General features: G+C 60.1%; 35 protein-coding genes and 3 pseudogenes (2 of these 38 only partly in view). 26 read left to right on the top strand and 12 right to left on the bottom strand.

Annotation, left to right across the window (positions count from 1 at the left end; genetic code table 11):
- A protein-coding gene (gene mscK, locus J3P95_RS23090; RefSeq protein WP_434559001.1) for a mechanosensitive channel MscK crosses the window boundary here: on the bottom strand, nt 1–398 show its start. The gene continues 2,965 nt to the left of window position 1, outside the view; the window shows 398 of its 3,363 coding nt (coding positions 1–398); its start codon is at nt 396–398; the stop codon falls past the left edge of the window.
- Nucleotides 399–432: 34 nt separating this feature from the next.
- Entirely contained in the window at nt 433–2,175 is a 1,743-nt protein-coding gene (locus tag J3P95_RS23085) for a potassium/proton antiporter (RefSeq protein WP_434558999.1), read from the bottom strand.
- A gap of 323 nt (nt 2,176–2,498) precedes the next feature.
- On the opposite strand from J3P95_RS23085, the gene J3P95_RS23080 reads away from it, so the two are divergent.
- From J3P95_RS23080 to J3P95_RS23060, 5 genes are all read left to right on the top strand, one after another.
- Nucleotides 2,499–4,211, top strand: a complete 1,713-nt coding sequence (locus J3P95_RS23080; protein WP_434579550.1) for a ShlB/FhaC/HecB family hemolysin secretion/activation protein — start codon at nt 2,499–2,501, stop codon at nt 4,209–4,211.
- A 24-nt stretch (nt 4,212–4,235) separates the two neighbouring features.
- Nucleotides 4,236–11,615: a DUF637 domain-containing protein gene (locus J3P95_RS23075; RefSeq protein WP_434579551.1), complete on the top strand. Its 7,380-nt coding sequence runs from the start codon at nt 4,236–4,238 to the stop codon at nt 11,613–11,615.
- A 9-nt stretch (nt 11,616–11,624) separates the two neighbouring features.
- A complete protein-coding gene (locus tag J3P95_RS23070) occupies nt 11,625–12,095 on the top strand; it encodes a DUF2247 family protein (RefSeq protein ID WP_186611807.1) in 471 nt (156 codons plus the stop codon).
- 90 nt (nt 12,096–12,185) lie between these two features.
- Nucleotides 12,186–12,629: a hypothetical protein gene (locus J3P95_RS23065; protein ID WP_434558993.1), complete on the top strand. Its 444-nt coding sequence runs from the start codon at nt 12,186–12,188 to the stop codon at nt 12,627–12,629.
- 384 nt (nt 12,630–13,013) lie between these two features.
- A complete protein-coding gene (locus J3P95_RS23060) occupies nt 13,014–13,352 on the top strand; it encodes a DUF6124 family protein (protein WP_434558991.1) in 339 nt (112 codons plus the stop codon).
- Between the two features lie 195 nt (nt 13,353–13,547).
- Here J3P95_RS23060 and J3P95_RS23055 read toward each other — a convergent pair.
- Together J3P95_RS23055 and J3P95_RS23050 are read right to left on the bottom strand one after the other, a co-directional pair.
- Nucleotides 13,548–14,147: pseudogene (locus J3P95_RS23055) on the bottom strand (methyl-accepting chemotaxis protein); the annotation flags it as partial.
- A 303-nt stretch (nt 14,148–14,450) separates the two neighbouring features.
- Nucleotides 14,451–15,107 (bottom strand): annotated as a pseudogene (locus J3P95_RS23050) (MCP four helix bundle domain-containing protein); the annotation flags it as partial.
- Between the two features lie 323 nt (nt 15,108–15,430).
- On the opposite strand from J3P95_RS23050, the gene J3P95_RS23045 reads away from it, so the two are divergent.
- Both J3P95_RS23045 and J3P95_RS23040 read left to right on the top strand, forming a co-directional pair.
- Nucleotides 15,431–15,661, top strand: coding sequence for a hypothetical protein (locus J3P95_RS23045; protein WP_434558989.1), 231 nt, complete (start codon nt 15,431–15,433; stop codon nt 15,659–15,661).
- Nucleotides 15,658–15,960: a cell division protein ZapA gene (locus J3P95_RS23040; protein ID WP_434558987.1), complete on the top strand. Its 303-nt coding sequence runs from the start codon at nt 15,658–15,660 to the stop codon at nt 15,958–15,960. Before J3P95_RS23045 ends, J3P95_RS23040 begins: the two co-directional genes overlap by 4 nt.
- Nucleotides 15,961–16,014: 54 nt before the next feature.
- Here J3P95_RS23040 and J3P95_RS23035 read toward each other — a convergent pair whose 3' ends face one another.
- Nucleotides 16,015–17,817 (bottom strand): acyl-CoA dehydrogenase, encoded by a 1,803-nt coding sequence (locus J3P95_RS23035; RefSeq protein WP_434579552.1) that lies wholly within the window; start codon nt 17,815–17,817, stop codon nt 16,015–16,017.
- 61 nt (nt 17,818–17,878) lie between these two features.
- Between J3P95_RS23035 and J3P95_RS23030 the strand changes: the two genes are divergently transcribed.
- Nucleotides 17,879–18,043 carry a hypothetical protein gene (locus J3P95_RS23030; RefSeq protein ID WP_434626167.1) on the top strand — a complete coding sequence of 55 codons (165 nt, stop codon included), beginning with the start codon at nt 17,879–17,881 and terminating at the stop codon, nt 18,041–18,043.
- On the opposite strand, the gene putA is transcribed toward J3P95_RS23030, so the two are convergent.
- The gene (gene putA / locus J3P95_RS23025) at nt 18,040–21,993 is read right to left on the bottom strand and encodes a trifunctional transcriptional regulator/proline dehydrogenase/L-glutamate gamma-semialdehyde dehydrogenase (protein WP_434579553.1); all 3,954 of its coding nucleotides are present in this window, start codon (nt 21,991–21,993) and stop codon (nt 18,040–18,042) included. The genes J3P95_RS23030 and putA overlap by 4 nt on opposite strands.
- Before the next feature lie 461 nt (nt 21,994–22,454).
- On the opposite strand from putA, the gene putP reads away from it, so the two are divergent.
- The 3 genes from putP to J3P95_RS23010 all read left to right on the top strand — a co-directional run bounded on the left by putP (nt 22,455) and on the right by J3P95_RS23010 (nt 27,197).
- A complete protein-coding gene (putP, locus tag J3P95_RS23020; RefSeq protein WP_434579554.1) occupies nt 22,455–23,939 on the top strand; it encodes a sodium/proline symporter PutP in 1,485 nt (494 codons plus the stop codon).
- Nucleotides 23,940–24,236: 297 nt separating this feature from the next.
- Nucleotides 24,237–26,255 (top strand): type VI secretion system tip protein VgrG, encoded by a 2,019-nt coding sequence (locus J3P95_RS23015; RefSeq protein WP_434579555.1) that lies wholly within the window; start codon nt 24,237–24,239, stop codon nt 26,253–26,255.
- Between the two features lie 102 nt (nt 26,256–26,357).
- The gene (locus J3P95_RS23010) at nt 26,358–27,197 is read left to right on the top strand and encodes a 23S rRNA (adenine(2030)-N(6))-methyltransferase RlmJ (protein WP_434558977.1); all 840 of its coding nucleotides are present in this window, start codon (nt 26,358–26,360) and stop codon (nt 27,195–27,197) included.
- A gap of 50 nt (nt 27,198–27,247) precedes the next feature.
- Here the strand turns inward: J3P95_RS23010 and msrA are convergent, their stop codons facing one another.
- The 5 genes from msrA to aceE form a co-directional block, all read right to left on the bottom strand.
- Complete coding sequence (gene msrA / locus J3P95_RS23005) at nt 27,248–27,895, bottom strand: peptide-methionine (S)-S-oxide reductase MsrA (RefSeq protein WP_434579556.1); 648 nt, start codon at nt 27,893–27,895, stop codon at nt 27,248–27,250.
- Between the two features lie 99 nt (nt 27,896–27,994).
- Nucleotides 27,995–30,679: a putative bifunctional diguanylate cyclase/phosphodiesterase gene (locus J3P95_RS23000; protein WP_434558973.1), complete on the bottom strand. Its 2,685-nt coding sequence runs from the start codon at nt 30,677–30,679 to the stop codon at nt 27,995–27,997.
- 193 nt (nt 30,680–30,872) lie between these two features.
- Entirely contained in the window at nt 30,873–32,267 is a 1,395-nt protein-coding gene (locus tag J3P95_RS22995; protein WP_434558971.1) for an alkaline phosphatase D family protein, read from the bottom strand.
- A 292-nt stretch (nt 32,268–32,559) separates the two neighbouring features.
- A complete protein-coding gene (aceF, locus tag J3P95_RS22990; protein ID WP_434579557.1) occupies nt 32,560–34,209 on the bottom strand; it encodes a dihydrolipoyllysine-residue acetyltransferase in 1,650 nt (549 codons plus the stop codon).
- Between the two features lie 11 nt (nt 34,210–34,220).
- On the bottom strand, nt 34,221–36,866 hold the full coding sequence (gene aceE / locus J3P95_RS22985) for a pyruvate dehydrogenase (acetyl-transferring), homodimeric type (protein ID WP_434558967.1): 2,646 nt from the start codon (nt 36,864–36,866) through the stop codon (nt 34,221–34,223).
- 382 nt (nt 36,867–37,248) lie between these two features.
- On the opposite strand from aceE, the gene glnE reads away from it, so the two are divergent.
- From glnE to J3P95_RS22925, 12 genes are all read left to right on the top strand, one after another.
- Nucleotides 37,249–40,200, top strand: a complete 2,952-nt coding sequence (gene glnE / locus J3P95_RS22980; protein WP_434579558.1) for a bifunctional [glutamate--ammonia ligase]-adenylyl-L-tyrosine phosphorylase/[glutamate--ammonia-ligase] adenylyltransferase — start codon at nt 37,249–37,251, stop codon at nt 40,198–40,200.
- A 164-nt stretch (nt 40,201–40,364) separates the two neighbouring features.
- Complete coding sequence (waaF, locus tag J3P95_RS22975) at nt 40,365–41,399, top strand: lipopolysaccharide heptosyltransferase II (RefSeq protein ID WP_434558963.1); 1,035 nt, start codon at nt 40,365–40,367, stop codon at nt 41,397–41,399.
- 1 nt (nt 41,400) lies between these two features.
- Nucleotides 41,401–42,459, top strand: a complete 1,059-nt coding sequence (gene waaC, locus J3P95_RS22970; protein WP_434558961.1) for a lipopolysaccharide heptosyltransferase I — start codon at nt 41,401–41,403, stop codon at nt 42,457–42,459.
- Entirely contained in the window at nt 42,459–43,583 is a 1,125-nt protein-coding gene (locus J3P95_RS22965) for a glycosyltransferase family 4 protein (protein ID WP_434558959.1), read from the top strand. Before waaC ends, J3P95_RS22965 begins: the two co-directional genes overlap by 1 nt.
- Nucleotides 43,580–44,386, top strand: a complete 807-nt coding sequence (gene rfaP / locus J3P95_RS22960; RefSeq protein ID WP_434579559.1) for a lipopolysaccharide core heptose(I) kinase RfaP — start codon at nt 43,580–43,582, stop codon at nt 44,384–44,386. The genes J3P95_RS22965 and rfaP overlap by 4 nt, the downstream gene beginning before the upstream one ends.
- Nucleotides 44,386–45,120 carry a lipopolysaccharide kinase InaA family protein gene (locus J3P95_RS22955; protein WP_434558955.1) on the top strand — a complete coding sequence of 245 codons (735 nt, stop codon included), beginning with the start codon at nt 44,386–44,388 and terminating at the stop codon, nt 45,118–45,120. Before rfaP ends, J3P95_RS22955 begins: the two co-directional genes overlap by 1 nt.
- 91 nt (nt 45,121–45,211) lie before the next feature.
- A complete protein-coding gene (locus tag J3P95_RS22950; protein ID WP_434579560.1) occupies nt 45,212–46,672 on the top strand; it encodes a lipopolysaccharide kinase InaA family protein in 1,461 nt (486 codons plus the stop codon).
- A 215-nt stretch (nt 46,673–46,887) separates the two neighbouring features.
- Complete coding sequence (locus J3P95_RS22945; protein WP_434558951.1) at nt 46,888–48,645, top strand: carbamoyltransferase family protein; 1,758 nt, start codon at nt 46,888–46,890, stop codon at nt 48,643–48,645.
- Nucleotides 48,629–49,759, top strand: coding sequence for a glycosyltransferase (locus tag J3P95_RS22940; RefSeq protein WP_434558949.1), 1,131 nt, complete (start codon nt 48,629–48,631; stop codon nt 49,757–49,759). The genes J3P95_RS22945 and J3P95_RS22940 overlap by 17 nt, the downstream gene beginning before the upstream one ends.
- Before the next feature lie 200 nt (nt 49,760–49,959).
- Complete coding sequence (locus tag J3P95_RS22935) at nt 49,960–50,844, top strand: DUF6625 family protein (RefSeq protein WP_434558947.1); 885 nt, start codon at nt 49,960–49,962, stop codon at nt 50,842–50,844.
- 94 nt (nt 50,845–50,938) lie between these two features.
- Complete coding sequence (locus tag J3P95_RS22930; RefSeq protein WP_434558945.1) at nt 50,939–51,895, top strand: glycosyltransferase family protein; 957 nt, start codon at nt 50,939–50,941, stop codon at nt 51,893–51,895.
- A gap of 182 nt (nt 51,896–52,077) precedes the next feature.
- Entirely contained in the window at nt 52,078–53,181 is a 1,104-nt protein-coding gene (locus J3P95_RS22925) for a glycosyltransferase (protein WP_434558943.1), read from the top strand.
- Here the strand turns inward: J3P95_RS22925 and J3P95_RS22920 are convergent.
- The gene (locus tag J3P95_RS22920; protein WP_434563941.1) at nt 53,161–53,772 is read right to left on the bottom strand and encodes a toluene tolerance protein; all 612 of its coding nucleotides are present in this window, start codon (nt 53,770–53,772) and stop codon (nt 53,161–53,163) included. The two genes, J3P95_RS22925 and J3P95_RS22920, sit on opposite strands and share 21 nt — an antisense overlap.
- Nucleotides 53,773–53,877: 105 nt before the next feature.
- Here J3P95_RS22920 and J3P95_RS22915 point away from each other — a divergent pair.
- From J3P95_RS22915 to hldE, 3 genes and pseudogenes are all read left to right on the top strand, one after another.
- Nucleotides 53,878–55,049 (top strand): annotated as a pseudogene (locus tag J3P95_RS22915) (O-antigen ligase family protein).
- 14 nt (nt 55,050–55,063) lie between these two features.
- A complete protein-coding gene (gene msbA, locus J3P95_RS22910) occupies nt 55,064–56,869 on the top strand; it encodes a lipid A export permease/ATP-binding protein MsbA (RefSeq protein WP_434558941.1) in 1,806 nt (601 codons plus the stop codon).
- Between the two features lie 175 nt (nt 56,870–57,044).
- Nucleotides 57,045–57,671, top strand: partial view of a bifunctional D-glycero-beta-D-manno-heptose-7-phosphate kinase/D-glycero-beta-D-manno-heptose 1-phosphate adenylyltransferase HldE gene (gene hldE, locus J3P95_RS22905; RefSeq protein WP_434558939.1) — the 5' end (the start) only. Its footprint extends 795 nt past the window's final position; 627 of the gene's 1,422 nt are visible here — the first part of the coding sequence; the start codon lies at nt 57,045–57,047; its stop codon lies off the right edge, out of view.

Genomic DNA, 57,671 nt, shown 5'->3' with positions numbered 1-57,671 from the left:
TGCAAGTCGCTCTGCTGGGTGGAGCGTTCCGTCAGCATCTGCTCGAGTTGGGGGATCGGCAGGTTGGCGTAGCGTTGCGCCACCGGAACAACGGTGGTGCCCTTGAGTCGCGCCAGTTCACGCTGGTTCTCGATGTTTTGCCGAGGTGCGCTCGCCAGTTGCTGCTTGAGCGCCAGCAGCTTCTGCTCGTAGTCGGCCTTGCTGCTGAGTAGCGTCAGGGTGTTTTGCAACACCGCCTGCAAGGCTTTTTGGTCGGCTTCCGGCAGCTTGCGGTCGCCGATCTTGTCCAGGCTGGCCTGCACCGAGGTGCTGGTGGGTGGTTCAGCGGCGTGCACCGTGCAGATTGAGAGACTCAGGCCGAGCAGGGCGATGGCGAAAAAGGAGCGCAGGGTAGGCATAGAGACCGGTCAAGCAAGTGAGAGTGGGAGCAGTTTAGAGGAACAAGCCGGGACCCGGGCGACTTCCTTCGGGGAATCTGACGCCCACTTTGCCGATCTTGTTCCCATCCATGACCGCGACGGTCCACAGGGTGTTGTTCCAGTCCACCTGGTCGCCGACTACTGGCGCTCCGCCAACTTTCTGGGCAATGAAGCGGCCCAAGGTCATGTCCGGATCGATGCCGTCGAGTTGTAGTCCGTACAGTGCCGCAACCGCGGCCAGCTGGGCATCTCCTTCGAGTACGAAGTCGCCGAAAAAGCGCAGGTCCAGGCCCCGTTGCGGTGCTTGGCTGAACAATTTTCCAAGGGCTGGCAAGTCGTGTTCATGGCCGATGACACACAGCAGATCACCGACTTCCAACACCGTACTACCCGACGGATGGAGCAGTTTCTGGCCACGAAACAGGGCCGCGATTCGGGTTCCGTCGGGCATTTTAAGGTCCCGTAGGGGCGAACCGATGCACCATTTTTCCGCGCCCAGCCGATAAATGAACAGCTCCCACTCGCTGGTGACGTGCACTTCCAGCGCAGCCCGGGAAATCGGCAAAGGTTCTGGCGGGACCGTCACATGCAACAGCTTGGCAACCCACGGCAGGCTCGTACCCTGAACCAGCAGGGACACCAGCACGATAAAGAACGCCAGGTTGAAATAGAGCTGCGCCTGGGGCAAGCCGGCCATCAGCGGGAACACCGCCAGAATGATCGGCACTGCGCCACGCAGGCCGACCCAGGAGATGAAGGCTTTCTCGCGCCCATGGAAGGCCTTGAACGGCAACAGCCCCACCATGACCGACAGCGGGCGCGCGATCAGGATCATCCACAGGGCCAGGCCCAGGGCGGGCAGGGCGATCGGCAGCAAATCATGGGGGGTGACCAGCAGCCCCAGCACCAGGAACATGCCGATCTGCGCCAGCCAGGCCATGCCGTCGAGCATGTGCAGGATGCCGTGACGGCTGCGCACCGGGCGGTTGCCCAAGACCAGACCGCAGAGATACACCGCCAGGAAGCCGCTGCCGTGCAAAGTGTTGGTCAGCGCGAACACGGCCAAGCCGCCACTGATGACAAGAATCGGATAGAGCCCGTTGGCCAGGTTGATGCGGTTGACCATCTGCAACATCAGCCAGCCACCGCCCAGGCCGATCACCGCGCCAATCCCGAACTCTTGCACCAGATGCCCCAGCAGGCTCCATTGCAGGCCGGTTTCACCGCTGGCGAGCATGCCGATCAAGGTGACAGTGAGGAACACCGCCATCGGGTCGTTGCTGCCGGACTCGATTTCCAGCGTGGCGCTGACCCGTTCGTTCAGCCCCTTGCCGCCCAACAGCGAGAACACCGCCGCGGCGTCGGTGGAGCCGACAATCGCACCGATCAACAAGCCCTGCATCAGATTGAGGTCAAACAGCCACGCCGCCGCCAGGCCAGTCAGTCCGGTGGTGATCAACACGCCGACGGTGGCCAGCGACAGCGCCGGCCACAAGGCCACCCGAAAGCTTGAAACCCGTGTGCGCAAGCCGCCGTCGAGCAGGATGACGGCCAGAGCGAGGTTACCGACCAGGTAGGCCGTGGCGTAGTTGTCGAAAAGAATACCGGCGCCGTCGACACCGGCCGCCATGCCCACGGCCAGGATGATCACCAGGATCGGGATGCCCAGGCGGGACGACAGGGAACTGACCAGAATGCTCGCACTCACCAGCAACGCGCCGATCAAGAACAGGCTGTTGATGGTCGTTGCGGTCAAGGCAGTACTCCGGAAATCTTGAGGGGACAGGGCACAAACTGACCATGCAGTCTGCGTGCCAGCGATTCTAACCTGTTGAAATGTGATGCTGTCAAAAAAGGTTTGGGGATCGTCTCCGTTACCCGCGTGGTGCCCGTCTGTTTTGCACAAAGCAAGTACCTTGCATGGCACCTTTCGTACCTTGATACCGGAAACGTCTGATTTCAGGTGAACAGTTCTAGCGATATCTTCAGGACCCCAACCTACAGTTGACTCCCAAAAAGTAGCCACCTAGTATTCGCCCGCTATTTTTGGATGTCGCTTTTTGCTCGAAGGATCGAACGATGTTTTCACCCGCCCATTGGGCGAGGTTGCGCCTGGCTTTGCTGTTGCTGTGCCTTTCTTCGCTGATGCCCGCTTACGCCGCGCCCACCCCCGGCGACACGGACCTGATCCGCGAACGCCAGAATCGCTTGCTCGAAGAACAGCGGCGGCGCCTCGAAGAACTCAAGGACTTGCCAGGCAAGGAAGCCAAGCCGACCCAGCCGACAAAGCCTGCCGATACCCGTTGCTTCCCCATAACCACCATCGAACTCAAAGGCGCCGACGCCTTGTCCGAGCGTGAGCGCCAACGTCTGCTTGAGCCCTACCTCAACCAATGCCTCGGTGTGCCGCAGCTCAACGAACTGCTCAAGGTCATTACCGACCGCTACCTCGAAAAGGGCCTGGTGACCAGTCGCGCCTACTTGCCGCAACAGGACCTGTCCAGCGGTCACCTGCAAGTGCTGGTGGTCGAGGGGCGGCTGGAAGGCTTGAAGGGTGACGAAGGCAGCGGCCTGTCCGAACGGGAGCTGGCGATGAGCTTTCCCGGCAAGCCCGGCGAGTTGCTCAACCTGCGGAACATCGAGCAGATGGTCGATCAACTCAACCGTCTGCCGTCCAACAATGCCCAGATGGAGTTGACGCCGGGGCAGAACATCGGCGGCAGTGAAGTGCTGGTCAAAAACACCCCACAGAAGCCTTGGCGTGCCGGCCTTTCCCGGCACAACGACGGACAGAAAAGCACCGGCGAACAGCAATGGGGAGTCTCCCTGGACTGGGACAGCCCCTTGGGCCTGGCCGATCAACTGGCCTTGCGTGGCGGTCGCGATGCCATCAGCGATCACGACAAGACCTCTCGCAACGGCATGCTCTATTACAACCTGCCGTTTGGCTGGTGGAACCTGGCCTACAGCTACAGCCAAAGCGAGTACCGGGCATTGGCCCAGGCCAACGGTTTCAACTTCAAACAGCGCGGGGACAGCCAGAATCACCAGTTGGTCCTGGAACGAGTGGTCCATCGCGATGCCGTGAGCAAGACGTCGTTCAATACGGGCCTTTCGTACCTGCGCACCAATAATTTCGTCGCAGACAGCAAGCTCACGGACAGCAGCAATCGCATCAGTGAGGCGCAGTTCGGCATCAACCATGGCCGGCGGATCGGTAACGCCTTCGTCAACCTCGACCTGGGCATGCAGAACGGTATCGGCGCCCTCGACGCCCAGGGCGACCACGACCCGGGCCCTGGCCTGCCGGATGCGCGCTATCGCAAATACACCGCCACCCTGAGTTACTTGCAGCCCTTCATGCTGGGCGGCGAGTCCTTCAGTTTCAGCAGCCTGATGACCGGCCAGCGCAGCGAGGACGCGCTGTTCAGCCCGCAGCGCATGAGCCTGGGCGGGCTCTCCTCGATTCGCGGCTACAAGGACCAGACGCTTGCCGGTGACAGCGGCGGCTACTGGCGCAACGACCTGCGCTGGAGTCGTCCGGTGACGCTGGAATGGCTGCGCCCGGTGTTCGCCGAATACGGCACCGGCCTCGGTTACGACCAGGGTGTTATTCGCGGCACCCGCTACAACGGTAGCGAGCATGGACGCATGTCGAGCAACTCCCTGGAGTTGTTCGCCCGTGGTGAGCACCTGAGCGCCAGCGTGACCTTTGCCCATTCCCTGGAACGCCCGGATGCCCTGACCGAGCGCGAAGCGCCGATCTACTTCCGCTTGGATTTATCCATCTAATTTTTGCTGCAACGAGACCTGATCATGGACGACCGCCAATACGCTTTTCTGGCCCGCCAGCCTTCTACCGCCCTGCAAGCCCGCGACGCCTTCTGGGGCATGCCCAAGCGTGGCTTGGCGTTCCTGTTGATCAACGTCATGTTCTGGCAACCGCTGTGGGCCCAGGCGGATGGCATCGTGGTCAGTGCCCCCGGCACCAGTATCGGCAAGGCCGGCAACGGCGTGCCGGTGGTCAACATCGCCAAGCCCAACGGCAGCGGCCTGTCCCATAACCGATTCAAGGATTACAACGTCGGCAGCAACGGCGTGATCCTCAACAACGCCACCAACCCCGCCCAATCCACGCAACTGGGCGGGATTATCCTTGGCAACCCGAACCTCAAGGGCACGGCCGCCAAAATCATCCTCAACGAAGTCAATGGCGGCAACCCGAGCCAGTTGCGTGGCTACACCGAGGTGGCGGGCAAATCGGCCCACGTCATCGTCGCCAACCCGTATGGCATCACCTGCAACGGCTGCGGTTTTATCAACACGCCGAAGGCGACGTTGACCACCGGCAAGCCGATCATCGAAAACGGCCAGTTGAACCGCTATCAAGTGGATCAAGGCAGCGTCGCCATCGAAGGCGCGGGCCTTAACGCCAACAACGTCGACCGCTTCGAAATCATCACCCGTAGCGCCAAGATCAATGCCGAGATCCAGGCCAAGAACCTGACAATCGTTGCCGGTCGCAACGATGTCAACTCCACCACGCTCAACGCCACCGCTCGCGCCGACGACGGCAGCGCCAAGCCGGAACTGGCCATCGACTCCTCGGCGCTGGGCGGCATGTACGCAGGCGCCATCAAGCTGGTGGGTACCGAGGCCGGGGTCGGGGTGAAGCTGGACGGCAAGATGGTTGCCAGTGGCGGGGATATCCAGCTCGATGCCAATGGGCATCTGAGTTTGGCGCAAACCACGGCGACGGGTGTGGTTGATATCAAGGCCGATAGCCTGGACGCCCGGGAGACCATTTATGCCGGCACTCAGGTCCAGGCCACGACCCGGGGTACCCTTACCAACCGGCAAGCGATCGCCTCGCGGGACAATGTCACGCTGAGCACCGGCGGCCAGCTCAACAACCTGGGCATCATCGAAGCGGGCGTCAACGTCGACAACACCCGCAACCGGGTGGGCGACGTGGTGCTGACGGCGGCGAATATCGACAACCGTGGGCAGAGCGTCATCGCCAGTCGTGACTTGAAAGCCACGACCAAGCAGACGCTCGACAATCGCAGCGGCACTCTTTCTGCCGGAAGAACACTGACCCTTGATAGCAAGGACATCGACAACCGCGCCGGCACGCTGGTCAGCCAGAACACGTTGCAAGCGCGGACCACCGGGACGCTGGACAACCGTGATAAGGGAATCATCGCCAGCGACGGCGAGCAAACCTTGGTGGCTGATACGCTGAAGAACAGCGCAGGCGTCATCAGCAGCAACGATCTTCTCAAGCTCGAAACAGACGTCCTGGATAACAGCGGCGGCAAAATTGCGACGGACGCCGCGCTGACCCTCAAGGGCGGCAGCATTAAAAACAGCGGGGGACAAATCACCAGCCAGGGTGACACGGTTGCGACGCTGAAAAGCTTCAATCAGCAGGGTGGCAAGCTGGTCAGCCAGGGGAAACTGACGCTAGTCGCGGACAGCATCACCAACAGCGACGAGGGTTACATCGCTTCGGCCAAGGCCATGAGCCTGACCGCTCACCAGCAACTCCTCAACAACGCAAAGGCGATCATCAGCACCGAGCAGGGGCTCACGATCAATGGCGGTGGCCTGGATAACGCCGGTGGCAGCCTGCTCAGCCAAGGTGATCTGAAGGTCGACATTTCGGGCGATTTCGTCAACCGGGATGGCACCGCCATCACTCAGGCCGGCAACGTGGATATCGAGGCGAGCAGTCTCGATAACCGTGGCGGTGTGGTGGCCAGTGTTGGCGGTTGGCTGAAAGCTACCTTGGACAAGGTGCTGGATAACGGCCAGTCGCTTACCGCAGACAGCGCCGGATTGCTCCAGGCACAGTCCGTCAAACTCGATGCGAAACAGGCGCTGCTCAATAATGGTGCGCAGATATCGGCCTTGTCCGGAACTGCGGAAATCAACACCGCCACCCTTGAGAATCGCGAGGGTGCCATCCTCGCCAATCAGGCGCTGGCAGTAGATGCCAAAGATCTGGACAACAGCCGTGGACGGATAGCGGCAGACACGATTGATTTCACGCTGACCGGCGCCTTGACCAACCAGGCCGGTCTGATAGAGGCCTCCAGCGGCCTGCTGATCAGAGCCGTGTCGATTGATAACCAGGGCGGCAAGTTGCGCTCGGTGGGCCAGCAGGGCATTGCGACGCTGACGATTGATCAAATGCTGGACAACCAAAGCGGTGTCATTGAAGCGGCCACCGAAAACCTGTCCTTGAAGATGGCTGCCTTCAGTAATGCGGGCGGCAGTGTCCATCATGTGGGCACCGGCATTTTGGACGTGGACCTTGCGCGTTTCGCCAACATCGGCGGCAGCATTACGACCTTGGGGACCTTGGCCGTCGACGCGGCGCGTTGGGACAACAGCTCGGATATCCAGGCAAATGTCCTTAACTTGAAGGTGGGTCAGCTCAATCAGGCCAATAGCGGCAAGCTGGTCGCGGTGCAAAGCCTGCTGGCCACGGGCGGCACCTGGAGCAACGCGGGCACCATCAGCAGCGACGCCGATTTCGACCTGAAGCTGACCGGGGTTTATGCCGGTACCGAAAATAGCCGCCTCAGCAGTGTCGATCAATTCGATCTGCAGGCCGCCAGCATCGATCTATCGAGCGGCTCACGCCTGGCCGGAGGGGGCGTCACCACCGTGACCAGTCTCGGTGTCTTGAACAATGCCGGACGGATCACCGGCGCCGGCAAGTTCTCCCTTTCCGCCACGAGCCTGATCAATACGGGCACGCTGGGTGGCGCCGACACCGTCGAGCTGGCTGCCAACGAGGCGCGTAACGAACGCGGCCTGATCTTCAGCGGCGCGGACATGGCGCTGCGCTTTAACAACTTCACCAACAAATACGCTGACGTCTACAGCCTGGGGGCTCTCAATGTCACGGCGCGAGACGGCGTCGCTCGCAGTGCGCTGCTGGAAAACATCTCAGGCACCCTGGAATCGGCGAGGAACATGTCGCTGCGTAGCCAGGTCCTGACCAACCGTAAGGACGTCTTCTCCACCACCGACGAGCTGGTGTCGGGCGCCATCAGAGTCAAATGCCATGACTGCAGTGGTGATTACCACAACGTCGACTATGTCGCCAAGGAGACCTTCCAAAGCGTCGTGCTCGAAGACTCCGCCAGTGCCACGCTGATGAGCGGGGCGAAGCTGACCGTCGACGGCTCCACGGTCACCAACCAAAACAGCGTTATGGCCTCGGCGGGCGACCTGTCGATCACCGCAGACAACTTCGCCAACGTCGGCGCCGCTTCCGGTACCAGCGTCAGGACGCGGACCTGGAATACCGGCAGGGTCACCGACGGAACCGACAAGCGCTTCCGCTCCAGAGTCATCGTTCCCTACAACGCCCTGGCCAATCCGAAGCAAGTCCCGGTCGATGCGCTCAACAAATTCCGTCAGGCGAGTGACATTACCACCGTAACACCAGGGCAATCGATGGCGTCGGCGGTCGTTCAGTCCGGCGGCAACGTCAGTATCCAGGCCACCCAGCAACTGCAGAACAGCAGCATTACGCAGTTCCAGGCACCGCTGGCGGGCGCGACCAAGTCTGCGGCCACTGGCGTCACCAACACTGCGCGGCCCGCTGTTGTGATGCTCAATCCGCAGTTGCCGCCCGACCTGGCCCAACAGCAGGTCAACCCGACCACCATGCCCGGGTTCACTTTGCCGAAGGGGGACAACGGCCTGTTCCGCGTCGTCGACAGCACGGCTGCGGCGCAGAACAGCCACGACCAGAGTCAGGCCACTGTCCGGGGCTCGGACGCCAGCCGAGTCATCACCGGCCCCAAGTACATGGTCGAGACCAACCGCGATTTGACCGACCTCAAGCAGTTCATGAGCTCCGACTACATGTTGGGCATGCTGGGTTATGACCCGGACACCAGTTGGAAACGCCTGGGCGATGGCTTGTACGAACAACGCCTGATTCAACAGGCCGTGCTCGCCCGCACCGGACAGCGTTTCATCGACGGGCAAACCAGCGATGAAGCGATGTTCAAGTATTTGATGAACAATGCCATCGCCAGCAAGGAGCAACTGAATCTGGCCGTTGGCGTGACCCTGACTTCACAGCAAGTCGCTGCGCTGACCCATGACATCGTTTGGATGGAAGACCAGGTCGTCAACGGCGAACATGTGCTGGTGCCGGTGCTTTACATGGCCCAGGCCAACAACCGATTGATGGCCGATGGTGCGTTGATTCAGGGCAAGAACCTGACACTGATTGCCGGCACCGACCTGAGGAACGCCGGGACGCTGCGGGCCAGCGAAAACCTTTCGGCCGCCGCAGGGAACAATTTAGTCAACACGCGCCTGGCCGAAGCGGGAGAGCGGCTCAAGCTGGTCGCCGGCAAAGACCTGGTCAACCTGCAGGGCGGCATCCTCAAGGGCAAGGACGTCGAGCTGTCGTCGCTGACTGGCGATATCCGCAATGAGCGAACCGTCAGCGTCATCGAGAACAGCGGCAAAGGCTTCAGCTCGAAAACCTCCGTGGTCGACAACGCGGCACGCATCGAGGCCGACAACAACCTCACCGTGCGCGCGGGGCGCGACCTGCTGAACGTGGGCGGCGCGATCACGGCAGGTAACGATGCCGACTTGAGCGCCGGCAGAGACGTCGTTATCTCCGCCGCTCGCGAAGAAAACGGCTCGATGCGCCAAGACAAGCGCCATTTCTGGGAACAGAGCCAGACCGCCCAGCACGCCAGTGAAGTCAAGGCGGGCGGCGATCTCAACGTCACCGCGGGCAACAACCTGACCGTCGTCGCCAGCCATCTCCAGGCTAAAGGCGACATCAACCTCAGCGGAAACGATGTCGCCCTGATCGCGGCAGCGAACGAGGACTCCAGCGAATACCGCTACAAACGCAGTGGCAAGAAGATCAACAAGGAAGAAGACCATGTCCAGCAGCAGGCGACCACGCTTGACGCTGGTGGTGATGTAAGGGTATCTGCGCGTAATGATCTGTTGATGGTCGCGAGCAAGATTGCGGCGGGTAATGAGGCTTATCTGGTTGCGGGTAATCAGCTGAATCTGCTGGCTGAGCAGAATCGGGATTATTCGCTGTATGACATGAAGAAGAAGGGAAGCTGGGGGAGCAAGGCCGCGCGGCGAGACGAAGTGACTCAACTGACCCATGTCGGAAGTGAAATCACCACCGCAGGCAACCTGTTATTAGCCAGCGGTGGCGACCAGACCTACCAAGTGGCGAAGCTGCAAAGCGGCAACGACCTGATGATCGACAGCGGTGGGCGCATCACTTTCGAAGGGGTCAAGGACCTTCACGACGAGAGCCATACCAAGAGTAAAAGCGACCTGTCCTGGTACAAGATGAAAGGCGAGGGACGGACCGACGAGACCTTGCGTCAGAGCACACTGGTTGCTCAAGGGAAGCTGGTCATCAAGGCCGTTGAGGGGCTGCGTATCGACGTCAAACAAGTCGATCAGCAGAGCGTCAGCCAGACCATCGATGCGATGGTCAAGGCCGAGCCGGGGCTGGCCTGGATGAAAGAGGCCCAGGCGCGTGGCGATATCGACTGGCGCCAGGTCAAGGAAATCCACGACAGCTTCAAATATGACAACTCCGGCCTGGGCGCCGGTGCCAAGATCGCCATTGCGATTCTGATGTCGTTCATCATGGGCCCGGCCGGCTTCGGGCTGTCAGGCGCCAAGCTTGCGGTCGCCGCCAGCCTGAGCACCACAGCGGTCACCAGCACCATCGAGAACAAAGGCAATCTGGGGCGTGCGCTGAAAGAAACTGCCAGTGCCGATAGCCTGAAGAACGCGGCGATTGCCGGCTTCACTGCGGGTGCCTTGGATTACGCAGACAAAAACTGGTTTACCGGTGCCGACAGCGCAGGGTCAACCACGCAAGGCGTCGAGCCGTCCGCAGGTTCGGCGGGTTCAGCAGGTTCGGCATCGAGCGCCAGCAACTCCTCCAAGGACATCTTCCGTTGGAGTAACGCGACTGACACGGCAATTCGTACGACCGGGCGGGCGGTGATTTCCAGTGGCATCTCCACCGCGATCGGCGGCGGCAGCTTCGGCAGCAACTTCAATGCCGCCCTGCTGGGAGAAGCCGGCAATGTGGCGATGGCGACTGGCTTTAACTGGGTGGGTGATACCATCAAGTTCCCAGATGGCGGCCCTCAGAAAATTGTTGCCCACGCGATCATGGGTGGCCTGTTGGCTGAACTGACGGGCAGCGACTTCAAGACCGGCGCGGTAGCCGCCGGCCTGAACGAAGCGCTGATTCCGAACATGGCCAAAGTTGCGGATGGAAACGAACATCTGCAGCTGATGCTGTCGCAGCTAACGGGCCTATTGGCCGCGGCTGCGGTCGATGGCAATCTGAATACAGGCTCGAAGATCGCCGAGAAAGCGACCGCCTTTAACTACCTGTTCCATGCCGAGCTGCTCGAAAGAGAACAGAAACTCAACACCTGCGCCTCCCCGGCGGATTGCCAAGCCGTCAGGGACCACTACAACAACCTGGATGCGACTCGGAATAAAGAGTTCGGCCAGTACTGCCGGACTAACCCGGCGGCTTGCTTGCAAGTGACCAAGCAACTGGCGGATGAGATTCCGACCAATGAGAAATTGCTGCATGACGGTCGTGGCGCCGGGTTCGATCGCTCGGCAGCACTTTGGGAAATTACTCGAAGTAACGAGCGAGCTATCAATACCGGTATCACCGAGAAGACGCGTACCGATAAAGGCGATGCTGCGGCGTTTTTGACGGAGCTTGCGGCGGATGGGTTGAATCCGGATAGGGATTTGTTCTCGTCGACGGCTGGGGGTAAGGGTGGTACAACCGGGGTTAAGGTTAAGGTTGGGGTTGTTGGGGATGGTCCTAAAGGGATTGATAACTCAGTTCTAGGCAAGCCAAGGGTTGGGAGCGCTAATAAGCTTCCTGATGGACAGCACGGCTTCAACGATATTATCGATAATTACGCTGGTGCTGCTGCAAAGTTCGAAATACCAACCAAGGGTGCTGGCGGGGTTGTGCTAAGAGTTTCCGAGCTAAGGCAAATTGAAGGCAGTAACAATGGAGTTAGTGGCGTGTTTGAGTGGATTGTTGATGAGGGAAATGTGACCCATCGGCGTTTTATTCCCGGCGGTCAGGTGACTGGAAGACCTAACCAGACTCCCAGAAGGTAGGAACAATTTATGTCACCATTCAACATGCTGTCGAAGTTAGGATTGGTGTGCTGGTCGACCATCCATTTAGGGCTCAAGAAGGGGTGGGTGAAAAGAAATGATGTTTTTAAATATGCTATCGATAAGCTTGAAGATGGTGAGGACAGTCAGGATGTCGTTTTAATCGCGGGCGGCGACTACTTATCTGATGAAGAACTTCTCTCGTTGATCGAGGGGCAACTGCAAGGAGAGGACGTTGCTTTCGGTATAGATAAATGGCGCCTAGCATTTTTGCTTTGTATCGAAGAATCCACTGAGAGCGATGAAAGCAAGTTGCGTAGGCTTCAAGAGATATATGCGGATTTTGATTATCCTGAAGATATGTCGCTGTGTAGTATATATTCCTCGGGCGATACTCCTCCGCTTGCGGAGATGAGTAAAGTTGTGCAAAAACTGAAGGGGTGTTTTTTGCTTTCAGGGGGCGGGAGCGGATTCAATTAAAAGGAGGAAGGGGTGCGTATCGCTGAGGTGTTAAATAAAACTGCGCCATTTTTTCGCTAGATCGAAATAAAGTGCCTTGGAGGGCCATTGATGAGACATGATGTTGTTTCACGCTTTATTGCAATGGGTTTGACTTGCTTCACCTTGACCGGTTGCATTCACTACGAGCATAAAAGCGCAGAAGGAAAACCTTGGGATGAGGTCGCGACAATTCGGCAGTTCGACAAAAGTCTGTCGATATCCAAGATCGATGACGATACGTCGTTATATTGGCTAGCCCGTCAAACTGAATATCGACTCGGAGCAGGACGGCACAAGCTTTCCGTCAAGCACGCCATTGGAACTGAATACAGTAGGCCCGTGGAGATGACGGTTGATCTGGTCGGCGGTCATACCTACGGTCTTTATGGCAGGTCTTCGATGAAGTGGTGGTATTACGAGGTTCGGGATCTCGAGACAGGGCGTTCCGCGAAGGTGATGGACTCGGCCGGTACAGCTGCGCCTTCTGATCCAGTCGAGCAGCCGCTTCAATAGTCATGGTGGGTTTGCAGGCAGGGTTCGTTTCGGAAAATGTCTAAACAGGCTCGCCGTAGGAATCGGCGCAAAGAATATTCCCCATTGACTTGCAGGACATTTCCTAGAAAATCCCAGCCTCTTGCGCCTGCTGATTTCGGTGCCTAGTCTTCGTCCACCGCTGCCCATCAGCGGTCGGGTTTAGCAGCTCGGAGTCACGTTAGGCGCATGGCAACTGCCATTCAGTGCGGGCATTTTTATTGCCCGAATTCTTATGGCGGCTGTGCGCAGGGCATCCTCGGGTGCGCCGGTTTCCTAACGTACCGGTCTGCTAACCTGCGTACGGCTGCCACCCCCTCGTTTAGCAGCGAACGTGGCGGCTCCCATTTACGTTAGGAGCATTCCATGGACAAACTCATCCCAGACCCACCCGTTCCACCGCTGCATCTGGATATCGCGGCCGACGCCAACACCGAGCAGGTCATCGATTCCTATCTGAACCCTAAAACCGCCCAGCCCAAGAAGAAGGCGCCGGACCAGCTGTTCACCGTCGTGGAGGGCGTCGATGTTGAAAGCCTGTTGGCCAACCTCAGCGAAACCCTGGCCTCGGCCAATGCGATGGCCAGTGACCTGGCGTTCGACCTGAAAGGCTCGCGACGGCACGTTGCGTTGGGGCTGCAACAGTTGATCGAGATAGGGGAGCTATTGGCAAACCGGGCGTTGGATACCGTCGATCCCAGGTAAGCCGGAAGTTTGAAAAAAGGGCGGATTCCAGAGTGGAAACACCGTGGCGAGGGAGCTTGCTCCCGCTCGGCTGCGAAGCAGTCGCCGCTTTTAAGGGCAGCGGCCGCTGCGCGGCCAAGCGGGAGCAAGCTCCCTCGCCACGAAAGCCAGAGGGTTGGTTACTCACTGTTTGTGAGCAATCAACCAATGCGCGGTTTAAAGGCTGAACCGCCCAACCATGCTGTTCAGATCCACCGCCAAACGCGACAGCTCTGCACTCGCGGCGCTGGTCTGGTTGGCGCCGGTGGCCGATTGCACCGACAGGTCGCGGATGTTCACCAGGTTGCGGTCCACTTCACGGGCCACTTGGGCCTGTTCTTCGGCGGCGCTGGCGATGACCAGGTTGCGTTCGTTGATCTCGACGATGGCCGTGTTGATCGTGTCCAGGGACATGCCTGCCCCGCGGGCGATGTTCAGCGTCGACTCGGCGCGCTCGGTGCTGTTGCGCATCGAATCCACGGCGTGTTCGGTGCCGCTCTGGATGCTGCCGATCATGCGTTCGATCTCGCTGGTCGACTGCTGGGTGCGATGAGCCAGGGCGCGCACTTCGTCGGCGACCACGGCAAAACCACGACCTGCTTCACCGGCACGGGCTGCCTCAATCGCCGCGTTCAGGGCCAACAGGTTGGTCTGGTCGGCCAGGCCACGGATCACATCGAGCACCTTGCCGATGTCGCGGGATTCATTGGCGAGGTTGCCGATCAGCGTGGCGGTGCTCTGTACATCGGCGCTCATGCGCTCGATGGCGCCGACCGTTTCCTGCACCAGGTCGCGGCCGTCGCCCGCCGATGTGGTGGCGTTTTTCGAGGCTTCGGAGGTGCTGACGGCGTTGCGCGCGACTTCTTCCACGGCGCTGGTCATCTCGTTGACCGCCGTGGCGGCCTGTTCGATTTCGTTGTTCTGCTGGGTCAGGCCACGGGCGCTTTCGTCGGTGACGCTGTTGAGCTCTTCGGCGGCGGAAGCCAGTTGGGTGGCCGAGCCGGAGATCCGCTGCAGGGTGTCGCGCAATTTGTCTTGCATGGTCGCCATCGCTCGCAGCAGGCGGCCGGCTTCGTCGCTGCCATCAACGGTGATCGGCCGCGTCAGGTTGCCCTTGGCGATTTCTTCGGCGGCGTCCAAGGCGTTTGCAATCGGCTTGGTGATGCTGTTGGTCAGCAGCCAGGCGAACAGCAGGGTCAGGCCGGTGGCGATGGCCAGCAGCGTGACGACCCAGGTGAACGCTGTTGAGTACTGGTGTGCCGCGTCCTGGTTGAGCGTCTCGGCTTGCCGGTTGTTGATCTCGGTAAGACGGGTGATCGCCGCGTTGACGGCGTCGGAGTTGCTCAGCAACTCGGTGTTGAGCAGCGCTTGCAGCTGGTCGAGCTGATTATTGCGCGAAAGGGTTTTCATCCGCTCTTCAAGCTGGCGGTACTGGTTCAGCAGCTGTACGTACTGGTCGTAGGCGGCTCGTTCGTCAGGGGCGCTGATGAGTTTTTCATATTCGGTCTGCGCTTCGCGGATCTGCTGGTTGCGCTGCTCGAACAGCTCGTAGGTTTTTTGCTGGACGTCCGATTCGCGGTTGGTCAGCAGGCGATAGGACAACACACGCAGGCGCAGGGCGAGCTGGGTGAACTCGTCCAGGGCCTTGATGCTGGGTACGCTGTTCTGGACGATGGTTTCGCCCGATTCACGGATCTTGCTCATCTGGCTCAAGGCAAACACGCCCAGGGCCAGCATCAGGGCACCGATAAGGGCGAACCCCAGGAACGCCCGCGGCGCGATGTTCATATTACGTAGGGACATGGAAGTTACCGTGAAGAAGCGCGTCCGTGCTGGGCTATGACTGGTTTCACTGACTTATCGGTCTGGCCTGTCAAGTCTTGAGGGCGCTGCGTGCTTTTGTCGCAGTCCGTGGCCGGCGGTGCGACGAAGGGTAGGAACCAGATTCTGAGCGCGCAGTCTCTACAGCTCGCGAGCGAAGCACTGCCGCCTATGAACCATGGCGTCGGCGGTGACTTTTCTTTATCGTACGCGCCCCTTGAAAAAGCCTGGAAATCAATATGTTGGAAGCATCCCTCAGTCAGTTGGAGCAACTGGTCAACGACCTGGTGCAACAGAACCGCCACCTCGCCGGGCTGAATGAAACCCTGAGCGCTGAACTGGCCAAGGCCAAGGATGAAAACGAAAACCTGCAGTTGAACCTCATGGAGCAGGAAGAATTGCATGGCGCTACCACCGCGCGTATCCAGGCTCTGGTCGAGCGCGCCAGCAACGCAACGGCCAGCGCATGAAACCCGGGGCCGACGGGGTAACAGTCGTCTCGATTCTCGGGGAGGATTATTCGATCAAGGCACCGGCCGGGCAGGAGCAGGCCTTGCTGGACGCCGCTTCGATGCTCAAGTCCGCCCTGGCCGATACCAAGCGCAAATACCCGACCCTGATCGGTGACCGCCTGCTGGTGCTGGCGGCCATGAACCTGTGCTCGCAGCAGATCGAGATGCAAAAGCAGCACCGGGCGGAACTCGACCGATGCCAGGAACAGGTCAACGCCACGGTCGAGGTGATTGCCAAGACTATTCAGCAGGCGTGAAGCCCATCGCGAGCTTTCTCGCGATTGGATTTGAGCCGTGTTGAATGTCTTGGCTTAGAACCACTCGTCCCGCATCGCCAGGCAGGTATCGTCTCGCGTCTCTAGAATTGCCAGTTCGTGATGGCAGCCTGGCACTTCCCAAGTCAGGAAGTAACGCGCGGCCTGCAGCTTGCCGTGATAGAAGTCGCTGTCCGCTGCATTGCCCCTGGCAAGTCCTTCCTCGGCACGGATCGCCTGTTCCAGCCAGCGCCAGCCGATCACCATGTGCCCAAAGACCTTCAAGTACAGCGCTGAGTTGGCCAGGCTGCTGTTGACCTTGCCTTGGGCCAGGTCTGTCAGCAGGCCGAGGGTGACCGTTTGCAGGCGCGCCACCAGGGCTTCCAGCGGCTGACGCAAGGACGTCAGCGATTCATAGGGCTGGGCACGTTCGGTGGTGTCGGCCACTAGGCGAATCAGTTGTTTAAGCCCGGCACCGCCGTTTTGCGCCAGTTTGCGCCCCAGCAAGTCCAGCGACTGGATACCGTGGGTACCCTCATGAATCGGGTTCAAGCGGTTGTCGCGGTAATACTGCTCCACCGGATATTCGCGGGTGTAGCCGTGGCCGCCCAGGATTTGAATCGCCAACTCGTTGGCCTTCAGGCAGAACTCCGATGGCCAGGATTTGACGACCGGCGTCAGCAGGTCCAACAGCTCATGGGCCCTGCGGCGCTCGGCCTCGCTTTCAAGGGTGGTGGTGTCGTCGAACAGCCGTGCCGCGTACAGGCCCAGGTCAAATGAGCCTTCCACGTAGGCTTTTTGCGTCAGCAACATGCGGCGCACGTCGGCGTGCTGGATGATCGCCACGGGCGCGGCGGTCGGGTCCTTGCTGTCGGGTACCCGACCCTGCGGACGTTCGCGGGCGTATTCGAGGGAGTACAGGTAGCCGGCATAGCCCAGCATCACCGCGCCCATACCCACGCCGATTCGCGCCTCATTCATCATCTGGAACATATAGCTCAGGCCGTGGTGCGGTTTTCCTACGAGGTAACCGACACATTCGCCGTTGTCACCGAAGTTGAGCGCGGTAGACGTGGTGCCTCGCCAGCCCATCTTGTGGAACAGCCCGGCCAACAGCACGTCGTTACGCGGGCCGAGGCTGCCGTCGTCGTTGACCAAAAACTTGGGCACGATGAACAGCGAAATGCCTTTCACACCTGGCGGTGCATCCGGCAGTTTCGCCAGGACCATGTGCACGATGTTTTCCGACAGCGGATGATCGCCGCCGGAGATGAAGATCTTGTTGCCCTTGAGTCGATAGGTACCGTCGGACGCCGGCTCTGCGCGCGTACGAATATCCGCCAGCGACGAGCCTGCGTGAGGTTCGGTCAGGGCCATGGTGCCGAAGAAGCGACCGTCAATCATCGGTTGCAGGAAGCGTTGTTTCTGCTCGTCGCTGCCAAAGCTCTCGATCAGGTTCGCCGCGCCCATGGTCAGGAACGGATAAGAAGTCGAAGCGGCGTTGGCCGATTGGAAATGCGCGAAGCAGGCCTGGGACAGCAATGTCGGCAATTGCATTCCGCCGGCATCGAAACTGCGGGCGGCGTTGAGAAAACCGGCCTCCAAAAAGGCATCCACCGCCGGTTTCACCTCGGGAATCAGGATCGCCTCGCCGTTCTCGTAGCGCGGTTCGTTTTCATCATTCTTGCGGTTGTGAGGCGCGAAAAATTTCTCGGCAATGCTGCGGGCGGTGCCTAGGGCTGCGTCGAAGGTTTCGCGGTTGTGCTCGGCAAATCTTTCGCGCTGGGTCAGGCCCTCGGCATCAAGGACTTCATACAGCTCGAAAGCCAGATTGCGGGAACTGAGCAACGTCTCGGACATGGCGGCCTACCTTTTTTAGAAGTGGGGCCGAGTCTAGGCGGGCTGATAAAGGCTGAACAGGATGATTGATGGGGATGATAAAGCAGTACAAGCGGCGGGTTGCAAGCTGCAAGCTGCAAGCTGCAAGCTGCAAGCTACAAGCTACAAGCAAGAGCAAGAGCAAGCATTTGCTTTTGCTTTTGCTTTTACTTGCAGCTTGCAGCTCGAAACTTACAACTGCCCTTAACCTATCGTCATCAGGCTGGCATTACCGCCCGCTGCGGCGGTGTTAACGCTCAGCGCACGTTCGATCACCAGGCGTTCCAAGGCAATATTGGTTTCGCCCTGGGACAAACCATGCACCCCGACGATGGCTCCGGCGCGCTTGGCCACCTGCTGGCACACCCCGCGCAGTTGATCCGAGTCGCCGTGGTGCAGGACCGCGTCGAACAGCACATCGTCCTTGGTCCAGTCAGCCACCCGCTGGATGCGTGCCTGAATGTCCTTCGGCAAGCGGGCAAACACCGCCTTGCTGGTATCGGTTTCCGGCCACACGGCCGAGCCGCCCACGGCCAGTACGGCCGCCAGTTGCGTCAACAGGTCGCCTTCCACGTCGGCCAGGCACAACACGTGCTCACGCGGCAGGATGGCGTAGCTGTTGCGTTCGCCGGTCGGGCCGGTGAGTTGGCGAGTGATACCGCTTTGCGACTGGGCCGCGAACTGCACGCACAGGGCGCTCAGCTCGGCGAGTTTCTGGCTGTCGGCCCAGGCTTGCAGCGCCGTCAGCGGTTTGCTCATGGCGTCGCGCAAACGCAGGTCCGGCGCCGCGAGGGCATCGCCGCGCACGAACGATTGTTGGATCGCATCGGTAGGGCGGGTCGACAGCAGGCGGTACAGGTACAGCGGACCACCGGCTTTCGGACCGGTGCCCGACAGGCCTTCGCCGCCGAACGGCTGCACACCGACCACGGCGCCGACGATGTTGCGGTTCACATAGACGTTACCGGCGTGAACGTTGTCGATCACCTTGGCGATGGTCTCGTCAATGCGGGTGTGTACGCCCAGGGTCAGGCCGTAGCCGGAAGCGTTGATCTGGTTGATCAACTGGTCCAGCTCCTTGCGCTTGTAGCGCACCACGTGCAGCACCGGGCCGAAGATTTCGCGCTGCAGCTCATCGAAGCTTTCCAGCTCGATCAAGGTCGGCATCACAAAGGTGCCGCGCTTGCATTCGTCGCTGTCGGCGATTGCCATCTGGTACACGGTGCGGCCTTTGTCGCGCATGGCCTGGATGTGTTTCTCGATGCCGGCCTTGGCCTCGGCGTCGATCACCGGGCCGATATCCACCGACAGGCGCTCGGGGTTGCCGAGGCGCGATTCGGCCATGGCGCCCTTGAGCATTTCAATGACGCGCTCGGCGGAATCTTCCTGCAAGCACAGTACGCGCAGGGCCGAGCAACGCTGGCCGGCGCTGTCGAAGGCGGAGGACACCACGTCGATGACCACTTGTTCGGTCAGGGCCGAGGAGTCGACGATCATGGCGTTCTGGCCACCGGTTTCGGCGATCAGCGGAATCGGTCGGCCCTGGTTGTCCAGGCGACCGGCGATGTTGCGTTGCAGCAGGCGCGCGACTTCGGTGGAACCGGTGAACATGACGCCTTTGACCCGCTCGTCACCCACCAGGCGGGCACCGACGGTTTCGCCACGGCCCGGCAGCAATTGCAGGACGCCTTCCGGAATGCCGGCTTCGAGCATCAGGCGCACCGCCTGGGCAGCCACCAGCGGCGTCTGCTCGGCGGGTTTGGCCAATACCGGGTTGCCTGCGGCCAATGCGGCGGCGACCTGGCCGCTGAAAATTGCCAGCGGGAAGTTCCACGGGCTGATGCAGACCACTGGGCCTAATGGACGGTGGGCATCGTTGGTGAAATCGTTGCGGGCCTGTACTGCGTAGTAGCGCAGGAAATCCACGGCTTCACGCACTTCGGCGATGGCGTTGGCGAAGGTCTTGCCGGCTTCGCGGGCCAGCAAGCCCATCAGCGGCTGGATCTCGCCCTCCATCAGGTCGGCGGCGCGTTCGAGGATTGCGGCGCGCTCGGCCGGTGGCGTGGCCTGCCAGATCGGTGCGGCGTTAAGGGCGCACTGGATGGCGTTGTCGACGTCGGTGACGGTGGCTTCCTGCACATGGCCGACCACGTCGCGGTGATCGGACGGGTTCAGTACGGGGGCCGTAGACTCTTCGCTGGCAGCGCAACCGAGCATCGGCGCGGCTTTCCAGTCGTTATGAGCAGTGGCCAGCAGGGCGCAGGACAACGAGGCCAGGCGATGTTCGTTGGCCAGGTCGATGCCGCTGGAGTTGGCGCGCTCGCTGCCATAAAGGTCGCGCGGCAGTGGGATGCGTGGGTGCGGCAGGCCGAAACCACCTTCCAGCGTCGCCATCTGCTCGATGCTTGCTACCGGGTCGGCCACCAATTCCTGAATGGAAATGGATTGGTCGGCGATGCGGTTGACGAACGAGGTGTTCGCGCCGTTTTCCAGCAAGCGGCGTACGAGGTAGGCGAGTAGTGTTTCGTGGGTGCCGACCGGGGCGTACACACGGCACGGACGGTTCAGCTTGCCTTCGGAGACCTTGCCTACAACCTGTTCGTACAGAGGTTCGCCCATGCCGTGCAGGCATTGGAATTCGTACTGGCCCGGGTAATAGTTCTGACCGGCGATATGGTAAATGGCCGACAGGGTATGGGCGTTGTGCGTGGCGAATTGCGGATAGATGACTTCCGGTACCGACAGCAATTTGCGCGCGCATGCGATGTAGGAAACGTCGGTGTAAACCTTGCGGGTATACACCGGATAGCCTTCCAGGCCTTCGACCTGGGCGCGCTTGATCTCGCTGTCCCAGTACGCGCCTTTCACCAGGCGGATCATCAGGCGGTGACGGCTGCGACGGGCCAGGTCGATGACGTAGTCGATCACGTACGGGCAACGCTTCTGGTACGCCTGGATCACAAAACCGATGCCGTTCCAGCCGGTCAGCTGCGGTTCGAAGCACAGGCGCTCGAGCAGGTCCAGGGACAACTCGAGACGGTCGGCCTCTTCGGCGTCGATGTTCAAGCCGATGTCATATTGCTTGGCCAACAGAGTCAGCGACAGCAGGCGCGGGTAAAGCTCTTCCATGACGCGCTCGTACTGGGCGCGGCTATAACGCGGGTGCAGGGCCGAGAGCTTGATGGAGATGCCTGGGCCTTCGTAAATCCCACGGCCATGGGACGCTTTGCCGATGGAGTGGATGGCTTGTTCGTACGAGGCCAGGTACTTCTGGGCGTCATGTTCGGTGAGTGCGGCTTCACCCAGCATGTCGTAGGAATAACGGAAACCCTTGGCTTCGAACTTGCTGGCGTTGGCCAGGGCTTCGGCGATGGTTTCGCCGGTGACGAACTGTTCGCCCATCAGGCGCATGGCCATGTCGACGCCCTTGCGGATCATCGGCTCGCCGCTCTTGCCGATAATACGGCTCAGGGAGGAGGTCAGGCCCGCTTCGTTGTGGGTGGCGACCAGTTTGCCGGTCAGCAACAAGCCCCAGGTGGCGGCGTTGACGAATAGCGACGGGCTGTTGCCCAGGTGTGGGTGCCAGTTGCCGGTGCTGATCTTGTCGCGGATCAGGGCATCGCGGGTACCTTTATCCGGGATGCGCAGTAGCGCCTCGGCCAGGCACATCAGCGCCACGCCTTCCTGGGAGGACAGGGAAAATTCCTGCAGCAGGCCCTGAACAATCCCGGCACGGCCGCCGGCACTCTTCTGGTTGCGCAATTTTTCAGCAATCGACGCGGCGAGCTTGTTGGTGGCCTCGGCCATTTCAGCCGGCAGGCGCGCTTGCTCGATCAGCATTGGCACCACTTCCGGTTCCGGGCGGCGGTAAGCGGCGGTGATGGATGCGCGCAGGACCGATTGTGGAAGAATGCTCTCGGCGAACTCCAGGAAACACTGGTGAGCGTGATCGGCCTGGACCTCGCCGGCGTCGTCGCTGTCGGCGCGGATCGAACCGTTCAGTTCGGTCAGGGTTGCACCACCCTCGAGTTTCTCCAGGTAATTGAAGATTGCCTGCTTGATCAGCCAATGCGGCGTGCGATCAATCGAGGACGCGGCCGCCTTGAGGCGTTCGCGGGTCGGGTCGTCGAGTTTGACCCCAAGGGTGGTGGTAGCCATATTTTTATCCTCATGTTTGCCACGTACCGCGTGGCATCAGCTGGCGGCAAGATTAGCTGCGAGCTGAATGAGGTGCAACCGGGTGCAACCCTTTTTTGTCGGAATATTCCGCAGCTCGTCAGGAAATGAATTCCTGTGTTCGTTTAACTGCACCCGCTTAGTGCTTTGGCTTCTAGCAAATCGCCGGTACTGCACTAAAAGGGAGCAAAAACGGCCGGTTCGGCGAAAAAAACGACTGGGTGCAACTGATTCGAACGAAACTGGTTGCACCTTATTTGATTTGTTGAATAGCATTCGCGGCCAAGGTGCAACCGGCTCCAAGTCGAGGGGCATCGGCTGATGGCTTTCCTGGGGAAACATCAGTCATAAATTTGCGGGTCTGCAAAACGTCGGTACAACGTCTGCGTTGTCGGCGCTTTCAACTGCCACCGCACCATAAAAACAAAGCCAGGGCGTAACTCATGAGTGTTAGCAACCCCACCCTGATCACCTTCGTGATCTACATCGCAGCCATGGTCCTGATCGGCCTGATGGCTTATCGCTCCACCAATAACCTTTCCGATTACATCCTGGGCGGTCGCAGCCTGGGCAGTGTCGTGACGGCGCTTTCCGCCGGTGCCTCCGACATGAGCGGCTGGTTGTTGATGGGTTTGCCCGGTGCAATCTACATGTCCGGCCTGTCGGAAAGCTGGATCGCCATCGGCCTGATCATTGGGGCTTATCTGAACTGGCTGTTCGTGGCCGGTCGCCTGCGGGTCCAGACCGAGCACAACGGCGATGCGCTGACGCTGCCAGACTATTTCTCCAGCCGGTTTGAAGACACCAGCGGCTTGCTGCGGATCATCTCGGCGGTAGTCATCCTGGTGTTCTTCACCATCTATTGCGCTTCCGGCATTGTCGCCGGTGCCCGTCTGTTCGAAAGCACCTTCGGCATGTCCTACGAGACCGCGCTGTGGGCCGGTGCTGCCGCGACCATCGCCTACACCTTCATTGGTGGTTTCCTGGCCGTGAGCTGGACCGATACCGTACAAGCCACCCTGATGATCTTCGCGTTGATCCTTACGCCGATTATCGTGCTGCTGGCCACTGGCGGCGTCGACACCACTTTCCTGGCCGTCGAAGCGAAAGATCCTACTTCGTTCGACATGCTGAAAAACACCACCTTCATCGGGATCATCTCGCTGATGGGCTGGGGCCTGGGCTACTTCGGCCAACCGCACATCCTGGCGCGCTTCATGGCGGCGGATTCGGTCAAGTCGATCGCCAAGGCGCGTCGCATCTCCATGGCCTGGATGATCCTGTGCCTGGGCGGCACCGTTGCCGTCGGTTTCTTCGGTATCGCCTACTTCTCGGCGCATCCTGAAGTCGCGGGCCCGGTCACCGAAAACCCTGAGCGCGTGTTCATCGAACTGGCCAAGATCCTGTTCAACCCTTGGGTTGCCGGGGTACTGCTGTCGGCCATCCTGGCCGCGGTGATGAGCACCCTGAGCTGCCAGTTGCTGGTGTGCTCGAGCGCCCTGACCGAAGACTTCTACAAGACTTTCCTGCGTAAGAGCGCCTCCCAGCTGGAACTGGTCTGGGTCGGTCGTGCCATGGTGTTGTTGGTGGCCTTGATCGCCATCGCCCTGGCCGCTAACCCGGAAAACCGTGTACTGGGCCTGGTGAGCTACGCCTGGGCCGGTTTCGGTGCCGCGTTTGGTCCGGTAGTCCTGATCTCGGTGATCTGGAAGAACATGACTCGCAATGGCGCCCTGGCCGGTATCCTGGTTGGCGCGATCACCGTCGTTGTCTGGAAACATTTCGAACTGCTGGGCCTGTACGAAATCATCCCGGGCTTTATCTTCGCCAGCCTGGCTATCTATTTCGTCAGCAAGATGGGCTCGCCTACCGCCGGTATGCTGCAGCGCTTCGACGCGGCCGAGAAAGATTTCCGCTTGAACCAGTAAGCTTTTGGCGAGGCCCGTACGGCTCGTCCCTGGCATCAAAAAACGGCCCGCCTCCCTTGGAGGTGGGCCGTTTTTCATGGGCGTCCGTCCGAATCGTCGGGCCGGTTGTAAACAATCAGCGCGCCGTGCGGAAAGCGTTAGCGGCCACGACGCAAAATTTGTCTGTCAGAAAGTACAGCGCGCCCTGAAGTTTTTGGCTTATCAGATGTAAGGCAAATCTGTTTTTCACGACGTCCGATCCAGGCTCCGAATAGCTGATGCAGAATCGCCCGTCTTCATTAAGCAGAGACACATCGGATGTTCGCGCCTGCCAACCAACCACGTTTCACGCTGACGTTCGACAGCGGGCCAAATGAGCTCAGGGTGCTTGAGTTCAAGGGCAAGGAAGCTATCAGCCAGCCCTACTGCGTTGACCTGGAGCTGGTCAGTGAGCGGCCCGACCTGGCGCTTGAAGATCTACTGCATCGCCAGGCGTACCTGAGCTTCGATGATCGAGGTGGTGGAATACATGGCCAGGTCTACAGCGTGGCCCAAGGCGATTCGGGCAAGCGCTTGTCCCGCTACCAGATCAGCCTGGTGCCGCGCCTGGCGTACTTGCGCCATCGCATCAACCGGCGGGTTTTCCAGCACCTGAGCGTGCCGGATATCGTCGCCCGTATCTTGAAGGACCACGGCATCTTCGCCGACGCCTACCAGTTCAGCCTTGGCGGGCAATACCCCGAACGTGAATATTGTGTGCAGTACGGTGAAAGCGACCTGGCCTTTATCGAGCGGATTTGCGCCGAGGTCGGCATTCACTATCACTTCCAGCACAGCCTTGGCGGCCACCTGCTGGTGTTCGGCGACGACCAGACGATGTTTCCTCGCTTGCCTGAATCGACGCTGTACCTGCCGGGCAGCGGCATGGCTGCCGACGAGCCGGCGATCAAACGCCTGGCGGTGCGCCTGCAGACCCGTACCACCGCGGTGGCACTGCACGATTATGACTTTCGCAAGCCCGGCCTGCAGCTTCAGGCTGGCCTCGACAACCAGCGATTACCGTCGCTTGAGAGCTATCACTACCCGGGCCAGTTCGTCGACCGTGAGGATGGCAAGCTCTTGGCCCAGCGCACCCTCGAGCGCCATGGCGCCGACTATCGCGTGGCGGAGGGTGGCGGTGACGACAGTGCCTTTGGCAGCGGGCATTTCATGTGCATCAAGGAGCACCCACGGGCGCAATGGAATGACCTCTGGTTGCTGACGCACATTGACCACCATGGCCGCCAGCCGCAAGTGCTTGAAGAAACCGCCTCGATTGGCCCGGAAGAGTTCCAAGGCTACCGTAATACCTTTCTCGCAACGCCGTGGGATGTGTTCTTTCGTCCGCCCTTGCAGCACAAGAAGCCGACCGTTAACGGCTATCAGCCTGCCGTGGTGACGGGTCCGCAGGACAGTGAGATCCATTGCGATGCGTTCGGGCGGGTCAAGGTGCAACTGGTCTGGGACCGCGACGGTGAGCGTGACGAACACTCCAGCTGCTGGCTGCGCGTGGCCACCGGTTGGGCTCATGATCGTTATGGCAGCGTGATGATTCCTCGGGTCGGCATGGAAGTCCTGGTGGGGTTCATGGAGGGCGACGTCGACAAGCCGTTGGTGGTTGGCTGTCTGCCGAATGGTGCCAACCCGGTTCCGCTCGATTTGCCAGCGGACAAGACTCGCAGCATCCTGCGCAGCCAAAGCAGCCCGGGTGGTGGCGGCTACAACGAATTGCGCATCGAAGACCGCAAGGGCGCCGAGGAAATCTACCTGCGGGCCCAGCGCAACTGGACCCAGCACGTACTGCATGACCAGCGCGTGCAGGTCGACCACCAGCGCAGCATCGTCGTCACCGGTCTGGCGCGGCATGAGCTCAAGGCTGACGAACAGCGCATCACTCAGGGCCGGCGCCAGGTTGAAATTCGCCAGGACGATCACTTGCTGGTCACGGGCGACCGGCACATCCGCGTCGCCAACCAGGCTGTCAGCGCCGCTGGAGGATTTCATATCAGCGCCGGCCAGCAGGTTGTGTTGGAGGCGGGCGCCAGCGCGACCATCCAGGCGGGGGGGCACTGGATCAACATCGGACCGGGCGGGATCTTCAGCAGCGTGCCGATCCAGGTGGGCGGCGCCGCAATGGTCGTAAAAGGCGCCGCACCCATCGCCCCCGGCGCCCCGGAAAAGCTCACCGCAGCCCTGGCCCCTCACCTTTCCCTCGCGCAAATACTGAGCTTGAGAAGTCCGGCGCCCTTCTGCGAGGAATGCGAGCGGTGCAAGGACGGCGCTTGTGGTTGGTCGTAGCTCGCCACGGGGCCGGGCTGACGACTGTTCGTCCGCTCGGCCGCGAACCCCTGACGTTCGGCGCGCTTCAAGGTAAACTCGGCGGCCTTCGCAGGAGCCGCCATGAATTATCGCCACGCCTTCCACGCCGGCAATCACGCCGACGTGTTCAAACACCTGGTCTTGACCCGCCTCATCGCCTTGATGTCGCGCAAGGAGCAGCCTTTCGCCTACCTCGATTCTCACGCGGGCATAGGGCTGTACGATTTGCAGGGCGACCAGGCCAATCGTACCGGTGAATACCTGGAAGGCATCGCGCGGTTGTGGGGCCAGGAAGATCTGCCGCCGCTGACCGCCGATTACATGAAGGTGCTGCGCGACATGAACCCGGACGGCCAGTTGCGCTATTACCCAGGCTCGCCGGAATTGGCGCGGCGCCTGACACGTGCCCAGGACCGGGTCTTGCTCAATGAGAAGCATCCGGAGGACGGCGTGCTCCTCAAGGACAACATGAAGGGTGACCGTCGCGTGGCGGTGCATTTAGGCGAAGGCTGGCATGTGCCCCGCGCGCTGCTGCCAGTGACCGAGAAGCGTGCCTTGATGTTGATCGATCCGCCGTTCGAACAGCTCGATGAGATGCAGCGCTGCGCCGCGTCCCTCAAGGAGGCTATTGGCCGGATGCGCCAGACCGTGGCGGCAATCTGGTACCCAGTGAAGGACCAACGGATGCTGCGTCGCTTCTACCAGGACCTGGCCGGCACCGGTGCGCCTAAGTTGTTGCGGGTAGAGTTGCTGGTGCATCCATTGGCAACGCCCAACAGCCTGAACGGCTCCGGCCTGGCGATTGCCAATCCGCCCTGGGGGCTTGAGGAAGAGTTGCGCGAACTGCTGCCGTGGTTATCCAAGAAGCTTGGGCAGACCCAGGGTGGGTGGCAGATGGATTGGTTGATCGCTGAAAGTTGAGGCATTGATGGCGCCTGGAAGGGCGCCATCATGGGGGAAAGACCCGAAAGTCAGATTGGGCAAGTCACGCCCGTACCACCAATCCCGCAATAGCCTTCAGGATTTTTCGCCAGGTATTGCTGGTGATACGCCTCGGCAAAGTAAAACGTCGGCGCTTCGTCGATTTCGGTGGTGATGTCGCCAAGGCCGGCCTTGCCCAGTTCAGCCTGGAACACGTCTTTGCTGTTCTTCGCCGCTTCCAGTTGTTCGGGGGTGGTGCAGTAGATCACCGAGCGATACTGGGTGCCGATGTCGTTGCCCTGGCGCATGCCCTGGGTTGGGTTGTGCAGTTCCCAGAACATTGCCAACAGTTCGTTGTAGCTGACTTTCTCCGGCTCGTAGACCACCAGCACCACTTCGCTGTGGCCGGTCAGGCCCGAGCAGACCTCTTCATACGTCGGGTTTGGCGTAAAGCCGCCCGCGTAACCCACCGCCGTGCTGACTACGCCTTCGCGTTGCCAGAACTTGCGCTCCGCGCCCCAGAAGCAACCCAGGCCGAAGATCGCGAAATCCACGTCCATGGCAAACGGGCCCAGCAGTGGTGCGTCGTGGACGAAGTGTTTCTCCGGCACGGTCATCGGGGTTTCACGGCCAGGCAGAGCTTGATCAGGAGTAGGAAGCACGTTTTTGTTCACCAGGATTTCCGAGCGTAAGATCATTGGGGCAGCTAAGTTACAAGTTACAAGTTACAAGCTGCAAGCTGCAAGCTGCAAGCTGCAAGTGGTGAGAGTGTGCCATCTTAAGCTTGAAGCTTGCCGCTAGCGGCACGGATAGCGCTTGAGCTTCTCGATGAGCTCTGCGCCAGGGATCGGCCGGTCAAACAGGTAGCCTTGGCCGACGTCGCAACGGTGGCGACGCAGGAACGCCAGCTGCTGAGCGGTCTCGATGCCTTCGGCCACGACCTTGAGTTTCAGGTTGTGGGCCATGGCGATCACGGCGGAGGTGATTTCCATGTCGTCCTGGTTGTCCGGGATCTCATGGATGAAGCTGCGATCGATCTTAATGATGTCGATCGGGAATTTCTTCAGGTAGCTGAGGGATGAATACCCGGTGCCGAAGTCGTCCATGGCCAGGGTCAGGCCCAGGCGCTTGAGCTGGTCGAGCTGCAGGTGGGTGTCTTCGGTGGCTTCGAGCAGCAGGCCCTCGGTCAACTCCAGTTCCAGCAATCGGGCCGGCAGCTGTTCTTCCTTGAGGATGCTGGCGATCGAGGCTACCAGGTCCGGGTCGGAGAACTGCTTGGGCGACAGGTTGATCGCCACTTGCAGGTTGCCCAGGCCGGCGGCGGTCAGCTGTTTACTCATGCGGCAGGCCTGGCGGGCGATCCATTTGCCGATGGGGATGATCAGCCCGGTTTCCTCGGCCACGCTGATGAACTGGTCCGGACGGATCATGCCTTTTTCCGGATGGTTCCAGCGCAATAGCGCCTCCATGCCCAACAGGCGGCCGCTGCGCAGGCACAGCTTGGGCTGGTAGAACACGTCCAGCTCATTCTGGGTCAGGGCGCGGCGCAGGTTGTTTTCCACGAACAGCTTGTAGCTGGCCTCGGCGTTCAGCGCTTCGGTGAACACCTGGACCTGATGCTTGCCGTTGGCCTTGGCCTTGTGCAGGGCCAGCCCGGCGTTGCGCATCAGTGTCTGGGGGTCGCGCCCATGCAAAGGTGCGCAGGCCAGGCCTACGGAGCCGGTCACGCTGATCAGCTGGTTGTCGACGAACATCGGTTTGTCGAGCGTCATCAGCAACTGGCTGGCGATCTGCTGGCCGGCTTCAAGGTCGGTGTCGTCCAGCAGTACCGCGAATTCATTACTGGCGAATCGTGCCAGGCTACCGCTGGGGCTCAGGCTGTTGCGCAAGCGCCGGGCCAGGCTGATCAGCAACTTGTCGCCGGTCTGGTGGCCAAGGCTGTCGTTGATGCGCTTGAAGTTGTCGATGTCCACCAACAGCAGGCTGATAGGCGAGTCGCTGTCTCGGGCGAAGCGCTCATCAAGGTTGCGAATGAAGGCCGGACGGTTGCCCAGGTTGGTCAAGTTATCGGTATAGGCCAGGCGCTCGATGCGCTGTTGGGCGAGCTTGGTCTGGGTGATGTCTTCGTAGATGCCGATGTAGTGGGTCAGTTCGCGGTTGTCGCCATAGACCTTTGAAATCGACAGCTGGCCCCAGTAGGGCTCGAGGTTTTTGCGTCGGCTCTTGAATTCGCCCTGCCAACTGTTGCTCTGGGCCAGGGCCGACGGCGCGTCGAACAGCAGTTCGCTGAGATTTTCCAGGGCTGGCAGCTCGGACAGGCGCTGGCCGTGGACTTCTTCGGTGGTGTACTGGGTAATGGCGGTGAAGCTCGGGTTGACGTACTCCACCACACCGTCGCAGTTGACCAGCAGGAAGGCGTTGGCGCTTTGTTCCACGGCGCGCTGGAACAGGTGCAGGGCGCTGGTGGCTGTGCGGCGGTTGTGGTTGTTGATGACCTGGGCGAATTGGTCCGCCAGTTCGCCGGCGAAGGCGATCTCGTCCGACTGCCAGGCACGCGTGGCGCCCACTTGCTCCAGGCACAGCACGCCGACCACCTGGCCGTCGATCCGGATGCTGGCATCGAGGATCGCATTGACGTCGCGGGCGCGCAGGTTCTCGGCCATTTCCCGCGTGCGTGGGTCGCGCATTGCATTGTGGGCGTCGATGGCCCGGCAGGTCTGCAATGCTTCCATGTAATCCGGGTATTCATCGGCATTGATCACTGCCGGCAAGTAATAAGCCTGGGACGCTCGGTTGTAGGCCGAGATCGGCACCAGCTTGCCGTCGTCCAGGTTCCAGATGCTCGCGGAGTCGATCTCATAGATGTCGCAGGCGCTGCGGGTAATCAGCTCGGCGGCTTCTTGTAGCGAATTGTTGGCACTGTAGCGCTGGCGGGTCAGCAGCAGGATCAGGTCTTGTTGGGCGCGGACCCGATCCAGGTGCTGGAGCTGCTCCTGTTGGGCGCGCTGGTTCAGTTCAAGCGCTATTTGCAGCCTTGAATTCTGGGTTTCCAGGTCTAGGGCCGGTAGGGATGGACCGTCCTGCAGCAAGTTGTCCACGGCGATCAGATAGCCGCGCAGCAGATGACGATTGTGCTGCTTGTAAGCCTCACCGGTTTCCAGCAGGTTCATCGGTCCCTGGGCGGTGTGCAGCGTATAGCGGATCAGGTAGTGCGACGCCTGGGCCAGCTGCTGCTGGATCGCGTCATGCAGCTGATAGCGCGCTTCAGGCTCCATCAGGCTGGCGTAAGGGGAGCTGACCAGCGAGCACAGCTCAACCGCCGGCACACCGAAGTAACGTTCGCAATTGGGATCAAGAAATAGCAGCGCCCAGCTTGCTTCATTCAGCCGTTCGAAACGCAGCATACCGAGCCGCGAGGGCACCGGTAACTGCGTCACTACCTCGGCCGCCATACGGCTGGCGGCATCGGGTTGGCTTTTCATGGGGAAACTCGCTTCGAAAATGCTGATCGCGCCGGGCTGACGCCCTCGTTATTACGGATTCCCGCAAGGTTGCATCATTGCGGCACCGGCTGACAAGAGACATGAAGGCCAAGTGCTATAAACCTTTTATCGGCTGACAATGAGATTTCTCCAGTTGTCAGCCGATCAGAGGCACTTGTTGTGCCTTGGCCGCTCAGCGCAACGGTATATCGACGATCTCCAGCGGGTTGCCGTCACGGTCATGAAACGTCACTTGAACGCTCTGAGCCGTGACGTTCAGGTGGGCGAAATTGTCCTGGCTGATTACCTTGCTGGTCAGTTCATAGTGATAGTCGCCGCTTGGCGCCTTGGCCATGGGCTTGCCAAAAATGAAAGTCGAAGCCGTGGCGTAAGGCAGCAGTTTGCTGTTGCAGAACGGCGACGAAACGATGGTATGCACCTGGAAGTCCGGATCCTGGCTATGAGCCAGGCGGCTGGTCAACGAGCCATGTACGTCACCCGACACGAAAATGACGTTTTTGACCCGATGGTCGCGGATGGCTTCGAGCAAGCGCAGACGCTGTTCCGGGAAGGCTTGCCAGGCATCCCCACCATTGAATTTGCGGTCGGGGTAAAACATGACGCCGGTCACGACAAATTTGACTCGGGCGGGGCTGTTGATCAGCCATTTGAGCAACGACTGTTCCTGTTCTTCATCGAGGATGCGCCGAGCGTGCGCCGACAGGTTGCGTCGGGTCCGGCTGTCGGTAACGAACCACTCGATATCGCCATGAGCGAACTGATACCAGTAACGCTTCAAGGAGCGACTGAGCGTACCGTCATTTAAAAGTTCGCGCGCCGGGCTGTGGCTGGCCTGATAAAGTTCATAGGCTTGAAGAGCATTTACATAAAGGATTTCATCCCCTTGGTTCTTATTGGCAGGCCAGTTGTCTTCTATTTCATGGTCGTCGAGCATCATGTACGTCGGTGCGCCGGACATCACTTTTTTAATATGGGGTTGGGAAAAAGCGCTGCGATACTTGAGCAGGATTTCCTTGAAAGCGCGATCCGGGGCAATAATGTTCAAGTCATCGAGATATACCTGATCCCCGATCATCAATACCGCACTGATCGGCGGATTGGCCTGCTCCATGATTCGATTGATACCCGCGAATGTGCGATCCCCCTGTTCTGGTCTTGACGGTACGCCTGCGGTCATTCGCAGGTATCGGCAGGAGCCAACAATATAGCTGCGGGCCGCGTAAGGCTTGCCGGAGGGTGTTTTCAGTTCATGAATTTCCCTGGGCCACTGCAACGGCAGCTCCTGGATGGTTTCCACCGTATGGGTTGGATTCATGAGGGTTTTCCAGCCGGCCTGATATTCATAGGCGGTGTCGGCCTGGAGGTCCTTTAGAACGACGACTTCGGACATGTCGCGGCGCGGTTTCAGTTGGACGAATTGTGCTTTTGACCAGCTCGTATCACCTTTTCGCCTATAGCGAATACCGGCAAATGTCGGATTATTGTTGTTTTCTTCGCCGCGCAGAAGTATGCGTGTGTGGTCGGTTGTTGTGTGGCCGACAATAGGGCCGACAGTGGGCTTTAGCATGTTCGAATCCATTCGAAGTTATATAAGTTCAGGGCGAGCCGTCAGGGGGCGCGCTGAACTTATGCTATAGCTCGAGAGGCGATAAATATTGATAGCGGAGGCGGCAGTTGCTGTGGGCAATTACTAACAGAACATATGGTTTTTGTTGCGTAACGAGTAGGAAAAGTCGTTTAGCACAAAACTGTTTTATTCCACGCAAAAAAAAGCCCCGCCAAATGGGCGGGGTTGAGGTACGAGCGTGGCGCTCGGAAACGAATCCCGAAAGGCCCTCCGCGAGGAGGGCCGTTCGGTGTTACAGCAGGATGGTGCGGATGTCGCCCAGCAAGTCGCTCAAGCGCTTGGTGAAGCGCGCAGCGGCAGCGCCGTTGATCACTCGGTGATCGTAGGACAGCGACAGGGGCAGCATCAGCTTCGGCTGGAAGGCTTTACCATCCCAGACAGGCTGGATGGTGGCCTTGGAAACACCCAGGATCGCCACTTCCGGCGCGTTGACGATCGGCGTGAAGCCGGTGCCGCCAATGTGACCGAGGCTGGAAATCGTGAAGCAGGCGCCCTGCATGTCGTCGGCGGTGAGCTTCTTGTTCCGGGCCTTTTCGGCCAGGGCAGCGGCTTCGCCAGCCAGTTGCAGCAGGCTCTTTTGGTCGACGTTGCGGATGACCGGTACCAGCAGGCCTTCCGGGGTGTCGACGGCAAAGCCGATGTGCACGTATTTCTTGCGGATCACAGCCTTGCCACTTGGCGCCAGGGAGGCGTTGAAATCCGGCAGTTCCTTGAGCAGGTGCGCACAGGCCTTGAGCAGCAGTGGCAGCACGGTCAGCTTCACGCCGGCTTTTTCGGCCACGGCTTTCTGCGCAACGCGGAAAGCTTCCAGCTCGGTGATGTCGGCCTGGTCGAACTGAGTCACGTGCGGGATGTTCAGCCAGCTGCGATGCAGGCTCGACGCGCCGATCTGCATCAGGCGAGTCATGGCCACTTCTTCGGTTTCGCCGAAGCGGCTGAAGTCCACTGCCGGGATTGGCGGAATACCCGCGCCACCGCTGGCGCCTTCGGCCGGTGCGTTCTTGGCCTTCTGCATCATGGCCTTGACGTAGGCTTGCACGTCTTCCTTCAGCACACGGCCGTGAGGGCCGCTTGGGCCGACGGCGGACAGCTCGACGCCGAATTCACGGGCCAGCTGACGCACGGCAGGGCCGGCGTGCACCTTGGCACCGCTTGGCGCAGGTGCGGCGGCTGGGGCTGGGGCAGCCTCGGCCTTGGCGGCAGGCGCGGCGGCTGGAGTCGGAGCCGGGGCAGGCTCAGCCTTGGTAGCAGGCGCAGCAGCCGGGGCTGGCGCGGCAGGGGCCGAGGCTCCCGCTACTTTCAGCTTCAGGATCAGGTCACCGGTACCGACTTCGTCGTCCAGCTTGACCTCGACGCTTTCCACCACGCCGGCGGCCGGCGATGGGATTTCCATGCTGGCCTTGTCGGATTCCAGGGTGATCAGCGACTGGTCGGCTTCGACGGTGTCGCCGGCCTTGACCAGCACTTCGATGATCTTGGCCTTGCCCGACGAACCGATGTCCGGGACATGAATGTCCTGGACGCTGGCAGCGGCAGGCGCAGCAGCGGGCGCGGGAGCCGCCTCGGCAGCCGGTGCGGCGGCAGGCTTTTCAGCCGGGGCCGGGGCCGGGGCAGCAGCAGGGGCTGGCGCTTCAGGCGCAGCAGTGGCGCCCTCGACTTCCAGCTCCAGCAACTCGTCGCCTTCTTTCAGGCGATCGCCCAGCTTCACTTTCAGGCTCTTGATGATACCGGCCTTCGGCGCGGGCACTTCCATGCTGGCCTTGTCCGATTCAAGCGTCAGGATGCTCTGCTCGGCTTCGATACGGTCGCCGACCTTCACAAACAGTTCAATTACTTCACCTTCACCGCTGCCGATGTCAGGTACGCGAATGAGTTCGCTCACGGAAATTCTCCTCAGCAGTCCAGTGGGTTGCGTTTTTCCGGATCGATGCCGAACTTGGCGATGGCTTCGGCCACCACTTTAGGTTCGATATCGCCACGGTCAGCCAAGGCTTCCAGGGCTGCCAACACAACGAACTTACGGTCGACTTCGAAGAAGTGACGCAGCTTCTTGCGGCTGTCGCTACGGCCGAAACCGTCGGTGCCCAGCACTTTGAATTCCTTGGAAGGAACCCACTGGCGGATCTGCTCGGCGAACAGCTTCATGTAGTCGGTGGACGCGATGACCGGACCTTTGCGGCCGTTCAGGCATTCTTCGACGTAGCTCAGTTTTGGCTTCTGGCCAGGGTGCAGGCGATTGCTACGCTCTACGGCGAGGCCGTCGCGACGCAGTTCGTTGAAGCTGGTGACGCTCCAGACGTCGGCGCCGACGTTGAACTCTTCACGCAGGATCTTCGCCGCTTCACGCACTTCGCGCAGGATGGTGCCGGAGCCCATCAGCTGGACGTGGTGCGCCGCTTCGCGGGTGTCTTCCTCGAGCAGGTACATGCCCTTGACGATGCCTGCCTCGACACCGGCCGGCATGGCTGGCTGCTGGTAGGACTCGTTCATCACGGTGATGTAGTAGAAGACGTCCTCTTGCTCTTCGGTCATCTTCCTCATGCCGTCCTGGATGATCACCGCCAGCTCGTAGCCGTAGGTCGGATCATAGGTGCGGCAGTTCGGGATGGTCCCGGCCAGCATGTGGCTGTGGCCGTCTTCGTGCTGCAGGCCTTCGCCGTTCAGCGTGGTCCGGCCGGCGGTGCCGCCGATCAGGAAACCACGGGTACGGCTGTCGCCAGCGGCCCAGGCCAGGTCGCCGATACGTTGGAAGCCGAACATCGAGTAGAAGATGTAGAACGGCAGCATCGGCTGGTTGTGGCTGGAATACGAAGTGCCGGCAGCAATGAAGGAACTCATGGCGCCCGCTTCGTTGATGCCTTCCTCGAGGATCTGGCCCTTCTTGTCTTCGCGGTAGAACATCACCTGGTCTTTATCGACTGGCTCGTAGAGCTGGCCGACGGACGAGTAGATGCCCAGCTGGCGGAACATGCCTTCCATACCGAAGGTACGGGCTTCGTCGGGGATGATCGGGACGATGCGCGAGCCGATTTCCTTGTCCTTGACCAGCTGCGCGAGGATCCGCACGAAGGCCATGGTGGTGGAGATTTCACGGTCGCCCGAGCCGTCCAGGATAGCCTTGAGGGTTTCCAGTGGCGGCGTCGGGAGGCTGAAGCTCTTGGCGCGGCGCTGAGGTACGAAACCGCCCAGCGCGGCACGGCGCTCGGCCAGGTAACGGGCTTCGGCGCTGCCTTCTTCCGGCTTGAAGAACGGCAGGTTTTCCAGCTCGCTGTCCTTGACCGGAATGTCGAAGCGGTCGCGGAACAACTTCAGGCTGTCGACGTCGACTTTCTTGGTGTTGTGCGCGGTGTTCTTCGCTTCGCCGGCACCGGTGCCATAACCCTTGATGGTCTTGGCCAGGATGACGGTCGGTTGCTCTTTGTGGTTGACCGCCTGGTGGTATGCCGCATAGACCTTGTAGGGGTCGTGGCCGCCACGGTTGAGCTTCCAGATCTCGTCGTCGGACAGGTCTGCAACCATCGCCTTGAGTTCAGGCGAGTTGAAGAAGTGCTCACGGACGAACGCGCCGTCCTTGGCCTTGTAGTTTTGGTACTCGCCGTCGATGACTTCGTCCATGCGGCGTTGCAGGATGCCGTCGACGTCCTTGGCCAGCAGTGGGTCCCAGAAGCGGCCCCAGATGACTTTGTTGACGTTCCACTGGGCGCCACGGAACACGCCTTCGAGTTCCTGGATGATCTTGGCGTTGCCGCGAACCGGGCCGTCGAGGCGCTGCAGGTTGCAGTTGATGACGAAGATCAGGTTGTCCAGCTTCTCGCGGCCGGCCAGTGAGATCGCGCCCAGGGATTCCGGTTCGTCACACTCGCCATCACCCATGAAGCACCAGACTTTCTGCTTGCCGGCCGGGATGAAGCCACGCGCTTCCAGGTACTTCATGAAGCGCGCCTGGTAGATCGCCTGGATCGGGCCCAGGCCCATGGAAACAGTCGGGAACTGCCAGAAGTCCGGCATCAGCCAAGGGTGCGGATACGAGGACAGGCCATTGCCGTCCACTTCCTGGCGGAAGTTGTTCATCTGGTCTTCGGTGATGCGGCCTTCCATGAACGCACGGGCGTAGACGCCTGGCGATGCGTGACCCTGGAAGTAGATCAGGTCGCCGCCGTGTTCATCGGTCGGGGCCTGGAAGAAGTAGTTGAAGCCGATGTCATACAGCGTCGCGCTGGAGGCGAAGCTGGAGATGTGACCGCCCAGGTCAGAATCTTTCAGGTTGGTACGCATGACCATGGCCAACGCGTTCCAGCGTACCAGCGAGCGAATGCGGCGTTCCATGAACAGGTCGCCAGGCATGCGTGCTTCGTGGGTAACGGGGATCGTGTTGCGGTACGGCGTGGTGATGGCGTAGGGCAGTTGCGAACCGCTGCGGGTTGCGAGTTCACCCATACGGGTCATCAGGTAATGAGCACGGTCTTCGCCTTCTTTGTCGAGAACCGATTCCAGGGCGTCCAGCCATTCCTGGGTTTCGACGGGATCGAGGTCTTGCATGGCTTGCTCCAGGGCGGAAAGGCTACCAGAATCGGTTGCCTGAGTTTGCGACTGGCCTTGTGGGCAGACGATATAAATTCTTGGATTGCCGAAGGTTGTCTCGGCGGCGTGTAGTTTTACTACAAATCGTCGGTCGTTTCAGCCTTTCGAATGTATAGACGAGTAGTAAAACTACACCCGAGCGGCTGATGGCCCCTCGTTTCGTTGTGAGAATAATCGTTACTGTTGGTCTTTAGCCAACTCGAACAGGTAAAAACTTGATGCCGGCTGCCAATAAAACCAGAAAATCAGCTATTTATCATCTTTGTTCGACAGTCGATCAGGTAGTGGCTTTTGAAAAAACACTACATCCAGCCTTTCCCGCGCCGATCAAGGATAGACCATGAGCCTGCCCTCGCTTGCCCCAATATCGGAAACCGTACCGGCGATTCTCCAGTCATTGGTCAGTCGTGCCGAGCAGTCGTTCCGTGCAGCGGTCGCCTCTCTGGATGACGACCACGGGCTATCGGCCTGGACGGCGCAGCGTTGGGCCGAGTTCCACCGCATCGCCGCCGCCAGTGACTTTGTCATCGAGCAAAGTGTACGAGACCCTTCGATGCTATTGGAACTGGTGCGCAGCGGTGAACTGGACCGCAGCTTCGCCCCGGGAGAGATGCGCGCGCAGATTGCCGCTGCCGTGCAGGCCGCCGAGACCGAGGACGAACTGGGTCGCGTCCTGCGCCGCCAGCGTACCCGCCAGCAAGTGCGGATCATCTGGCGCGACCTGAACCGCCAGGCGGATCTGGTCCAGACCTGTCGCGATCTCTCGGACATGGCCGATACCTGCATCGACCAGGCCTATCAATGGCTATACAAGCGCCTCAGCCAGCAGTTCGGCACGCCCACCGGGCGACGCAGCGGCGAACCACAGCACATGGTCATCCTGGGCATGGGCAAGCTCGGTGCGGTGGAGCTGAACCTGTCGTCGGACATCGACCTGATTTTCGCTTACCCCGAAGGAGGGGAAACCGCTGGAGTGAAGCGACCGCTGGATAACCAGGAGTTTTTCATTCGGGTCGGTCAGCGCCTGATAAAAGCCTTGGACCCGATGACGGTCGACGGCTTTGTGTTTCGCGTCGACATGCGCCTGCGTCCTTATGGTTCGGCTGGCGCGCTGGTGTTGAGCTTCAACGCGTTGGAACAGTATTACCAGGACCAGGGGCGCGACTGGGAGCGCTACGCCATGATCAAGGCGCGCGTCGTGGCGGGCGACCAGGTGGCCGGTGCGCAATTGCTCGACATGCTGCGCCCGTTCGTTTATCGCCGTTACCTGGATTTTTCCGCCATCGAAGCGCTGCGTACCATGAAGCAGCTGATCCAGCAGGAAGTGCGGCGCAAGGGTTTGGCCGACAACATCAAGCTGGGCTCGGGCGGCATTCGCGAGGTGGAGTTCATTGCCCAGGCGTTCCAGCTGATCCATGGCGGTCGCGACTTGAGCTTGCAGCAGCGCCCGCTGCTTAAAGTGCTGAGTACCCTGGAAGGCCAGGGCTATCTGCCGGCCAAGGTGGTTGACGAACTGCGCCAAGGCTATGAGTTCCTGCGTTACACCGAGCATGCGATCCAGGCCATCGCCGACCGCCAGACGCAGATGTTGCCGGACAGCCCGCAAGACCAGGCGCGCATTGCGTTCATGCTGGGCTTCGCTGATTGGTCGACGTTCCATGAACAGCTGATGTACTGGCGCGGCCGCGTGGCGTGGCATTTCGGTCAGGTCATTGCCGACCCGGATGAGGAAGACGGCAGCGAAGGCGAAGTCGCGGTGGGTGGCGAGTGGTTGCCGTTGTGGGAAGACAGCCAGGATGAAGAGGCCGCGTGTCGTCAATTGGAGGAGGGCGGCTTTGTCGATGCGCCCAAGGCCCTAAAGGCCCTGGCGGCCTTGCGTGCCAGCCCGCAACTGCGTGCCATGCAGCGCCTGGGGCGCGAGCGTCTGGATGCTTTCATTCCGCGCTTGCTGGCCCAGGCCGTGGAGCATGCGAATCCGGATCTGGTCATTGAGCGGGTGTTGCCGCTGGTAGAGGCCGTGGCCCGCCGTTCGGCCTATCTGGTGTTGTTGACGGAAAACCCCGGCGCCCTGCGACGTTTGCTGACGCTGTGCGCAGCGAGCCCGTGGATCGCCGAGCAGATCACCCGCTTCCCACTGCTGCTCGACGAATTGCTCAATGAAGGTCGCTTGTTCAAGCCGCCCCTCGCGCCGGAGCTGGGAGCGGAATTGCGTGAGCGCCTGACGCGCATCCCCGAGGATGACCTCGAGCAACAAATGGAAGCCCTGCGCCATTTCAAACTGGCCCACCGCTTGCGGGTGGCCGCCTCGGAGATTGCCGGGAGCCTGCCGCTGATGAAGGTCAGCGATTACCTGACCTGGCTGGCCGAGGCGATTCTCGAACAAGTGCTGGCCCTGGCTTGGCGCCAGACGGTCGCCAAGCACGGCGTGCCGTTGCGCGCCGATGGCAGCCTGTGCGATCCGGGGTTCATTATTGTCGGCTACGGGAAAGTGGGCGGCCTGGAATTGGGGCATGGGTCGGACCTGGACCTGGTGTTCATCCATGACGGTGACCCGCAGGCGGAAACCGACGGCTCGAAACCCATCGATGGGGCGCAGTTCTTCACCCGGCTTGGCCAGAGGATCATTCACTTGCTGACGGCCCAGACCAACTCCGGGCAGTTGTATGAAGTCGATATGCGCCTGCGACCGTCCGGGGCGTCCGGCCTGCTGGTCAGTTCGCTTGGGGCATTTGCCCGCTACCAGGAAAATGAAGCATGGACCTGGGAGCATCAGGCGCTGGTGCGCGCCCGGGTTCTGGTTGGCAGTCAGGACGTGGGCCAGGCGTTCGAGAAAGTTCGCGTCCAGGTGCTGGGGCGCAAGCGCGATCTGCCGACGCTGCGTCAGGAGGTCAGCGAGATGCGCGCCAAGATGCGCGACAACCTCGGCAGCAAGGCCACCGCCGCCGGGACCGCACCGAATGCCTTCGAGGCCACGGCGCCCTTCGACCTCAAGCAGGATGCCGGAGGTATCGTCGATATTGAATTTATGGTGCAATACGCGGCCCTGGCGTGGTCCGAGGAGCATCCCACGCTGGTGCGCTACACCGATAACATCCGCATCCTGGACGGGTTGCAGGAGGTCGGGTTGATGCCGGCCGAAGATGCCTCGCTGTTGCGCGAGGCCTACAAGGCCTACCGCTCCGCCGCTCACCGCCAGGCCCTGCAGAAAGACACTGGGGTAATCACCGGCGACCAGTTCGTCGATGAGCGTCAGCAGGTGCTGCGGATCTGGCGAGAGCTGGGGCTGAGCTGAGTATTGAATGTAGGAGCGCAGAGTCGCGAGGTTGAACTGCGACGACATCGTTGAGCAGGGTTGCTCCCGCGGTTGTAGATTGAAGGCAGCAGGCAACGACCTAAGCCACAGTGATTCTCGAGGCGGGGAGGCGTAGGCCTCCCCGTATCGTTTTTGGAAAGCTCATGAATATTCTGATCGTTGGGCCCAGTTGGGTCGGTGACATGGTGATGGCGCAGACACTGTTCCAGTGCCTCAAGCAGCGTCACCCGCAATGCGAAATCGATGTCCTGGCTCCGGAATGGAGTCGGCCGATCCTTGAGCGCATGCCCGAAGTGCGCAAGGCCTTGAGCTTTCCGCTCGGTCACGGCGTGCTGGAACTGGCGACCCGTCGACGCATCGGCAAGTCCCTGGCTGGCCAGTACGACCAGGCGATCCTGTTGCCCAACTCGTTGAAGTCGGCGCTGGTGCCGTTCTTTGCCGGCATTCCCAAGCGCACCGGCTGGCGCGGCGAGTTTCGCTACGGTCTGCTCAACGACGTGCGCACGTTGGACAAAGAACGTTATCCGTTGATGATCGAGCGCTTCATGGCGCTGGCCTACGAGCCTGGGGCGCAGTTGCCCGAGCCCTATCCGCGACCGAGCCTTGCGATCGACCCGGTGACCCGCGACGCGGCCCTGGCCAAGTTCGGCCTGAGCCTGGATCGTCCGGTATTGGCCTTGTGCCCAGGCGCCGAGTTCGGCGAGTCCAAGCGCTGGCCGGCAGAGCATTACGCCCAGGTGGCCGAGGCGAAGATTCGTGAAGGCTGGCAGGTCTGGCTGTTCGGCTCGAAAAACGATCACTCGGTGGGTGAGGACATCCGTTCGCGGCTGATCCCCGGCCTGCGGGAGGAGTCGGTCAATCTCAGCGGCGACACCTCCCTGGCCGAGGCCATCGATTTGTTGTCCTGCGCCGATTCGGTGGTCTCCAATGACTCCGGTCTCATGCATGTGGCGGCGGCCCTGAACCGTCCGTTGGTGGCCGTCTACGGCTCTACCTCGCCAGGCTTCACGCCGCCCTTGGCCGACAGGGTCGAAGTCGTGCGCCTGGGCATCGAGTGCAGCCCATGCTTCGATCGCACCTGCCGCTTCGGTCATTACAATTGCCTGCGCCAGCTTATGCCGCCGTCGGTGAACGATGCCCTGGAACGTTTGCAGGGCACCCCCGTGGAGGTCCGTTAACTTGCGGGTATTGCTGATCAAGACCTCGTCGCTGGGGGATGTGGTCCACACCTTGCCGGCGCTGACCGATGCGGCGCGAGCGATTCCTGGTATCCGGTTCGATTGGGTGGTGGAAGAGGGTTTCGCCGAAATTGCAACCTGGCACCCGGCTGTGGGCAAGGTCATCCCGGTGGCGATCCGGCGCTGGCGCAAGAACCTCTGGCAAACCATCAAGAGTGGCGAATGGCGACGCTTCAAACAAAGCGTGCGCGCCGAAAAATATGACTTGGTGATCGATGCCCAGGGCCTGCTGAAAAGCGCCTGGCTGACTCGCTACGTCAAGGCACCGGTGGCCGGCCTGGATAAGCACTCGGCCCGTGAGCCAATGGCTGCGCGTTTTTACTCCCGGCGTCTGGCGGTGGCCCGTGGTCAACATGCAGTCGAGCGCGTGCGGCAGCTGTTCGCTTTGGCGCTGGGGTATGACCTGCCCAAGACCCAGGGCAGCTACGGCCTGAGCGTCGACCGGTTGGTGGAGCTGCCGCGTGCCTACCCCTACGTGGTATTCCTGCATGGCACGACCTGGGAGTCCAAGCACTGGCCCGAACTTTACTGGCGCCAGCTCACCGAGCGCATGGGCCAGTTCGGCGTGGTGGTGAAGCTGCCGTGGGGCAACCCCGCCGAGAAGGCCCGGGCCGAGCGCATCGCCAGCGGGCTGCGCAATGCCCTGGTGTTACCGAAACTGAACCTGGGCGGGATGGGCAAGGTGCTCGCCGGCGCCCAGGCGTGCGTGGCCGTGGACACGGGCCTCGGTCATCTGGCTGCCGCGTTGGACGTGCCGACCATTTCGCTACTCGGCCCCACCAACCCGGTACTGACCGGGGCGTACGGCAAGGGCCAGATTCATCTCGCCAGCGACTTTCCCTGCGCGCCCTGCATGCAAAAACAATGTACGTATCCACCGAGCGCCGAAGATGCCCGTCGGTTTGACCTGAAACGCGAGCAGCCCCTGTGCTTCACCCGTGTAAACCCTGAGCGTGTTGCCAGCCACCTGAGCACGTTATTGGCTGAGGAGCCGCGCTGATGCAATTGGCTTTTGTTCTTTATAAATACTTCCCCTTCGGCGGCCTGCAGCGCGATTTCATGCGCATCGCCCTGGAATGCCAGCGACGCGGCCACCAGATCCGTGTCTACACGCTGATCTGGGAAGATGACGTCCCGCCAGGCTTCGAAGTATTGGTGGCGCCGGTCAAGGCGCTGTTCAATCATCGCCGCAACGAGAAGCTCAGCGCGTGGATGGAGGCCGACCTGGCCAAGCGCCCCGTGGACCGCTTGATCGGCTTCAACAAAATGCCCGGCCTGGACGTGTACTACGCCGCCGACGGCTGCTTCGAAGACAAGGCGCAGAACCTGCGCAATTCGCTGTACCGGCGCTGGGGCCGCTACCGGCATTTTGCCGAGTACGAGCGGGCCGTGTTCGCCAAGGATGCCAAGACCGAAGTCCTGATGATCTCCGAAGTCCAGCAACCGTTGTTCATCAAGCACTACGGCACCCCGCTGGAACGTTTTCACCTGCTGCCGCCGGGCATCGCCCAGGACCGTCGCCGGCCCGCCGACGCCGACGAGATCCGCGCCGCGTTCCGGGCCGAATTCGAGCTGGCCGACGACGACCTGCTGCTGGTTCAGATCGGCTCGGGGTTCAAGACCAAGGGCGTGGACCGAAGCCTCAAGGCCCTGGCCGCGTTGCCGGCGGAGCTGAAAAAGCGCACCCGGCTGTTTGTAATCGGGCAAGACGACCCCAAAGTATTCCAAATGCAGAGCGCTACGCTGGGGCTGGGCGACAACGTACGGTTCCTCAAGGGCCGTAGCGACATCCCGCGTTTCCTGCTGGGCGCCGACCTGTTGATACATCCGGCCTACAACGAAAACACCGGCACGGTACTGCTCGAAGCGCTGGTGGCCGGATTGCCGGTGCTGGTCAGCGCGGTGTGCGGGTACGCCCATTACATCGCCGAGGCCGACAGTGGCCTGGTGCTGGACGAGCCGTTCGAACAGGCACAGCTCACCGATTACCTGGGCCGGATGTTGAATGATGCTGGCGCGCGGGCGGCCTGGAGCCGCAACGGTCTGGCCTTCGCCGAGACGGCCGACCTCTACAGCATGCCGCAGCACGCGGCCGATGTGATATTGGCGGAGCACGCAGAATGAAATTGAAGCTGGCCGAACCGTTCAAAAGCCTTTGGGCCGGACGCGATGCGTTCGCCGAAGTCGAAGCGCTCAAGGGCGAGGTCTATCGCGAACTGGAAGCCCGGCGCACCTTGCGCACGGAGGTGGACGGTCGCGGCTTTTTCGTGAAGATCCACCGTGGCATCGGCTGGGGCGAGATCTTCAAGAACCTGTTCACTGCCAAGCTGCCGGTACTCGGCGCAGGCCAGGAGTGGAAGGCGATACAGCGCTTGCAGGAAGCGGGCGTGCCGACCATGACGGCGGTCGCCTACGGCGAAAAGGGCAGCAACCCGGCGGACCAGCACTCGTTCATCGTCACCGAAGAGTTGGCGCCGACCGTCAGCCTCGAAGATTTCAGCATCGACTGGGTCAAGCAGCCGCCGCGGCCGACGCTCAAGCGTGCGCTGATCGCCGAAGTGGCGCGCATGACCGGCATGATGCATCGCGCCGGGGTCAATCATCGCGACTGCTACATCTGTCACTTCCTGCTGCACACCGACAAGCCGGTGACGCCCGGGGATTTCAAGCTCTCGGTGATTGACCTGCACCGTGCCCAGGTCCGGGAAACCCTGCCCAGTCGCTGGCGTAACAAGGACTTGGCGGCACTGTATTTTTCAATAATGGACATTGGCCTGACTCGGCGCGACAAGCTGCGTTTTCTCAAGGGCTATTTTCAACAACCGTTGCGCCAGGTCCTGGCCGAGCAAGCTGCCTTGCTGATTTGGCTAGAGGGGAAGGCTGACAGGCTTTACGCTCGCAAGGTGCGTTACGGGGGGGCGCTCTGATGGCGGGTTGGGTACTGGAGCCTTCCTATTCCGAGCTGGCGGAGGACTTTGGCAGTCTCGACGCGGTGTTCGCCCTTGAGGGAGAGCGCCTTACTCGCGACCCGTTGTCAGAGGTCATCCGGGTGCAGCGCAACGGGGTGAATTATTACGTCAAGCGCTACACCGGGGCAGGCAAGGGGCTTCGGCGTTATCTGGGCAGGCCGCGGGTCAAGTCCGAATGGCAGAATCTCAAGCGTTTCGCCAAGTGGGGCATTCCCACGGCTGAGGTTGTCGCCTGGGGGTTGGAGCGTCACGGTGCAGCCTACGCCCGTGGCGCAATGATCACGCGAGAGCTGCCTCGTACCGAGGATCTCTCCGCATTGGCCACGCGTCACGATCCAAGACTGGCGAATCGGGCGTGGGTCGATGGCGTTAGTCGGCAACTGGCCGGATACACTCGTACCATGCACGATCACCGTTTTACTCATAACGACCTGAAGTGGCGCAATCTGCTGATCGATGATCAGGCGCGGCTGTTCCTGATCGACTGCCCGAACGGTGATTTTTGGCGTGGCTTCTGGCTCAAGTACCGCATAACCAAGGACTTGGCATGCCTCGATAAAGTCGCGAAGTATCATTTGTCGGCCACTCAGCGCCTGAGGTTTTATTTGCAGTATTGCCAGCGCGCCCGTCTCAATGCGTGCGACAAAAAACGTATCCGTCACGTGGTGAGATTTTTCGAGGGGCGGGAATGACTTATTTCTTGGCCGCTGAAGGCCGGCCGCTGCTGGAGCGCTACTGGATAACTCGCCTAAGCGCTCGCCGCAGCCACAAGGAGGCCCGCTGATGTATTTGTCCGAACTGAAAAACGCCGGACGCAGCCCGAGCCTGCCCCTGAGCCTGGAGCTGGCGGACGCGGCCGGCCCGGCGCAACTGCAATTGCTTTCACTGCTGAGAGTATTACCAGGGCATCGCTACGTCGGTGCCGGTATCTGGCGTGGTCGGCCAGTGCTGGCCAAGTTGTTGGTAGGCAGCAAGGCGCCACGGCATTTTCAGCGAGAGCTGCAAGGCGTTCGCCTGCTGGCCGAGCAGGGGCTGACGACGCCACTGCTGTTGGCCGATGGCCTGAAGGAAGGCGAAGGCGGCTGGCTGCTGTTCGAGTTGCTGGAAGGCGCCGAGAGCCTGGGCGATGCCTGGAAGCAGGTCGAGCACTTGCCAATGCTGGCGGATGAGCAAGCGGCGGTACTGGCCGAGGCCTTGGAAGCGATTGCGCAATTGCACGGCAAAGGCCTGTGGCAGGAAGACCTGCACCTGGACAATCTATTGCGCCATGGCGGCAAGCTCTACCTGATCGATGGTGCCGGCATTCGCGCCGAGACTCCGGGGCAGCCCTTGGCTCGGCAAAAAGTGCTGGAGAACCTAGGAGTGTTTTTTGCTCAGCTTCCCAAGTCCATCGAGCCATTCAACGAAGAGTTGCTGGTGCATTACCTGCTTGGAAACGCCGAACATGCGTTGCCCATGGAAGCGCTGCAAAAACAGATCGACAAGGTGCATGCCTGGCGCCTGAACGATTTTCTCAAGAAAGTCGGGCGTGAGTGCAGTCTGTTCAGTGTTCAGCGTGGTCCCTTCGGTCTGCGGGCGATTTGTCGTGATGAAGAAGCGGTCATGACGAGCGTGCTGGATCAGGCTGATAGCCTGCTTGACCAAGGTCACATGTACAAGACCGGTGGGTCGGCGAGCGTTGGTAAGGTGGATGTGGGCGGGCGCTCCCTGTTGATCAAGCGCTACAACATCAAGAATTTTGCCCACTGGCTCAAGCGTTTCTGGCGCCCGAGCCGGGCCTGGCATGCCTGGCGAGAGGCCCATCGTCTGACTTTTCTCGGCATCGCCACGCCCAGACCGCTGGCATTGCTGGAAAAGCGTTTCCTGTGGCTACGCTGCGGCGCTTACTTGGTGACTGAGCACCTGTCAGGGCCAGACATCATCAAGCGCCTGGCCCCCTACGTCGAAAACGGGGAGATTCCTGAGACGGAGTTGCTGGCGCTGGATCGGTTGTTCGCCGATCTGATACGCGAACGTATCAGTCACGGTGACTTCAAGGGGCACAACCTGCTCTGGCAGGACGACCGCTGGATGCTCATCGACCTGGACTCGATGTGCCAGCATCGCACCCAAGCCAGCTTCGCGCCTGCCTACGCGCGGGATCGGGCGCGGTTCATGCGTAACTGGCCTGAAGAGAGTGCGTTGTATCGAGTGATCGATGGGAGGTTGCCCAAGAATGTCGAAAGCGCGCAGCCTGTCTCTTAATCGGCAATTGTGGCGAGGGGGCAAACTCCCTCGCACGGATGTGGTGTTCAGGTCCCTCAGATAACCGCCGCGAACACTCCCTGCTCTCCGCTAGAGGCTTAAAGCCGCTTTTAAGATATAATCCCGCCCTTTAGCTGCCCCGTCCCCATGATGCGTGGCACATCAATTTTTCGCGGCGCTTGTCGCACGTATGCAGACATAAGAGGCTAGACCCTGTGGCATTGACGATTCTTGGCCTGTCCGGCGCCCTTAGCCATGATCCTTCCGCAGCGCTGTACATCGACGGCAAGCTGATCGCGGCGGCCGAGGAAGAGCGCTTCGTACGCGATAAACATGCAAAGAACCGCATGCCCTACGAGTCGGCGAAGTTCTGTCTGGAACAGGCTGGCATCAAGCCGTCCGACGTTGACGTGGTGGCGATCCCCTTTGCCCCGATCAGCCTGTTCGGCGAAGCGCGTTGGCACTACGCCAAGCGTTACTGGTACGCCCCGGACCGCGCCCTTGACGCGATCCTGATGGGCAACCGTCGCTACAAGCGCTATCGCCGCAAAATCGTCTGGTGCCTGGAGCAACTGGGCTTCGATCCGAAAAAGATCAAGATCGAGCCGGTCGAGCACCATTTGGCGCACGCCTCCAGTGCCTACCACTGCTCGGGCTTCGAGGAAAAAACCGCGATCCTGGGCATCGACGGCAAGGGCGAATACGCCACGACGTTCTTTGGCTACGGTGAAAACGGCAAGATCCACAAGATCAAGGAATTCTTCGACCCGGATTCCCTGGGCGGCCTGTACGGTGCAATCACTGAGTTCCTCGGTTTTGAAATGCTCGACGGCGAATTCAAGGTCATGGGCATGGCGCCTTATGGCGATGCCAGCAAGTACGACTTCTCGCGCCTGGCCTCGTTCGAAAACGGCGAGCTAGTGATCAACACCGACTACGCCAACGTGATCGGCCTGCGTCGCTATAAAGAGAAGGGCAAGGGCTTCTATTTCTCGCCGAAGCTGATCGAATGGCTCGGCCCGAAACGCGAAGGCGATATCGCCGACGAGCCGTACATTCACTACGCGGCGAGCATGCAAGCGCTGTTCGAGAAGCTGGCGCTGCAGATGATCGACCACTACTTGGGCGACGTGCTCAAGGAAACCGGCAAGCTGGCCTTCGCCGGCGGCTGTGCACTGAACGTCAAGCTGAACCAGAAAATCATCGCCCGCGACGACGTCAAGGAGCTATTCGTACAGCCGGCCTCCGGCGACGCCGGTACCGCGGTGGGCGCGGCGGCGTATGTGTCCCATGCCCGCGGCGTGCCGGTGGAGAAGATGGAACACGTCTACCTCGGCCCGGCCTACAGCAACGAAGACGTGATCGCCGCGTGCGCCCGTCATCCAAGCAAGCCTGCGTGGCGCAAGATCGACAACACCCCCGAGCGCATCGCCAAGATCATGGTCGACGGCAACCCGGTGGCCTGGTTCCAGGGCCGCATGGAGTTTGGTCCGCGTGCCTTGGGCGGTCGTTCGATCATTGGCTGCCCGAGCGCCAGTGGCGTAGCTGACCGGATCAACGAACAAATCAAGTTCCGCGAGCGCTGGAGGCCTTTCTGCCCGTCGATGCTCGACACCGTGGCGCGGCAGATGATCAAGGTCGATCACCCGGCACCGTTCATGACGTTCACTTTCGAAGTGGCCGAAGAATGGAAAACCCGCGTGCCGGAAGTCGTCCATGAAGACGGTACGTCGCGAGCCCAGGTGCTCAAGCGCGAATACAACCCACGCTACTACGACATGATGAAGGCCCTGGAAGTACTGACCGGCAACGGCGTGTCGCTGAATACCTCGCTCAACCGTCGCGGCGAACCGATGATCTGCTCGCCGACCGACGCGCTGAACATGTTCTTCGGTTCCGACCTACAGTATCTGATCATGGAAGACATCCTGGTGGTCAAAGACGGCGTGGACGCTTATGACACGCTCGGCTGAGCGACATGTGCTGCAGTTCTGCCACGGTTATGACGGGCCGTTCCTGGACTGCGCCCGTCAATACGCCAGTCTGTTCGAGGGCACTGGGTATCGTGTGACCACGGTATTTCTGACCGGCATCGCCGACGCTGAGGTCGCCGCCGGTTGCGCCTCGGACGAGGTGTTGTTCATGGAGTACAGCTCCAGCGAAATCAGAAGCTTGAAGTTGGGTGCTATTGCCGATCTGCGCAAGATCGTCGCCTCGCGTAACTTCAGTTTTTGTATCGCCCATCGCTTCAAGCCGGTCTATATCGCTCTGCTCGGTAGCCGCTTGCCGGTAATAGGCGTGCACCATGCCTTCGGTGACTACCAGCGGCGTACGCGCCGGCTGTTCGCCCATGTTTTTCGCAAGCGGCTGGGCCTGCTCGCGGTCTCCGATGCGGTGCGTGACGACATTCGCCACTGCTTGCCTAAATGGCCGGCCAGCCGAATCCAGACCCTCTACAACCGCATCGATCCCGATGCTTTGCAAGCCCACCAAGTCCCAAGGGACGAAGCGCGGCACACCCTCGGACTCGACCTGGACGCCTGGATTGTCGGTAATGTCGGTCGCCTGCATCCGGACAAGGACCAGGCAACGCTGCTACGAGGTTTTGCCGCCGCGCTGCCCTACTTGCCGGCCAATAGCCAGTTGGCAATCTTGGGGAAGGGGCGTCTGGAACAAAACCTTAAGGCTCTCTCCCGGGAGCTGGGTGTTGCCGATCGGGTGTTATTCCTAGGTCAGGTGCCTGACGCGCGCCGTTATTTCCGAGCCTTCGATGCGTTTGTCCTGAGCTCCGATCATGAGCCGTTCGGCATGGTACTGCTCGAGGCCATGGCTGCGGGCGTTCCGTTGCTGGCTACAGCGTGCGGCGGAGCGGAGGAGGTAGTCGAGGGGGTCGGTATTCTGTTTCCGCTCGGCGACGCCGAACATATGGCCCAAGGGCTACAACACTTGGCGGCGATGGATGATCTACAGCGTCGCCAGTGTACCGAGCTGATGCTTGAGCGTTTGCGTGAACGCTTTTCGGACCACGCTGTGCGCAAGGCATTTTGGCGTTTGCCCCAAGTTCTTGAACTGGCGCCGAACAGCTGATGGTCGCCCGGTTCAAGGCTTGTGCGAGCGCACCAAGGCAAGTGCCCCGCTGGCCAGAAACGGACGGTCCGTCTACTGTGAGGCTGTTTTTTCGCTCGGCAATCAGGCGCCACGCGCTTTGCTGACTGTTATCATCTGCCGAGCACACCAGCACCTAGAGGGGAGCTTATGTCTTTCTCGTTAGTGAATGTGAGTTCATTGTGATCAATCCTTGCCCGCGTATTCTTTTTGTCATTCCCTATTTTGGACGCTGGCCATTCTGGATGCCGTTGTTCCTGGAAACCTGCCGACGTAACGCTGATATTGATTGGCTTTTGTTCAGCGATTGTGGGGTGCCGGAAAACCTGCCGCCCAACGTGACCGTCGAAACCATGACCTTCGAGGCGTATTGCCGGTTGGTTTCCCAGCGACTCGAGATCGACTTCAGGCCTGCGCAGGCCTACAAGCTGTGCGATATCAAACCTGCTCTTGGCTATATCCATGTCGACCGTCTCGAAGGCTATGATTTTTGGGGTTATGGCGACATCGACTTGCTGTACGGCAATCTTCGTGAGTATTTCACGGCGCAACGGCTGGCCGCTCATGATCTCTTCTCAACGCATGAGCGACGTGTCGCCGGGCATTTGTGCTTGATGCGCAACACTGCACGCACACGCGAAGTCTTCAAGCTGATCAAGAATTGGAAAGAACGCTTCGCCGATGACCAGCATCATGCGCTGGATGAAGGGGCGTTCAGCCGCATTTTCTTGTGGCGAAAGAATTTCCCCAAACCTCTGTTTACCTTGGTAGGTAAATTCAATCCGTGGCGTCGACGCAGCGAATTCACCGAAGCGTTCAGCACTCCGGGCGGCTGCATAAAATGGCATGACGGTACGAAGAACTTCCCCCAGCGCTGGTATTGGCGCAACGGCCGCCTGACCAATGATAGGGACGGTGACCGTGCGTTCCCATACTTCCATTTCATAACCTGGAAGCACAACGAGTGGCCTGCCTTGCCCGTGCCGGATCCAGCATGGTTAAAGCAATTGGCGGCATCGCCTGCCTGGGAAATCGACGCGAAGGGTTTCCACCCAGGGGCGTTATGAGTGTGCGCTACTGCGGTCCGATGATCATGCTGACTGGGCGCACCGGATCGGCCTCCGGATGTTTGTCAAGTCGTTCAGTGCCGCAAGGAAAATGATGAAAGTTCTGTTTCTGGTGCAGAAAGAACAGCGGGCCATCCTGGACCGACTCTACGAAGGCGTGGCCGCTCATTGCGAATGCGACGTACGCTGGCTCGACAGCAAGGAACAACGCAACCTGCGGGGATATTTCCGGCGCCATGTTGACGTCACACGCTATGACCGGATCGTATTTTTCCTACGCTTCAAGCAGGAAATTCGTCAGGCTGGCTTTATTCGCACGATCCCCCATCTGGTGATACTCGAGCACGATGCCTATCAGAATTACATTCCCTGCAAATATACGGGCAAGTTCAGTGCGCATTACCGTCGTTTGCCTTGGGCGCGGGTGATCAGTTCCGGCTTCATGGTTGCTGAGCGTCTGCGCGGTGAGGGTTTCGATGCGGTTTTCGTGCCCAAGGGCTACGATCAATCGTTATTGCGGGACCAAGGCCGAGAACGGGATATCGAGTTAGCCTTTGTCGGAAGCGTCAAAAGCGCTGCCTATAGCGGTCGCAAGCTGCTGCTGGATGAACTGGCACGTGTTGAACCTTTGGTCGTGACTCGGACCCAATCCGGCGAAGAGTACTGTGACACCTTGAATCGTGTCCGCTTTTTCGTCAGCGCCGATGTAGGCATGGGCGAGTTCATGATCAAGAATTTCGAGGCCATGGCTTGCGGCTGCGTGCTGTTGGCGTTCGATCAGGGTGCTAAAGAAACACGTGCGCTGGGGTTGCAAGATATGCATAACGTTGTGTTATATCGGGATGTCCCGCAACTCCAGGAAAAACTTTCAAGACTGCGTGCCGACCCAGATCTGGCGCACAGTATCGCTCGTAACGGCAAGGCTATTGCGCTGGAGCAGTTTAGTTTTGCGCGTATCGGGGAAAAGGTGGTGGAGGCATTGGAGCCACCGCTGCGGCCGCGAGAGCCGTTGAGTTGGCTTGAGAAATGGCGTCAGAAGCTGGGTATATAAAAAATCGAGACGCCGTCCGATACCGGGTGACATTTGACTAAATGGTGTTTCAGTGCGGGTTCGAGGCGTGGGCAAATCATGCCTGTAGTCATCCCTTTGCTCGGAGTCCGAGTTGGTTGCTTTTCAACGATTGAGTATCTCGAAGCGTAGATCCCGGTCCGAGTTAGAAGGATTGCTGCTCAATGAGCATTGTTAATGTTATGTGGGCAGGCGGTTTGCCATTTGCTTCGGTCCATAAGGTCCATTGTCAGATACTTTCACAGATCGATTCTGCGATGCCCGTCAAGACGTGGCTCTTGCAAGGCTCGGCATCCGCTTGTCAGGAAGATGTGGGCCCGGCACGGGAATGGAACCTGACTTCAGCCCGGCTCAAGGGCAGGCGCTTCTGGCGTCTGCTCAAGCCCTGGATGCATCACCGTTTTCGCCGGGCTTTGCTCGATGACGGAACCCGGGTGGTGCTGCTCGACGGTCTCGGTGTGGTTCGTACGCTGTTACCCGTTCTGAAGTCGTTGCCGCATGTTCGGGTGGTGGTTGTTTTCCACGGCGTGACGCGATTCAACGCCAGGAACAGGCAGCTATTGCGCGACTTTCCTTCCTCCCGTCTGGTGTTGGCGGCGGTCTCCGAAACACTGGCATCCTCGCTTCAGGATGAGTTGGGCATCCCGGTCACTGCCTTGCGTAGTGCGTTCGACCCCGTCGCATTCCGATCTCGCCTCGTCAGCCGCGAAGAGGCGCGTGCCCGATTGGGGTTGCCTCTGGCGGGGATTCGAATATTCGGTGCGATAGGGCGGTTGGTGGATAAAAAAGGCTTCTCCAGCCTGTTGGATGCTTTTGCCATAGCGGCGTTGGATCAGCCTGACTGGCGGTTGGTGATAGTCGGCGAAGGGCCTGCCCGCCAGTCGCTGGAAGCGAGAGCGACCAAGCCGGATTTGGCCGGGAAGGTGCTGCTGGCTGGGCATCAAGAGGATGTTGTTAAGCTTTACAAAGCGTTCGATTGGGTGATGATCCCCTCTTTTGAAGAGGGGCTTGGCCTCATTCTTCAAGAGGCGGTCCTGGCTGGGATTCCGGTGCTCGCCAGTGATCTGGCCGTGTTTCGTGAACAATTGGCCGATGTCGGCTGGTATGTGCCTGCTGGCGACGAAGTCGCCTGGAGCGAGGCGATTATCAGAGCCTCCCTGGATCGGGCCGAGGCGGTGTCGGCGGCGCAATACCAAGCATTGGCACCCGACGAGGCGTGGGTGAGCTTCTGCCGGACCGCCAGGGAATTAATCTCGGATGGGAAATAAAGCGTCTTCCAATGCCTGCATTGGAAAGCTTCCGTTCAGGTTCTCTCGGGCAATATAACGAGCGAAATGCTGCAAATTGCGGCGTGCCAGGTAACGTGGCAGCGGTGAGCGCAGGAAGCGCATGTCAGCCACATCAATCAGTCCCAATCTGTTTTCAGGTGTGACGATTATGTTGCCCAGATGCAGCGAGCGGAAATAAATGCCGCTGGTGTGCAATTGGCGGATGAGCTCGACCAATGCAGGAAGGACGGGCTGCCAGCTGAAGCTTTCCTGATTCGATAATTGACGCAAGGTTTTTCCGGGGAGTGGTCGGTACAGGACTGCAGTTATTCCAGGTTTTTCTAATTTGAAGAAAGCTTGGACGTCAAGCGTCGGTACGTCGAGCTCCCGCAGGCGCGCCGCATTATCAATGAATCGCTGCGAATAAGGCCGTAGAAGAGCCGAAGAAATGAGCCGCTTGCGGCGAAACAGCTTGAGGATATTTCCATCCCGCAGCAGATAGACTTTTGGGCCGTAACTGTCGGTTTCCAGAATACTGGCGCCTTCGATCATTTGATTCAAAGCGCCTTCGGAAAGCCGTGAGGACTGCATCATAGAAAAACCTTGTCTAAAGAACGGTGCCATGACGGTCATGATGCCCAAAAGTTTTTGTTTTCACTATGCCAGTTTGGTTGGAACGCCATTTAGGAGCGATAGATGCAAGGGTTACGTTGGGTTCAGGGGTGGATGGCATTTGGCTTGTTATGGTTTTTTCTCGCCATTGCTCTGGCGCCGACCAATAAAATCTATCAACAGGGTCTGGTTGCTTTTGTATGGTTGCCGGCGATCCTGTTCGCTTGGCCCGCCCGCAATCGCCTGCTGGAGCTGTGGCGTGCGCAACGCTTTATCTATCTGCCTTTGCTCGCGCTGGCGGTCTGGGCATCGATTACCCTGGCTTGGGCCGAAGCGTCCGAACCCGTCCGCGAGATAAAGCGCCTGTTCTATATCATGGTGTTCCTGTCGTTCTTTACGATCTTTGCCGACGGTCGTCCGGAGCGTGTGATCCGCGTTATGCAGTGGGGTGGGCTGGGGCTCGCCCTGATCGCGTTGATGAGCCTTGTAAAATATTACGGTATCGAAGGGCATCAATGGACGGGGCGCCTGCAAGGGCTGGGCAAGTTGGGCCATCCGATTCTTGGAGCATACGTGGCCGGGCTGGCGGCGATCTGGATGTTGCACTGGATGCCGCGTCAAACAGGGCTGCAAATTCTTTGGGGGGTGGCCTTGGCATTGTTAGGGATATTTGTCGTCATGAGCCAAAGCCGCGGCGCGGCGCTGGCCTTGTTGCTCAGCGTACTGGCCATGCCGCTTTACCGCCGGGACCGGCGCACCCGCGTCATCGCCGCTGCGGTACTGGTGCTGGCGATGCTGACCTTTTGGCTGCTGGAACCCTTGGTGATGGCGCGTGGTGCTTCCTATCGCCCCGAAATTTTTATGTCGAGCCTGCAAATGATTGCCAACCATCCCTGGGGTGGCATTGGTTTGGCAAGTGAATATCGGGTCCCCGTTGGCGATATTTTATTCGACCATGCCCATAATCTGTTTGCCCACGTTGCCATTCAACTGGGCTTGCCAGGCTTGCTGCTATGGTGCCTTGTCTGGTTCGCTGTGCTGCGTGAAGCTTGGCTTACCAAGGAGACCCCGCTGGGGCAAGGTGTATTGGGCATGTGGATATTCTCGCTTCTGGCGATGCAGTTCGACGCTGCGAGCCTGACGGGAACCCCGCGTGCCGAATGGTTTATAAGCTGGTTGCCGATTGGCCTGGCCAGCGTTTTGACCTGGGCGCGGCCAAGCCCGATGCCTGTGATAAAATCCCGCGCTCTTCCTAACAGTGAGCTCGACGATGAGTGACGCACCGCCTAAAGCGGAACAGGATTCCAGCCTGAAGATCTATCTACGGCTGCTGGGATACGTCAGACCCTACATAGGCATTTTCTCGCTGAGTATCGTGGGCTTCGTGATATTCGCGTCCACCCAACCCATGCTGGCTGGAATCCTCAAGTATTTCGTCGACGGCTTGAGCAATCCCGATGCGGTACTTTTCCCCAGTGTGCCGTATCTGCAGGACCTGAAACTGCTGATGGCCGTGCCGTTGCTGATCATCCTGATCGCTGCCTGGCAGGGCCTGGGGTCGTTCCTGGGTAACTACTACCTGGCCAGGGTCTCGCTGGGGTTGGTGCATGACTTGCGCGTTGAGCTGTTCAACAAGCTGTTGGTCCTGCCCAACCGATACTTCGATACTCATAACTCAGGGCATCTCATTTCGCGAATTACCTTCAACGTGACCATGGTCACCGGTGCGGCCACCGACGCCATCAAGGTGGTGATTCGCGAAGGTCTCACCGTGGTGTTTCTGTTTACCTACCTGGTATGGATGAACTGGAAGCTGACGCTCGTGATGCTGGCTATCCTGCCGCTCATTGCGGTGATGGTCAGCAGTACCAGCAAGAAATTTCGCAAACAGAGCAAAAAGATCCAAGTGGCCATGGGGGACGTGACTCACGTGGCCTCCGAGACCATCCAGGGCTACCGCGTCGTGCGCAGCTTCGGCGGTGAGGCGTATGAAGAGAAACGCTTTACCAGCGCCAGCCAGGGCAATACGGATAAGCAATTGCGCATGACTCGCACAAGCGCGGTCTATACGCCGATGTTGCAATTGGTGATCTACACCGCCATGGCGGCCTTGATGTTCCTCGTGTTGTTCCTGCGCGGCGAAGCGACGGCGGGTGACCTGGTGGCCTACATCACCGCGGCGGGTTTGCTCCCCAAGCCGATTCGGCAGCTCTCAGAAGTCAGCTCTACCATCCAGAGAGGGGTGGCGGGCGCGGAAAGCATCTTCGAACAGTTGGATGTCGAACCCGAAGTCGACACCGGCACGGTAGAGCAGGAGCGCGTCAGCGGCCGTCTCGATGTGCGCAACCTGAGTTTTACCTACCCAGGTGCCGATCGAGAGGTGCTCAAGGACATCAGCTTCACGGCAGCGCCTGGGCAGATGATTGCCTTGGTGGGGCGTTCGGGCAGTGGCAAATCGACGCTCGCCAGCCTTATCCCGCGTTTTTATCATCACGAAGTCGGCCAGATCCTACTCGACGATGTGGAAATTGAAGACTATCGACTGCGCAACTTGCGTCGCCATGTCGCCCAAGTGACCCAGCACGTCACATTGTTCAATGATACTGTGGCCAACAATATCGCCTATGGCGACCTGGCCGGTGCGCCACGGGCCGATATCGAAAAAGCCGCCCGAGACGCGTACGCCATGGACTTCATTGAGCAGCTTCCTCAAGGCCTGGATACCGAGGTGGGCGAAAATGGCGTGCTGTTGTCCGGTGGCCAGCGTCAGCGGCTGGCGATTGCCCGGGCGTTGTTGAAAAACGCGCCGCTGCTGATACTCGATGAGGCGACTTCAGCGCTGGACACTGAATCCGAGCGGCATATCCAGGCCGCGCTGGACCAAGTCATGAAAGGCCGCACGACCTTGGTCATCGCTCATCGCCTGTCCACGATCGAAAAAGCCGACCTGATCCTGGTCATGGACCAAGGGCGTATCGTGGAGCGCGGCACCCATGGCGAACTTCTCGCGCAAAACGGCTACTACGCGCGTCTTCACGCTATGGGGTTGGATGCCCCCGCCCAGGACATCGCCTGAATACGAGCCAAAGGCTAGCGAGTTGGAGCTGGCCCTGGCCGGTGACTACATGACGGCGTTGGTGCAAAACTAATAATGAAGGCGCGGCTAATGCTTCGTGTTACAGCCATGGAAGAGCCTATCTCAACCCTGTGCTAATATCGCGCCCCTGTTCATTTTGTATGTGGGATGCTCCATGAAGTTGTCCATGCCGCGATTCGATCAAGCCCCTGTATTGGTGGTCGGCGATGTCATGCTCGACCGCTACTGGCATGGCGGTACATCACGGATTTCCCCCGAGGCGCCGGTACCTGTGGTCAGGGTGGAGCACATCGAGGACCGTCCCGGCGGCGCCGCCAACGTTGCCCTGAACATTGCTGCCCTCGGCGCGCCGGCCTCGCTGGTAGGCGTGACCGGCGACGATGAAGCTGCGGAGAGCCTCGCCAACAGCCTTGAAGGCGCTGGCGTGCGGGCGATCTTCCAGCGCATTGCGCACCAGCCGACCATCGTCAAGCTGCGAGTCATCAGCCGTCATCAGCAACTGCTGCGAATCGATTTCGAAGAACCGTTCGCCACCGACCCGCTGTCCCTTGGCGCCGAGGTCGAAAACCTGCTCGACGGTATCAAGGTCCTGGTGTTGTCGGACTACGGCAAAGGCGCGTTGAAGAACCATCAGATGCTGATCCAGGCTGCTCGTGCCCGCCGTATTCCCGTATTGGCCGATCCCAAGGGCAAGGATTTTTCCATCTACCGTGGCGCGAGCCTGATTACCCCGAACCTCAGCGAATTCGAAACCATCGTCGGTGGTTGCGCCGATGAGCAC

Origin of the sequence: Pseudomonas sp. Z5-35, assembly GCF_051131945.1 — a bacterium.
GTDB lineage: Bacteria > Pseudomonadota > Gammaproteobacteria > Pseudomonadales > Pseudomonadaceae > Aquipseudomonas > Aquipseudomonas marvdashtae.
This window is presented reverse-complemented; position numbering and strand designations above follow the sequence as displayed.

Coding starts and splice junctions, on each gene's coding strand:
- J3P95_RS23035 (WP_434579552.1), bottom strand. CDS start 17,817: ATGTCCGAGACGTTGCTCAGTTCCCGCAATCTGGCTTTCGAGCTGTAT.
- rfaP (WP_434579559.1), top strand. CDS start 43,580: ATGAAATTGAAGCTGGCCGAACCGTTCAAAAGCCTTTGGGCCGGACGC.
- msbA (WP_434558941.1), top strand. CDS start 55,064: ATGAGTGACGCACCGCCTAAAGCGGAACAGGATTCCAGCCTGAAGATC.
- msrA (WP_434579556.1), bottom strand. CDS start 27,895: ATGATCTTACGCTCGGAAATCCTGGTGAACAAAAACGTGCTTCCTACT.
- J3P95_RS23040 (WP_434558987.1), top strand. CDS start 15,658: ATGAAACCCGGGGCCGACGGGGTAACAGTCGTCTCGATTCTCGGGGAG.
- J3P95_RS22930 (WP_434558945.1), top strand. CDS start 50,939: ATGAAAGTTCTGTTTCTGGTGCAGAAAGAACAGCGGGCCATCCTGGAC.
- J3P95_RS23000 (WP_434558973.1), bottom strand. CDS start 30,679: ATGAAAAGCCAACCCGATGCCGCCAGCCGTATGGCGGCCGAGGTAGTG.
- waaF (WP_434558963.1), top strand. CDS start 40,365: ATGAATATTCTGATCGTTGGGCCCAGTTGGGTCGGTGACATGGTGATG.
- J3P95_RS22950 (WP_434579560.1), top strand. CDS start 45,212: ATGTATTTGTCCGAACTGAAAAACGCCGGACGCAGCCCGAGCCTGCCC.
- J3P95_RS22995 (WP_434558971.1), bottom strand. CDS start 32,267: ATGCTAAAGCCCACTGTCGGCCCTATTGTCGGCCACACAACAACCGAC.
- J3P95_RS23075 (WP_434579551.1), top strand. CDS start 4,236: ATGGACGACCGCCAATACGCTTTTCTGGCCCGCCAGCCTTCTACCGCC.
- J3P95_RS22920 (WP_434563941.1), bottom strand. CDS start 53,772: ATGCAGTCCTCACGGCTTTCCGAAGGCGCTTTGAATCAAATGATCGAA.
- putA (WP_434579553.1), bottom strand. CDS start 21,993: ATGGCTACCACCACCCTTGGGGTCAAACTCGACGACCCGACCCGCGAA.
- glnE (WP_434579558.1), top strand. CDS start 37,249: ATGAGCCTGCCCTCGCTTGCCCCAATATCGGAAACCGTACCGGCGATT.
- aceE (WP_434558967.1), bottom strand. CDS start 36,866: ATGCAAGACCTCGATCCCGTCGAAACCCAGGAATGGCTGGACGCCCTG.
- J3P95_RS23065 (WP_434558993.1), top strand. CDS start 12,186: ATGAGACATGATGTTGTTTCACGCTTTATTGCAATGGGTTTGACTTGC.
- J3P95_RS23045 (WP_434558989.1), top strand. CDS start 15,431: ATGTTGGAAGCATCCCTCAGTCAGTTGGAGCAACTGGTCAACGACCTG.
- J3P95_RS23010 (WP_434558977.1), top strand. CDS start 26,358: ATGAATTATCGCCACGCCTTCCACGCCGGCAATCACGCCGACGTGTTC.
- J3P95_RS23080 (WP_434579550.1), top strand. CDS start 2,499: ATGTTTTCACCCGCCCATTGGGCGAGGTTGCGCCTGGCTTTGCTGTTG.
- J3P95_RS22940 (WP_434558949.1), top strand. CDS start 48,629: ATGACACGCTCGGCTGAGCGACATGTGCTGCAGTTCTGCCACGGTTAT.
- J3P95_RS23060 (WP_434558991.1), top strand. CDS start 13,014: ATGGACAAACTCATCCCAGACCCACCCGTTCCACCGCTGCATCTGGAT.
- J3P95_RS23070 (WP_186611807.1), top strand. CDS start 11,625: ATGTCACCATTCAACATGCTGTCGAAGTTAGGATTGGTGTGCTGGTCG.
- J3P95_RS22965 (WP_434558959.1), top strand. CDS start 42,459: ATGCAATTGGCTTTTGTTCTTTATAAATACTTCCCCTTCGGCGGCCTG.
- J3P95_RS23015 (WP_434579555.1), top strand. CDS start 24,237: ATGTTCGCGCCTGCCAACCAACCACGTTTCACGCTGACGTTCGACAGC.
- putP (WP_434579554.1), top strand. CDS start 22,455: ATGAGTGTTAGCAACCCCACCCTGATCACCTTCGTGATCTACATCGCA.
- J3P95_RS22955 (WP_434558955.1), top strand. CDS start 44,386: ATGGCGGGTTGGGTACTGGAGCCTTCCTATTCCGAGCTGGCGGAGGAC.
- J3P95_RS23030 (WP_434626167.1), top strand. CDS start 17,879: ATGATTGATGGGGATGATAAAGCAGTACAAGCGGCGGGTTGCAAGCTG.
- J3P95_RS22925 (WP_434558943.1), top strand. CDS start 52,078: ATGAGCATTGTTAATGTTATGTGGGCAGGCGGTTTGCCATTTGCTTCG.